Raw genomic sequence first — 57,671 nt, forward strand, 5'->3', positions numbered from 1 at the left:
AAGGTTTAGATGATGACTATAAATTATTATTACCTTATTACTTTGAATTAAAATCAAAACCAACAAGAAAATCAAGTCATGATAGATGAAGTTTTGATAATGTTTATGTTGTTTTAAAATCTGAGTATTTTGATTTTACTGACCCTAATAATATTAAAGTTAAAAATAAGAATATTAGTCAAAATGAATGATTTAAACTAAGTAATAACCAATTTAATTGATTATCATTAACTAATAATCTAGAAAGTAATAACATACCTTCATTATTACCACAAGATATTAGTTTAAATAATGGTGAATATGGTAAATATATGGTTAAAAGTATAATTAATAACGTTTTAGAGTTATTAAAATTATTTAATAGTCAAAAACAATATTTTTCAAGTTGAGATTGATTTAATTTCGTGCAAAAAGATTATTTTAGTAATGAAATTAAATTCAATATAGAAAAAGAAATTTCTAATTTACATAAACTAGAAATTTCCGGAATTTTTGGTATTGGTAATTATGATATTCTGCTAGAAACAGAAAGTAAAACCATAAATATTAATAATATTCAATTATTTAATTCAAATGATGAAACATTATCTTATATTAATATTGAAATTTAATTATTAAAATATCCATTAGGATAAGTACCATCTCATTTGATATCTGTTTTATCACCTTTTTTATTTGCAAAATATAATGAAATTATATTATGGTCATAACGATGTTCTCATATAGTTGCCCCCCCAGACTGCTGTATGGTCGGGTTTTAAATAAAAACTTAATTTTTGTCTTCCGTCTTTACAAGCAAGACCTAATGCTGTTGCTGAAATAATAAATAATACAGTCATAAATGTAGATATACCAATAAATATATTCCTTTGTGTTTTTCTTTGTTTTGCTATATTTTTAGCATAATGTAATTCAGAATTTTGTTCATTCATGTTTAATTACTCCTTTTTTCTTAATTTTATTTCTAAATTGTACTATTTTTCATTATTTTTACAAGTATGCTTTTAAATGCAAAATAACGCCTAAATTAAAGGCGTTTATTTTATGATACCTATACTATTAATTATATTGAAATTGTTTATTATATTTTAAATATGAAAGTCGTTTTTTAAAAAGTTTTGATTTAATTTTAAATTACACTTATATATGTTTATAATAAAAAAGTAAATTAATTTTTTAAATATATTTACAATAAATTTAAAATTTAAAAAAAGTTAGGAGAAAAAATATGAGTTTTAATTATTTATGAACTTTAAAAGAAGCAACAAAAAGAATGTATCAATCATTTAGAGATGATGTAAAAAATCAATGAGAAAAAACAGATTGAAGAATCTTAAAAGAAAGAGATAGAAAATATATCCCCGTTAAAATTAAAACAAGAACTAGAAATACTATCAATGGTCTTGTTACTTATAAATGTCGTGATTATAAATATTATGATGAACAATTAAAAAAATGAGTTCCTATTTGTTTATTAGATGAAAAATTGCAATTACCTAAATACAAAAGGACTTGTCAGGATATCAAAAATAATGTTATTGAACATTTTGCAGATGGAAAAAGGTATATTGACATTTTACATACTATGAAACAAACAAAATTTAGCACAACAAGTATTAGTAGATTATTTCAAGAATATCAAGTTAGTAAATTAGATGTTCCTAAAATAAAATTAGAACCAAATCAATTTATTTATATTAGTATTGATGATGGACATCGAAAGTTTTGAAAATTTAAACGAAATTCTGGTAAATATTCAATGCGTTTAGTGTTATTTTGTACAGATAATGTTAATCATAAATTAGTTAATAAAAGAGTAGATGTAATAATAAGACCAACAAAAACTAAAATTGGAGTTCAAAAAACTGCTGAATTTATTTTAGAACAAGGAAATAGATTTTTTGAAAATTTTGACCAAGCAAAAATCATTATTTGTGGTGATAGTGCAGAATGAATTAAAGATGTTGCTAATTATTTAGATGCACAATTTGTTTTAGATAAATTCCATTTAGTTAAAAAGTTGTATGTAGGAATTATTGCTGGAAACAAAGGAAAATATTTTGAAGAATATAATACTTGTAGAAACTTTATTGAAAATGGTCAATATGATGAATTAATAAAGTATATGAATGAAATATTAAAAAATCATAAAAAATTAAAAAAACAATATTTTAAAAATAATAAACAAGGAATTGAAAATCAAGGTGCAAAATGAAATATTGGTACTTTTGCTGAAAGTAATATTTGATATATTTTAAAAGAAATGCTTGGTAATAGAACATATAGCATAGATATTTATATTAAAATGGTTATTTTTAAGTGTAATCTTGTCAATTCTAAAACATAATCAAAATTTTTATTTTTATTAAAATATTAAAAACTTATTAATTAAAAGTTAATAAGAATTTTTGTTGTGTATTTATATTAAATTTTCTTATTGATTTTTTAATATTTGTATTTTAATTGAAATTAATTTAATTTAGTAGTAATATTTACTTACAATTGCATATAATTACAATTATTTCTTGTCTATAATTTAAAAGAAATGTTTAAAAAGTAATTATATCCTCCGTTTTTGTTACCGTCCCTGATTTTTTTAATAGTTTGCATTGTAAAATTATGTAATTCTTCTTGTTTTGGTGCATTATTAGTTTTAAATAACATAAATGAAGTTATTTTCTTATCTAATTTATTTCTATATGAATAAATTTCTTTTCTTCCTAAATTATAAGTTAAAAGTCTACAACAATATTGTTGTTTTAAACCATTTTCATCTCAAAAAGTTATATAAGCATCATCTGCACATATATTTAATTTTTCATTATCTAATACTTTAAATTTTTCTTCTGGTATTCATTTTTCAATTTTTGCATTTTTAAAAATTCTTGAAATAAGATTTTTAGAAAAAGAAGTATATTTAAATTCTGATTGAATATTAAAATAACCTTTTTTACTTATTAAATTTTCAATTAAATTATCTAATATATCAAAATATAAATCATTAGTAATTCTTGCTCTTTTTTTAATACCAAATTCTTCATAAATTGGATAATAATGTTTTTTATTAATTTTATCTCAATAAACTCTTTGTCTAAAAGTATCCATTCCAATTGGCGTATTTACTGTTCTATTACATGTTCAAGCAACTTTATATTGATTTTTATCTCTATTTAGAAAAAAATATTCATCAAAACCCTGTATTTTTTGAAAATATTTTGCTAAAATATTAGTGATTTCAGATTTTAGAAATCCTTTAAAACTAAACATTTTTTAACACCTTTCTATTTATTTTTTAACTCCAAAATTGTATCAAATTTATTAAAATATTGTTGAAAAATGTTTGGTTTTAGAGTATAATTTTAAAGAACGATAAAATAAACTGCAAATTCTATTTACGTTTAAAAGATAACTTTTATTAGTTATCTTTTCTTTTTTAATAAAATAATGTACAATAAAGAAAAATATAAATAGAAAAGGAAAATAAAAATGATTGAGCAATGATTAGCAGATGTAATAGTACTTTCAGTAATGTTTGGAATAGTATTTTTGGTGTTAATTACATGTAAAGGACATGATTTATGTCATAGAGAAAAAAATGGGTATATTTTTTATGTTTATATCTTTGAATTTTTTTGGTTTATTTTGAGCATATAAAATATATAAAAAAGACCATCCTAATTTTAAATTCTGATTAACTGTAAAAAACAAATTTAGAAGAAAAAATAAAAAAATAGCAGTGTAATGCTATTTTTTGTTATAATTGTACTTGGTTAAGTAAGTTAAGTATCATTTTTCACCGCAAGTGTCAAATTTGATACTTTTTTTTATTTTTTATGATAATATATATAAAGATTTATATTTATTTATAAATCATTCAATTTTATCAAAAATTCCTACCAGGATTGATTATAGATGAATATTTCATACAATTTTTATGTTAAAAAAATTTTTTATGCTTGTTATGTTAAGAATGTTGTTTTGCCTATTGATATTTTAAAAAATGAGAGAAATAAATTAGGTATAAAGAATATTGGTAATAATACTAAATTAAGAAATAATAATGTTCGTACTAAATGTAAATTAGTTCAAAAAGCATTACATAATTTTTATAATGCAAGAGTTTTGAGTTTTTTAACTTTAACTTATCATAAAAATGAAACTGATATTAAAAAAGCAAAACATGATTTACAATTATTCTTTAAACGTTTAAAACGTTGATGAAATGACCCTAAACGTGCTAAACATTTGGGTGAATTAAGATATTTTTATGTTTATGAATATCAAAAGCGTGGTGCAGTTCATTTTCATATATTATTTAATCGTAAAATACCATATAGTATGATAACTACATGATGAACACATGCTGGTAATAATAAAGGTATTGATTTAAAGGTTGTACATAAAGGAACAAATGAATTTGTAGTTAAATATTTGAGTAAATATGTAACAAAAGTACAAGAAAATATTAAATCATTAAATCAAAAAGATGTTGGTGTTCAAGCATATTCATTTAGTAGAAATTGTAGAAATCCGCTTGTAGTTCGCGGAACTAAAATGTTAAGTTTACAAGAATTAGTACAAGCATGTGCAAAAGCAAAAGAATTTTATTTATTTAAAACTAAACCAAATGAACAAGGTGTTACCAATTTAATTGGTGGAAGTTATGATTATGTTGCAAATTGTGATTATTTTAAAGACTTTAATTATTATGTTAGTTTAGAAAGTTTACGATTTAGGTATTGATTAAAAAATACATTTAATAAAAATGATATTTTAGATTTTATTTATAAAATTTTTGATAAAAGCAAAATTCAAAAAATATTTTTAAATAAACGGATTTTACATTAATTTTATATTTTTTTTGTAATATTTGTATTTTTTGGTACATTTGTTATACTTTAATTGTGGTAAAGATATTTGCTGTTCTGGTAGGTAGTAAATGTCTTTACTTTTTGTTTTATATTTATTGATATTTTATTTAATTATGATATTATCTACTTATAAGTAAATATATTTTAGATTAGTTTTTAAATTATATTTAACTTATTTGAATTGGTTTACAATTCCCTACCAGGAATAGTTAAATATTAATATAAGAACTTTTTATTTATTAAATTAATTTTATAGTTGTATATTTTTAATTTAGTTATTTATAATTGTTTGCCAATTCAATTTATATTTTATATAGAAAGAAGTTGGCAATTTTTATGTTTAAAGTTCAATTGGTTAATATTGATAAAAATAGAATGATACCTGATAAAAATAATCAAGGTCAAAATTTGAAATTTGATGTTTTAACTTTTTTAGAAATTAATAAACAAACAAATATACCTACCGGTAAAGTACGGGATAAATGATATAACCCGTTAGTAGTTAATGATTTTACACAATATTTACATAAACTTAGTTTTAAAGTTGGTAATTATTATGATTTAAAATTAGATTTATCCGGTACTATTGTAGATATTATTGAATGAAAAGATAAATAATTATGGTTAAAAATGATAATTGTTTATGTGAACAAGCATTTCATTTAGCAATTTATATGTGTAAACTTTGTGACCAAGTTATTTGTCCTAAAAAAGTTTTACAAAATTTATATACTAAAAATTATTATTGTCCTAATTGTATATTAAATATAGCGTTAAATAAATCAATGAGAAAAAAACAATTACAGTTAAAAGAAAATTAAAATTAAGGTAGGTTTAAAATGTTAAATGTTGAAAGTTATTTAAAAATGAATGGAATTGATGAAAAAAAGTTTTTAGATTTTTTATTAGATGAATTTGTTAATTTTCGTTGTAGTAATAAAAAATGTACTACAAAATTTTTAAAGCCTTATGGTAATTTTGATGTTTCAATGATATTAACTATGCTTGAAAATTTAATTTGTGTTGATTGTAATAAATGTTATCATTGTTGAAATAAAAATCATAAATGTAATAAATAAAAAAATAAGGTGGTATATAAAAGTGCAAGATTTAGAAAAACGTATTGAAGAATTAGAAACGGTTGTTAATGATTTAATTAAATTTCAAACTTTACTTTTACATTCTTTTAATTATCTTGGTAAAGATGAAGAAAAGTTTAAATATAGTGAGATTAAAAGAAAGACTGTTATTAAACATTTAAAATAATATTTTAAAAAAAACTAAATAGGGAGTATATATATACTTTTTTGTGTACTTTGCTCCCATGTTATACAAATTAGTATATATATGCTCCTTATTATTATATAAAGTAAGGAGTTTTATTTATGCCTAATGAATTAGAGCAAACTAGTAATTATACTTTAATTAAAATTTTAAGAACTGGATTAAGTCCTTTAAGTGCTATGGTTGGCGTAAGTGCTTATTATGGTCAATATTTAAAAGACCCAATATTAGGTTCTATTAATTCATTATTATTTAGTAAAAAGTTAGGAATTGATATATGGAATATTAATCAAAGACCTACTACTAGAAATAAAGTTATTAATAGTTATAAAAAGATATTTTTAGGTTTAGGAACAATTGGTTTAATTAATTATGCTAATTTTGTTCAGTATGTAGATAAGTCAGTTTCTTTATTAAGAGATGAACCTTGTTTTTGACCACCATGTCCTACTGAACTACCAATTCCTACACCAATACCAACTCCTAAGCCAGTAATTGATAAGCCTTTTGTAGACTGAGATACTTATATATCTTTAAATAGTTTTGGTATAGCAAATGTTATTAGTGGCTTAACTGAGTTAATACCTAATAAATTTCAAAATATAAGAAAGATAGCAAATATGGGTACTGGTGGATGTTTGATTAGTAGTGGTGTTGCTATGGGTATTAATAATAATTTTAATAATTATTTTGCTATTCCTACTATTATTGCCGAAGCAAGTGAGATTATAAATACTTTATTGTTACCGTTAGGAAATACACATAATAATACAGAGTTACAAGAAGTATTTACTGATGAAAGAGCAAGGTTAATTAATGCTAGTGTTAGTGATTATCAAAGTACAAATGATAGTATGGTTGATGTTGATTTAAATGATGATAGTATGTCTGAGATTAATTTAGATAGAGCAAGTTTAAATTGGGATTATTCTTATGCTTATACGTTAGGTGGTGTTTAAAATGGATTTTAAGGAGATTATAAAATATGCTTTATATATTGGTGGGTTTTGTCTTATACTTTGATTTTGTCGTAATTGAATACATGAGGGTATACAGAAATTCAAACATAAAAAACATGTAAAGGAAAAAGAAAATGACCCTGATTGTACTTTTTGTCGTAAAGATTTTGAAAAGAAGAAACGTAAATTAGAAATGGAAAAACAACAAAAAGAATTAGAGAAAGGGGGTGATTAATATGCCCGCTGGACTATCAGCATTATTAACCATGATAGGTGGTGTTGGACAACAATTATTAAATGCTTTTACTTATATTTTTGGTTGAGTATTTACTACTGGCGATGGTGGAACACTTACAAATTGACCAGTTTTAATTTCAATCGTATTTATGGTTCTTGTATTTATTAAGCAGTTTGTTGGTCATATTATCCATGGAACTCATTAGTAATTAGAAAGGAGTAAGCAAATGGTAAAGTTATTTTTTAGTTTGGTTTTTGTTTTACCATTATTAGGTAGACTTTTACCAGTTGTTAATACTTTGGTACAAACTATTTATATGCAGTATTTAAGTTCTTTTGCTGGATTACATACTGTGACACTTTTTATTAAGTCGTTTTTTTATGATAGTTTATACACTTTACCTTTGCCTATTCTTGCTTTAATAAATGTTAGTTTTGTATTTTATTTAATTTTAGGATTATTTAGATTTACAAGACATTAGGATGTGAAATTATGTTTATACCTTTTATTACAACTGTTATGCAATTATTTGCTTCAATTTTTATGAAGTTTTTTAGTTTTCCACTTGGTGATTTAGGTTTTAATTTAGGTACGTTAATGATATTTTTGATTTTGCTTAGATTTGCATTTAGGGTTATTTTACCTGAATTGATGTTACCAACATTAGGTTTAGGATATGCTGTTAAGTTCATTGGTAAAAGTTCTGTTTCTTTGGGTGTTGGTACTGGTCAACAAATTGCTAAGAGTTATCAAAGACGTGTTGAAAAAGTGAAAAACAAGAAATAAACAACAAGGTAAGTTTAAAGGTGGTGCTGGTGGTAATAAGTTTACTGGTAGTTCAACTCGTGATTTTGGTATTGGTGATTAATTATGTCTAATTTTGTTCTTAGTATATTACATTTTATTTTTATATTTTCTAGTAAAGATATTCAAATATTTTTAAATCAACCAAACATTACTAATGAAGTTTATATTTTGTTTAATTTGACTTTTTGGTTGGTATTAGGTGTATTTTTTAATTTTATTTATCGTGTTATTAAATTTGTTTTTAGGTCATTGTTTGGGTAGGTGTTAAGTATGAGTGTTTTAGAAATTTATAATAAAATACATCAATGTATAGTTGATTATTGAACTATGTTTATAGGTAAGCCAGTTGATGATTTTACTACTATTTTATGAAATTTAGTAGTTTATGGTACACAGTTTTTTATTGGATTTGTTTTGTTTTATGGTTCATGGTGAATTTTAAAATGTTTATTTGGTAAATAATTATGTGATTTAAGTTTGCAAAAATATTTTTTGTTGTAAATACTTCTGTTCAAGCACCAACTAGTTTAATTGTTTCAAATGACCCTAATGTTGTTAATTATGATATTACAAAAGAAATGGTTAAACACGTTAAGTATAATGATTTTAATGATTGAGCAACAATTCCATGAAATTCTGCTTATTTTGACATTGACCAACCGGATTTAAAATTAGTTAGTGGTGAATATATTGGTAATCAGGGTACTTATATATGTTCTTATTATAGTGATACAGTTGGTGTTCCAAAATAACAGATAAATATGGGGTCTGGCGTTTATACTTTTAATAGAAAACAATTGGATGAATTTTCACGTATTATGTTTAATCATAATTATGTTTCAGAAAAGAATACTAATCATTTGAATTTTGTTAATAACGATAGGAGAGTTATAAATTTTCAAACACAGTTAAATTTTGAAATTGATAAACCTTTGAGTTTTTATATTCAAGGATTTATGTTTTATTTTGAATATGAACGTTTTAAAACTTTTACTGCTAATTTTACTTTTAGTTTTTTAGATTATGTTGGTGATACAAAGTATGTTTTTAAAGGTAAGGTTGATAATAATATTTATCAGCAACATTTATATAATTTTGTTACTTTGCCTATTCGTGTACCAAATTTAAAACATTTAACAGTATTTTTTGATGTTCACGGCGATTCATATTCTTATATGTCACCACAGTTAAATCTTGGTCAAGTTAATATTTTTTCAAGTGAAAAAGTTATGCCAGTTCCACCAAATAGTCCTTTTAACCCTGAGTATGAGCGTGTTAGTTGATATGATGTTTTTGGTCATTTGCGTAATGCTTTTAGATGAGTACTTTATGGTGTTGTTGGTAAAGTTTTACCAGTTGAACCATTAAGAGAATTTTTTACTAAACTTGATGGATTATTGAGACGTATTTTTGATGATACTATTAGTTCTGTTTTAAATGTTGATTTTACTAGTGGTTTAGAACAAGTTTTAACTTTATGAGTATTTTTAAAAGCAGTAGGATTTTTAGTTGGTTAGGAGTTGAAATAATGCCTTGATATGGTTATTTCCTTTTAGGAATTTTATTATTAATAATACTATATCCATTTTTAATAACTAGAAAAAATATAAAGATATTACAACGTGTAGGTAGTTATATTATTTCAGCACCACCACGTACTGGTAAATCTGCCCTTGCTTGTTGTTTAGCACAAAAACATAAGGGTAGGGTAGTTAGTCCTATTCCTATTAAAGTACGTAATGAATATAGTTATCGCTGTTCTTATGATGATGTTTTTAAGTTTAATCAATTAAATAGTAATTATGCTTTTAAAGAGAATGATATGCTTGTTTTTGATGAATTAGGTTTAAAAATTAATAGTAATGATTTGTCACCCGAATTTAAAGAAACACAGGAAAGTTTAGGAATGTTTTGTAAATTGATAGGTCATAATTTTAATGGAATTATGTATATGATTGAACAACACCCCGATAGAATACCAAAACAAGCACGTGAAAAAGTAGAGTATATTGTTCAAGTTAAAAGAATGCGTATTTTATTATTTTTAGTTAAGTTTAAACTTAATATTTATACTAATGTTGATGATTATAATAAAATTGTTTTATCTAAAAGACAAACAAAGCGAATAATTAAACGTGGTGGATTACCACCCAGTTATAGTGGTGAAACTATGACTTTTAGTTTATGATTTCCTAAGTCTTATTTACAAAGATATAATAGTCGTGCTTTAAATTATATTCATTCGTTAAAGAGTGAATTAAGTAGTGTTAAAGACTATGAACAGTCACAAGCATTAGATTTTACTGTTGATGATATTAAAGCAGTAGGATTAGATAAGTTGGATAATATATTACAGACTGAAAAGAAAGAAACTAAAAATACTGTATGTCGTGCTTGTTATTATAGAAATAAACATTCTAACAAAAATAAATAAAGATGCTAAAATAAATTCATAAACTTAATATAAGTTTTTAATTCATTATTTTATTTTAAAAATAAATGAGTTTTTTATTTTGAAAAAGAAAGGTGATTAAATTATGTGAAAAAAAAATGAACAATATAAGGAATTTAATGATAAAGCTAAAGCTCAAAAAAAAGAAGATATGAAGAAATATAATGAGTTTCAACAAGAAAGGAAAAAAGAAGAAAAAAAAATAAAAGAAAAGCTAAAAAGAGCTGAAAAAGAAGCAAGAGTCAAAGAAGAATGAGAAAAAAGAGACCGTGAAAGAAGAAAAGCAGAAGAACAAAAAGCTCATGAAAAAGCCTGAGAATGTGAACAGAAGGAACGTATAAGAAGAGAACAACAACGAATGGAATTACAAAAAAAAGAAGAAGACAGAAGACTTAAAAAAGAAATTGAAAAACAAATGCAAGAATTAAAAATAAAATCAGAAAAAAAAGAAAATTTTGATAAATTTTCAAAAAAAACAAATCCATTTTTATAAAAATTATAGTATTTTGAAAAATTTAAACCTATATTATTGGTCGGAGCCAACCAGAACCTTGGTTGGTTGGCCGCGGGGTTTAGCCCCGCTGGGGTGAGTTGCGAAGCAACGAGGGGCAAAGCCCCTATTACTTGGTGAAGTTGATAATATGGAAGTATACCCAAAGTTATTTGTCAAAGATAAGATAGCATTTCCGCTATTATCAATGCCTATTGAAACTCAACCAAAAGTTAGAATATTACAACAATGATTTAGTGAACAAATTTTACCTTGAAAATTAGCAAAACAATTTATAGGGCAAGAAAAATCAGTTTTAGATTTAATTGCTATTGGTGGTGGTAGAGAAACAAGAAAAGAAATTATTAATAATGCCAGAGTAACTAATGCTTGATTAGGTTATTTTATAAGTTCTCATGATTTTGGACAATGACCATTAAAAGAAAAACGAGAACTGAAAGATAAAGAAATATGAAAAATTCATGATGCATTAGGTACAACATATACAAGTATTGCTACAAATGATGAATTTAAAGATGTTGAATTAGAAATAAAAGATAAACCACCAGTTGATAGTTTACAAAAAGTATTATTAGATATGCTAACTTATACATATAATTATAATAGAAACTTTGATGGTGCTATATATGAAAATGGAAATCCTAAAAATAAAATAGCAGAATTAAGACAAAAATTTGAAGGACAAAAACCCGATGATGTTATTACTAATTTATTCAAACAATGAAAATTAGATTATCCAAATTATATTAACTTAGAGCAAGTAAAAATATTTAAACAATTAATAATTATGTTATCACATAATATTTATTCAAATATGTCAATTAATAAAGGTTTAAATGATGATAATAAAATTTTATTACCATATTATTTCGAATTAAAATCAAATCCTATACATACAGATAGTGGTGAAGTTTGAAATTTTAAAGATGCAAAAGTAACATTAAAATCTGCATATTTTGATTTTATAGATATCAATAATATTAAATTAAAAAATATTGATATTAGTCAAAATGAATTATTTAAATTAGATGATAATCAATTTAATTGATTATCTATTACAAATGAATTAGAAACTAATAATATACCGTCACTAATCCCAGCAGATTGAACATTAGGTAATGGTGAATATGGAAAATATTTTACAAGAGTAGTTATTGATAAAAGTAAAATTGAAAATTCTTTAAATTTATATGGTTCAAATAAATTTCAGTTATTTTCAAAATTAGAATTTTATAAAGAAATTTCACAAATTGATAATAATAACGAATTTGAATTGCAAATTGAAAATCCGATTAATAACTTAAATCGAATTGAAATTAGTGGAATATTTGGTGCTGGTAATTATGATTTAATTTTAATTACTGATAAACAAGAAATAAACTTACAAAATATTAATTTATTTGATAAATATAATGAAAATATTTCTTATATAAATCTAGAAATTTAATTACTAAAATATCCAGTAGTATAATTTCCATCTCATTTTACGTCTTCTTTATTAGTAGGTTTTCATGCAAAATATAATTCTGTTTTATTGGGGCTTATTGCTTTATTTCATCATATAATACTTGTTCCATATATTGCTTTTCCATCTGGTGTTAAATAATATTTAAGTTTAGTATTTTCATGGGTAAGCACCCCCCATGATTAATCCTATTGTTCCGGTTGTAGCACCAGTTAGTGCTAATGCTAATGTTATTTTACTTAAATTTGTTTTTATTCATGTTTTCATATTAAATTACTCCTTTTTTCCTTGATTTTACTTTTAAATTGTACTATTTTTGATTATTTTTACAAGTATGCTTTTAAAAGTAAAATAACGCCTAAATTAAAGGTTTTTATTTTTTGATACCTATACTATTAATTGAATTGTATTTGTTTATTATATAGCAAATGTGAAGATACTTTTTTTCACAGTAGCATTATTTTTACCCCTAATTACATTTTTATATGGATACAGTGAATAAAACAAAGCATCATATGGGTCTTGATACATATTTTTGTCAGGAATATTAGTTTTTGTTTCATCATAACGTAATTCTTCTAAACATTGAGTTGTTTTTGGTAAATCATCTTTATTTGCATAAAAATTTCCATAACTCATAATATTTCTCATTCAAACCACTCTATTAGTTAATCCTGCTTCTTGATTTAAATTTGAAGCATGTTTAATAGCAGTTTGTGTTATTAGAATAGTATTATGTTCATCGATTAATTTTTGATTTAATCAATCAATGGCAGTTCGTGCTTTATCATCATAAAAATAAATTGCTTGTTCAAAATTTTCAAAATTATCCATTAATCCTAAAATTTCATTAACATAAGCATTAATTTTTTCATTTTCATTTATAAAGTCATTTGGTGTAACTACTAATTCACAAATAATATAAGCATCATAATAACCAGTATTATTATATTCTTTAAAACCAACTACCATAAATACAGTATGGTCTTTTGGTCCCGTAGCTCAATCAATACCAACACTATAAAAATCAAATTTATACATTTCTTTTTCTTGATTATAAAATTGTTTTAAATCATATGATTGTCAATATTTTACTGTTTTTTGAAATGGGAAAATTGTTGCATCGCTATCTAAAAATTCAAAACCATAATAAACAGTATTATATTCATCTGGATTACTTTTTTCCATTTCTAATAATGTTCTTTGTTGAATGTCAGGTAATTTATTTCAAAATGGTTGAATAGTAAATCTTAAAACAAATAAACCTAAACCACTAAACATATCTTTATTTTCATAATAAACTTTACCAACTTTTTTAAGATTTTTCATGACTTCATCATTTAATGATAAAAATGGTGTACAGTATTTTAAATAAAATGGATGATATTTATCATAAGGATTACATGTAAAAGTAATGAAAAAACTTTTATAAAAATAACGAGTAATCTTTTGTCCAAAGGTAGAACTATATATATTTTTATCAATAAATGTTCAACTTCACTCTTTAATAGGTTTATTTGATACTTTAATACGATTACTTCTAAACATAGAGTTTTGTAAACGTTCATATCGATATGTTAATTGTTTTTCAGTTAATGTTTCTTTTTCTTCTGCCATAATAATTTCATCTGTTCTTGAACCTAAAAAACTTGACCCACCTGCTTCTTTTCCAAAAATCTTATTACCATTAGCATAACCAATAAAGTCAATTTGTTGATTACTTGGAAAGATAATACATCCCCCATCCTTAGTAATTTTTCATTTAATGCCATGTGGATTATTAGGTAATAAATTAATATTATATGTATCTAATAAAACTTGACAAACATTCATTAAAGCACCAATTGTAGTTTCACTATGAGTATTTTCATATCTTCTTACTTCTTGAACACTACTATCTCTAAAATTACAACATATAAATAAATCAAATGCTAAACAGTTTCAAGTTTTTCTTGTTCCACGTGCTGTTGGAACAAAACGATAAAAACAATTAGTAGTAAAATATTCTGCTCATTCATCACCAACAAATTCTTTAAAAATATCTCAACTAAAACCATAATTATTATCACTAAAATTAAGATTATATTTTTTATTTAATTGTCCATAACTACTAATAAAAGCCATATTTACTCCTTATTTTTTAAAAAAAATTAAACTTAAATTATTAACAAACAAAAATTAGAAAGGAACATTAAAAATGTTTATATTACCATTCGCAAATCATTTTGATTGAGACAAACATGATTTTAATCAAGATGAATTAAGTTTAAAACAAACAGAAGAATTATTTGCAAAAATAGATGATTATTTATGAAGTATATGTGATAAATCTGAATATAAATCATATAGATTTAGACAACGAAAATTAAAAGCAAAAAAAGGTTTATTAACTTATAAACGATGTATTTGTACACATTATAACACAAAAACACAAAAAATGGAGTACGTATCATTATTAGATAATTATCTTGGTGTTAAAAAATATAGTAAACTTGCACCTAACGTTATTAAACAAATTTTAAAATATTTTGCTGATGGTAAAAAGTATCGTGATGTTTGTGATACTTTTATTGAAAATTTAATAAGTAATAGTACAGTTTGTAGAACATATCAAAAATTTGAATTACCAAAAGCAAATATTCCCAAAATACCATTACAACCAAATCAAAATTTATATGTAAATATTGATGATGGTCATCGAAAATTTAAGTTTAATGAAAAACACAATACTAAAAATTGTAAAAAATGTTCGATGAGATTAATAGTAATGTGTACTGGTAAAAAGAAAAATGGAAAATTAATTAATAAAAGAGCTGTATGTAAAATAAGAGTTTCAAAAACAGAAATTGGTGCTGAAAAAACCGCAAAATTAATAGAAAAATATGGTAATTTATTTTTTGAAAACTTTGACCAAGCAAATTTAATAGTTTGTGGAGATAGTGCAAAATGAATTAGAAAAACTGCTACAATTTTAAATGCTAAATTTATTTTAGATAAATTTCATGCTTTTCATGTTTTATTTCTTGGTATAATGGCAGGAAGAAGAAAAAATCAAATTGCTAAATTACACTATCAAAATGCAATAAATTTATTTGCCAAAGGTCAATATTATGAATTAATTGATTTTTTACAATCATTAACTTTACAATATAAAAAATTAAAAGTTGGTTATTTTATTAATGCAAAAGATGGTGTATTAAACCAAGCATTAGTTGAAAATATTGGTTGCTTTACTGAAACTAATATTAAACAAATTTTAAAGCATATGATTGGTGATAGAACTTATAACATTGATATGTATACAAAAATGGTTAATTTTAAATGTTATCAAATAAATACAATTATCCAGTTATTATAAATTAAAACTTAAATTTAAAAAATAAATAAAAATAAAATAAAACTTATTAAAGAAAACTTTAATAAGAATTTTTGAGTTATAAAAGTAAGTATTATTGTTGACTAATATTTTTGAAGTGTTAAGATTAACTTACAATTGCATATTGAAGTCTAAATTATTCTCGTCTAAACTTATAATTTAAAGACAAATTTGAATATTATTGACAACATCGGTATGCTCCCAAAAATAAAGAAAAAATATTTTAAAAATAATAAACAAGGTATTGAAAATCAAGGTGCAAAATGAAATATTGGTTGTTTTACAGAAACTAATATTTGACATGTTTTAAAAGAAATGCTTGGTAATAGAACATATAATATTTTGATTTACATTAAAATGGTTATTTTTAAATGTAATAAGATAAATTTAGAAACATAATTTAATGAATGTAATAATTACTTATTATTTCACAATTTGCAATAGCATCTCAAAAATTATTATTTTTTATTTTTCTATTTTAAGCCAATAATGAAAAAAGCTAATGCTATAATTATAAATATAAAAATCGGCATCACTATTATTAATAAAATAACTCCAATTTGCAATTGAATTCAATTATAATAATTATCATTATTTTGAAAAATATGAAATAAACATATATGATTTGCACAATGACATAAAGTAAAATATGTACTATAAATTTTTAAAATATTAAATCCATTTGTAATTTTAATCTGTTCATAATTATTATAACTAAAATTTGAAATACCAATTAATATTAAAGCAATAATAGTTATTAAAATAGTTAAAACAAATAGTAATACAGTTATTAACTGTAATTTTTTAATTGCTTTAAGTTTCATTTTTAAATTCTCCTTAACTTTTACAATAAGTTTAACACCTAGATAACTTAATTATAAGTATTTTAGTTGCAATTTATTGAAAAAAATTATATTATTTAAATACAATTTCATAAAAATCCAAATTATTTCTTGTCTAAGCATAATAAGACTATATATGTTTTAATTTATTCCGGATTTTTGACAATCTCCCAATGATCACTAATAAATAGTGATCATTTTTAATTAAATTATTTATAATTGATTTTTTACTTCTATAATTTTTACCCTATATGTTTCTTTAATACCTTTAATATCAACAATATCACCAACAACACAATTCATAATTGATACTGCTAATGGGCACTCATTAGAAATTAATCCTTCAAATGGATTACTTTCAATACTTCCAACAATTTTAAATTTTTCTTCTGAATCAGAAACAATTTTACCATCTTTAATTTTTACAATTGTTACTCAACTACCAACACGAACTGCTTTGATATTACTATTTTTACGTTGTTTTTGTTCTTCAAGAATAACAGCACTAGTAATAATCGTTTCAAGTTCTTGAATGCGTGCTTCATTTTTACCTTGCTCTTCACGCGCACTAGTATAATCAGCATTTTCTGATAAATCACCATCAGCCCTAGCTGCTTTTAATCGTTCTTTTATCGATTCACGTTCAACATTAATTCGTTTATATAATTCAGTTTTTAACTTTTCTAAACCTTGTTCTGAAATTATTATTTCTTTATTTTTGTTAATTTCGCTCATTAAATGCCTCCATTTATATAATTTAATATTTTAAGAACGTAAATAATTATATCATAAGGATAAATGGTTTTAAAAAAAGTATTCTTTTGAATACTTTTTTTAAAACCATTTACTTTATTAATTTTTCTTCTTTTAATAAAGAAATAATTTCTGTTTTAACTTCTTCAAGTTTTTTATCTTCTTCTTTTTCATCCATTTTTGTAATAATAAAAGCAATTTTACTAAAATTTTTTGCTTGTAAACCTAGAAAATTAAGAACTGACTTAGCTTTAACTTTAGTTTCATTACCAGTAAGTTTTACTGGCTTCGTAATATCTGCATTATCAGGTAATTTAATGACTTCTACCTCAATATTTTTATACTTACTAATAGCAGCAGCAATTTTGGCTATTGGTCGTGCATGTAAACCAATCTTTTTTTCATCATCAATTTGCACAGCATAAATAATACAATTCATTTTTTTCCTCCAAGATTTCTTAAAAATTTGTATAATATAGTTTATTTATAACATATTTTTTATTTTTTTAAAAAAAATATATAATTTAAATTTTTCTTATTAAAATAATGTCCTAGTAAATATTCAATTTTTTACAAATAAATTTTATTTTTTTTTTAAAATAAATAAATATGGTATTATTTATTAGTTAAAACATTAATAAGGAGAAAATAACTATGGCAAGAAAATGTGCTTTAAGTGGTATTGGTCCACTAGCTGGTAACAACCGTTCGCATGCGATGAACTCTTCTAGAAGAAAATGAAATCCAAACTTACAACCAGTAAAAATTGGTGGAAAAACTTTAATGATTAGTGCTCGTACTTTAAAAACTTTAAAGAAAAATAATGCTTTAGATAATAAAAAATAAAGTTATTTTATCTTTTGAATTATATAAATAAAGAATACTAATAAAAGAAAGAAATACTTTTCTTTTATTTTTTATATTAAATTAAAAATATTTAATAAAATGGTATTAAGTTAACTAGTAGTACCATTTTTTAATTACTAAAAAATATTAATAATATAGTCTAGAACCTACATTTTTTATAAAAATGAAATAATTTTTCTAGTTTTTATCAATTATATTGTTATAATACGTGTATGATAAAGAAAACTCTCAGTTGGGTGGATTTATATGCTAAAAAAAAGAATTTTGTCATTATTTTGATTAATCACAATGATTAGTATTTTTATTGTAACTTTAGTTAGTCATAAACCCTATTTTATTATGGGCGGTTCAACTTCAGTAGCACCTTTAATGCATACATTAATGGAAGACTATCCTGATAATCATAAAGAAGCAGATTTTACTTATAACAGTTTAGGTTCAGATGCAGCAGTAATTCCCGTTAATAAAAATATGTTTGGTATTGGCTGACTTTCAAAAGAATATACAACTCCTGATAATAATTTAATTTCTTTTGTTTTATCAAAAGATGGCATGATTCTAGTTTATAATCTACCACAAAAATTCTTAGGTAATGATAAACCTCTAAATTTTACACAAGATAAAGTAAAAAAAATGTATTTATCGAAATCACCTATTTTCTGAAGAGATTTATTTCCACAAAATACTTCAGAACCAAATCAAGGTTGAATCAAACCAACTTGTGACCTCAAAATTTTACCTTATACTAGAGAAAATGGTTCAGGAACACGAGATGTTTTTAATGAAAAAGTTCTGGGTGATTCAAAAGCATATTATCCACAAGCAATAACCGTTAATTCAAGTACACAAATGTTTAATATGTCTAGTGGTGGTGTTGGCTATAGTTCATATTCAGATAAAAAACAATTAGATTCGAATAAACAATTCGCTACTATTCATATTGCTAATTGAGAAAAAATTGTTCCAAGTTTAGATACCATTAAAAATGGTACTTATCAGTTATCACGACCATTTACAGGTTTAATAAATAAAAATTTTAAACAAATTAATACTTTAGTTAAATTTCTAAAATTCTTGTTTATTCCTGACTATCCAGGTCATAACGAATACGTAGTTCCTGCTTTTTCAGAAGCTCAGTACGCACAATCAGCAGTACCATTAACTGACGAATTGAATAATGATTTAAATCAGTGATTAAGGAAATTTCCATAAAGGAGTATTAATAAATGAAATCCAAATCTTTTAAAAAGTTTTGACATAAAATAACTTTTAATCATTTTAATAAAAATCATGATCCAAAAAATGTTTTTATTAGTGAACAAAAAAAACATACTTATGATTTGATTGCTAAAATTTGTGTATTGTCTATATCTTCATTAGCACTAATTGCCGCTTCATTATTAATTGGTTTTATTATCGGTCAAACATTTAGTAATATGAGTTTTCTAAATTGATTTAAAATGTTAGGAAATAGTAAATGATTACCTAGTGCTAATAGTTTTGGTATTATTGCCTTTATCGTTGCCACTTTTTGAGTTGCGCTATTTTCAATGATACTTGCTGTTCCTTTAAGTTTACTAACATCATTATTTATATGTGAATTTTTACCACCAAAATTAAAAAAAACAACATTAACTTTAGTAGAATTATTATCTGGTATTCCTTCAGTTGTTTTTGGTGCTTTTGGTTTAATGACCATTGGTCCTATTTTTGTAAAAATGGGAGCACCAACCAAAGAAAATATGATGACAGCAAGTTTTATTTTATCAATGATGGCATTACCAACAATTATTTCATTATCTGTTAATGCTATTACTAGAGTACCAAAATCTTATCTATATGCATCATTAGCACTAGGTATTAGCAGGACTGACACTAGTTTTAAAGTCATTTTTAAAGCGGCAAAAACCAAAATCATTGGTGCAATAATTTTTGGATTTGGAAGAGTCATTGGTGAAACAATGGCCGTTGTCATGATTGCTGGTAATAGTACTCTAACCCCCAATTTTGCACATGGTCCACTTGCATTTTTATTTAGTTCAATTTCTACTTTAGCGGGAGTAATTGGACTAGAAATTGGAGAAGCAGTTAGTTCTCAACAAATATCAGCATTATATGGAATTGGTTTATTTTTATTTATTATAGTTTCAATCATTAACTTTATTGTTTTAATAATTTATAAACGTAGTGATAAAAAAGCAAAAGGTCATAAAAAACCACGAAATTATAATTTAAAAAAAATAAATCTATCTGATAATCAACTAATGTTAACTATTAGTGAAAAAACTATTAAAAATCAAGGCTGAAAACACTTTAAAGACTATTTTCGATTATTCTTTATGGGGCTAGCTTGTTTTATTACTATGGGATTAATTATTTGAATTATTGGTGATATTATTATTAATGGTATCTTCAACATTAGTGGTAATGCTGGTAGTAGCGTTTTCAATTTTAATTTTGCAGCTTTAATTTGAACAACCAGTGATGAAGGTTACTTATCAATTATCACAATGACATGTTTATTGGTATTAACAACAATTACTATTGCTATGCCATTAGGTATTATTGGCGCAATTTATCTTCACGAATATGCCAAAAATGGTTGATTTGCTTCAATATTACGTTTTGTGCTAAATACCTTATCTTCTACGCCATCAATTATCTTTGGTATGTTTGGATTTACTTTTTTTATTACTTTCTTACAAATAAGTTTCTCAGCAATTGCTGCTAGTTTAACATTAACAATTGTTATTTTACCACTTATTATTAGAGCAGTAGAAGATACATTAAAATCAGTACCTATTGAATACCGTGAAGCATCATTAGCACTAGGTGCTAGTAAATTTGAAACAATAAGAAAAGTAGTTATTCCAGCTGCCATTGGTGGCATTATTACTAGTATGATTTTATCAATGGGTAGAATTATTGGTGAATCAGCACCAGTTTATCTAACATTAGGAAGCACTGTTGCTTTTCCCAATAAAGGTTTCTTAAGTTCAGGACAAACTTTAACAACCCATATTTTATTAGTTAATAAAGAATCAAATGACCCTAATAAATTAGGAATGATGTACCAAACAGCACTAATAACAGTTATACTAATATTTATTTTAAATTTTATAGCAAAACATTTTGAAAAAAGTTTAACAACAGGAATCGGGGTGAAAACAAAATGCTCAATTGAATTATTAAAAGAAAAAATGAAAGCAAGAAAGAATCAGCGAATAGCAATAAAAAAAGAAAAGTAAATGTGATTAAACCTTACTTTTTAAAAGTGAAAGATAAATTTAAGAAAAAACCAAATAACAAATCAAATAATTTATCAAATATAGAAAATATTCCAAAAAGTAATTATGTTTTTACTATTAAAAATTTAAATTTCTTCTATAATCATGGTAAAAAACAGGCTTTATTTAATATAAAATTAGAAATAAGTCGTAATCAAGTAACCGCTTTTATTGGACCAAGTGGTTGTGGCAAATCAACATTACTACGAACTTTAAATAGAATGAATGATTTAATTGATGGTGTTAAAATTAATGGACAAATATTATTCAATAATGAAGATATTTATGAAAATAAAAAAAATATTATTTCATTACGAACTAAAGTTGGAATGGTATTTCAAAAACCTAATCCCTTTCCAATGTCAATTTATGATAATGTTGCATATGGTCCAAAAAATCAAGGCATTAAAAACAAAAAGATTCTAAATCAAATTGTCGAAGATGCTTTAAAAAAAGCGGCTTTATGAGATGAAGTTGCTCAACACTTATTTGATTCAGCATTATCATTATCAGGCGGCCAACAACAACGTTTATGTATTGCTCGTGCTATTGCCCTAAAACCAGAAGTACTATTAATGGATGAACCAACTTCAGCTCTAGATCCGATTGCCGCATCTAAAATTGAAGACTTAATGAATGATTTAAAATCAGACTTTACAATTATTGTTGTTACTCATTCAATGCAACAAGCAGCACGAATTTCTGATAAAACTGCTTTTTTCTTAAATGGAGAAGTCATTGAATATAATAATACTAAAAAAATATTTTCACGACCAAAAGATAAAAGAACAGAAGATTATATTACCGGCAGATTTGGTTAAAAATATATATAATTAATTATAGAGAAAGGAGGAAAAAATGAAAATAATTAACCGTAGATTTGATTTAGATATCATAAATTTAAAACAAAACTTATTAACTTTATTAAAAGAAGTAAAAAAAGAACATAAAGACGCTTTAATAGCAATGGAAACACAAGATTTTGACATGTCAAAAAGAATTGTTGAAACCGATAAAGAAATTAGAACAGTCGCTGAAAGTTTAACAATTACTGCAATTTGAAGTATTGCTCAACAAAATCCTTTTGCTACTGACTTACGTACTATTATTGGCTATATGAATATTATTCGTGATTTAGAACGTATTTCAAATTATGCTAAAAATTTATCCAAATTTAATGTCAAATATAAACCAGAAATTAAATTAACATCTCAATTATCAGGATTAATGAAAAAAGTATTTAAAATGATGGATTTAATTGGTGAATCTATAAATGAAAATGATATTAACAAAGCTTATCAAGCAGCAGAATATGATATTGATATTGATAATCGTTTTCGTGAATCAATGAAAAACATTGTCAATATGTTAAAAGTAAACAAAAATAATGATCAACTCTCTCAATATACATCAACAATGCAACAGTTGAAATATATTGAAAGACTAGGTGATCACTTAGTTAACATTTGTGAAACAATAGTATATATTATTAAAGGTAAATTTTATGATTTATCTTCAACAAAAATATCTGAATAATTTATCAATCAGTGTTAAAATAATTACTTTTTTGCAAGTTTCATTTAAATATTTTTAAGTCATACTTTAATATGATAATACTTATTATTATTTTATTTTTAATTGTATTAAATTAAGGTATGATTTTTTAATTTAATATTAAAATTTCTAAAAAGGAATGTTTAACTTAATTCTTCTATTTTAATATTACTATTAATATTTTTTTTGTTATCTATATTTTGCTTATTTTTATTATATAATAAAGAAATTCCTATTATTAAACCAATTAAATTTAATGTTAAAAATAATAATATGATGCCTAATGCATTATTACTATTACATAAACTTATACCTCAAATTAAAAACACTATTCAAATTACTAAACATATTCATATAATAAATGTAATTAAACCAATACTCATTACCTTGCACCTTTTTCTTTCTAAAAAATAATTAAACTAAATAAAATATAGTATTTTCTATTAGATTCTTATAATTTAATATTTTTTTCTTTATACAAGTATTTATTAAATCAACCCCCATCTATACCCTTTTCTTATGATCAATTTATTTCATTTGGTTTCATTGGTTTTTCATTATTCTTTACACTAATAATTTTACCATTTTTAACGTTAATAACAGTATTTGCAACATATTGGAAGTTAGGATTATGAGTAACCATAATAATTGATGTTTTATATTCTCGATTAACATCCAATAAAATTTCTAACACCTTACGCCCCATTTCCTCATCAAGTGCTCCTGTTGGCTCATCACAAAATAAAATTGTCGGATTTTTTGCTAGTGCTCTACCAATCGATACTCTTTGTTGTTGTCCACCTGATAATTGACTTGGAAACTTATTCATATGTTCATCCATTTCAATAACTTGAAAAATATCATCAATACTCATATTTTTATTTTTAGCAAGATTTTCACCAACTTCAGCATTTTCACGAGCAGTTAAGTTAGTTAATAAATTGTATTGTTGAAAAATAAAACCAACATTATCTCGTCTAAATTTAGTTAAATGACTATCTTTTAATAAAGATAAATTGTATCCGGCCACAAAAACATCACCAGTATTAGGTTTATCCAATCCCGAAATAATATTTAATAATGTTGTCTTACCACTTCCCGATGGTCCTAAGATAACAACAAAATCACCTAATTTAATTTTTAAATTAACTCCTTTTAATACTTCATATTCTAAGTCTCCAGTTAAGTAAGATTTTTTAACATCAAATAATTCAATAACATTAGTTTGAGTATCAGGAGTATTATTAGTCATTGATATAATTTTACCTGCTAAAATTTCTTTTGAATGAGTTTTTGTTAATTTTTTAATTGCTTTTTGATTATCTTTAAAAGCTTGTAATTTAGCTTTATTAGCTTCTATTTCTTCCTTTGATTCTGGTTTATCATGAGATTTATGAGTTACTGGTGGTATTGTACCTTCGGTTTTAGATACTGACTTCTTTGTAAAACTAGATTCTAACTTATTTTTAGTTACTTGTTCACTTGAATTTTTAGTGTTTTTTTTATCATTTTTCATGTTTTTATTCCTTTCTGCTTTTAATCAATTTCATTTAAAGTTTTAATTGGATTAATCTTCTTCATGGCATATCAATCAATAATAAAGGTTGTTGCATAAATGTCAAAGACAATTAAACCAACCACAAGCGGTAATCATCAAACAAAGAATAATGGTAAAACCCATGTTGTATTAGCAGCTAAATAGTTAAGAATAAACTTAACAATTATTCATCCTACAGGAAAACCAATAACAAACATAACAGCAATCACTGGTAAATACATACCAATAACAATATTAGTTATTTTTGCATCACTATAACCAAGTGTTTTCATTGTTGCTATTGTTTTACGATTTTCATAAATTACTAAATTACTTGTTAATAAAATAATAAAGAACGAAATGATTAATGAAAAGATAATAAATGCAACCAATACTGTATCAACTAAAGCAGTAATTTGATTTAACAACTGATGATGGATATCTTGTGGCGTAATATTAACAGCACTACCTGCACCATAACCTTGATAAGTACCAGAACCATCAGTACCACCATTTAAACCAAAAGCACTGTAATCTCCATACATTTGCGAAGTTGAAAATGAATTAGTTATATCTGGTAATGATTGCGAATTTGAAAATTTAAAATTAAAGATTGGATTTTCATTTTCAAATATTTGATTAAGTTTATAAATAACGGGATCATTTAATTGATTAAGAAAATTTTGATATTCATTAAATGATTTTAATTTATCAAAATCAACATCACAAGTTGTTTTTTTGTCTTCTCATTCTTTTTTAAATAATAAAAATAAAAATTCTTTTGTTTTATTAAATGATAAAACTTTATCAGCATTAGTTTTACTAATATAAGCATTAGGTTGACCATAACCATTATATATACCAACTACTTTATACGTTGGTGTTTTAGAACTTATCTTATCATTATAAGAATTAACAACCTTACCAGCAGTAACTTCTTTTAACATATTTGTAGCATTAATACCCATATTATCATAAGCCCCATCCTTTAACTCATCAACTTGTGTATAACCAGTTTGTTGTTTTAATAATGTTACATTATTAACATTTTTACTATCACCAACAATGTTATCAATATTAATTTTATCCAAATCAAAAGGTTTCAATTTATTATTATCTTTAAATTTCATAGTATTACCATTACTACTCATTTTAAATTCATCATTTATTTTTAAATTTAATTGTTTAGCAATTGTTTGATTAATAACAAGACTAATACTATCATCACTATTTTCTTGTTCTAAAAGTGGATTTAATGAAGAACCTCCAGCATCATATAATTGCATCATTGAAGGTTTGCCTAACTGTTGTTGATTTTGTAAACCATAAACTTTCATTAAATATTTGTTCTGTTTAAATAATTTTTCAGGAGTACCAATAAAGTAAGTTCCTAATTCATCAGTTTCTTTATCAAAAGGCACAACATTAAAAGCAACATTAAAAGGAGCATTGGGATCACTATAAGCTTTGGCAATATTTTGACGAATAAAATATGGGCTTTTAGTATAAGCACCTTGCACTACAGTTTGTCCCATTCTATTATAAAATAAAGCACCAAATCAAATTCCAACTTTATTAATTCAACTATCACGCTCTTTGTCACTAATTTCAGATGCATTATTATTCAATAATTGTGTTTCATTAGTTAAATGTCACGGATATAATTTATCGCTAGTATCAAAACTTAAATTATCAATATCATTAATAAAAGTAGGACCCTTACTTGAGGCATTTTTGTAAGCAGGAATATTAGTATTTGTTCAATCTTTGAATTTTGTAATATCTAAATCATTAGGATTAGTACTAATCTTACCAGTCTTCGAAATCGTACCACTAATATTCATTGCCACTGTTGTTCGATAGTTTTGATAAAATTTTCTAATAATATTATAAGTATTCTCACTATAAAAACTGTTAATATTAGTATTTTTTAAAACTGTGTCATACATTGGTAATGCATTTGGTCAAGCCATTTGTACCATAATTCCAACAATCACAGAAGCATCTTTAATATCACTAGAATCTAATCCATTTAAAAAGTTTTTAGTAAGCATTTTACCATTTAAATACGTTAAACCAGTATATCCTAAATCACTAATAGCAGCACCGGGATTAGATTCATCTGACATTGGAGCATATGCTTCAGCATTAATATTATTTTCTAATAATTCTTTAACAAAAGTATCATTTAATGGTCCAGAATTATCAAAACGTGGTGGATGTCAATATGTATCACCAGTAGTACTATCAACAGTAGAAGTATAAGTTCAATCATCTTTATTATTTGGATTATAAGTTTTATAAAAACTATATGGAGAATTATAAGTCGGAATGTCATATTCAACTAAGGAGTGATAATTCATACCAGTAAAAGAAAGTAATTTATTATCAGCCATAATTTTTGGACCAATAATAGATGTTGTCATTAAAGTTGTTCCTAAAAACATAGTTAATGATGCTGCTGCCATTTTTCCAATTGATGATGTAAATAGTGATAAACGGAATCTTGTTAAAAATCCACGATTAATACTTTTTGTTTTAATAATTCGACTAAAGCGAGAATTAACAGTAGCTGATTCGTTTTTAATTAAATCTATTGGTTTTTTAATAACTGTTAAAGCACTAATAACTCATGCAATAATTGATAAAAAACCAAATATTAAAATTAAACAATATATAAATCCTAAACCATTAAAAATAAAATGACCAAAATCTAGATTAAAATAGTTGGCAAATGTTTGAACTATAATTACTTGTAAACCACTTGCTGGTAAAAACACTAAAATAGTACCAATAAGTGCTGCTACCATTGGATAAGCTAAAGATGTAATTAAAATTTTAATATTACTATAACCTAATGATTTTAAAATTCCAATTTGTGTTCGTGAATTATCAATATTTTTATAAGTAATTAATATTACTGTAATTCCTGTAATAATTAAAACAATTAACAATAAACCAATTAATAAACTTTTAAATCCAATAATAGTTGCATTCAAAGTAGCAGTACGATTATTAAACGTATACTTATTATTTCCTAACTTATATACTAAAGCAGCATCAGAATCAATAGTATTAATATATTTACTTCTTAAACTTTGTGAAATTAATTTAATATCATTAATTTTACCTATTGTTGATTTTCCAACAAAATAAATTTCGCGATCATTATCAGAAGAAATTGTGATTTTTTCATTAGCTTTATCATATGATCAAATATAATTATTTTTTTCTAACCTTTTACTTAAACCAAATTGCATTGGATCAACGTATAATAAACCTTCACGAGTTTTATTTGGAATTGGTGTAGTTTGATCAATAATTGGGGTTGTGAAATCAGCAGATACACCATATCCAACAATTTTTAATCAATTATAACTACTATAAGCAGCATCATTTAAATCATATCCTGAAACTTTTAAACTACTTCCTAATTGATCTGATTGCACACGAATTGTATCATTAATATGCAAATTATTTTTTTGAGCAAATTCTTTATTAATAACTACCTGTTTTCAACTTGGAGTTTTATCTGGATTATTACTATCTCCTATTTGATAACCATCACTAATGATTAATTTATCAATACGAGCATCTTGATTATAAGTTAATATTTTTAAAATTCTAGGATTACTATTATTATCTAATTGCATAGTTCTGCCTTCAACACGATCTCATATAAATTCATTACCAGCATCATTTGCAATATTGTTAATATCAAAATCATTCTTTTCATCAACAGCAGTTGTTGATGTTGAGATTTTATTAGAAATAGTTTTTGGAGTAGTATTAGATAAATCAATAACAAAATCATGTAAATTAGATTTTGCAACTAATGTTGAATATTCATCAGAAATTCTTGCTAAACTTGTTTGCATTAATGAAAAAATAGTTGATGATAATAATACTAAAACAATTAAACCAACTAATTGAATTTTATTACGAAATGCTTGTTTAAACGCATTTTTAAAAAGCAAAAATGATTGTTTTTTCATATTCGTTCTTCCTTTCTTTTAAATTTTAAAACAAAAAAAGTTATTGAATTAAAGCCATTTTTCAACCATTAATTAAAGTTTTTAAATCTTGAATAGTTTTAGTAATAAGTAGTGTTAATTGGGCACTTAAAAAATAAGTTAAATTCTTCTTAAAAATAGCAATTAAAAGTTTTTTATTATTATCAGTAATAGAAACTTGGTGGTCAAAATTAGTAAACATTTGTTTTTTAAATTGCCATGTTAAAATGATAATTTTAGTTTTAGTATATGCTTTTACTGGAAATTGTTTATTAATAATATTGGGTAATGAAGAATTACTAAATAATGTTACTCAAGTTTTTTTAATTAAATTAAAAATTGTAAATAAATTATCACTAAACATTTTTCATGAAAAGAAACCTAATCAATAGTAAAAGAACACTAAAATTAGTACTGAAATAAAGTTATTTATTGATGGTAATGATATTTTAATCATAGTAAAATTAAATTGTAAAATAATAGCAATTATAATAATTGACAAAATAGTAAAACGCATCACTTTCATAATTTGATTATTATTACGGCTTAAAAAACTAAAACAAATAAATAAATGTAAAATCGAAATCAATGATAGCATTGGTAAACTTTCTAAATCTAAAAAATTAATATTAATTACCATTTCTTGAACTGGTAATAAAAATAAACAAAATTGTGCTAAAAATCATAAACTAAATTGAAGAATAATGATTTTTGTTTTATTAAATATTTTTTTATTATTAATACTATTTTTATGAAAATTAATAGTAATTAAAAAAGTTAATTTCATAATTAAAAGTAAAAAAAGAACTGGTAAACCAAAAAAAATAAATAATTGTTCAAAATTATTAATACTATTAATTTTTAAAATATTACTACTACGTAACATTATATTCACCTTTAAATAAACTTTGCTATTATTATAATTATAAACTATTAAAATTAAATAATGCAATTATTTAGTTTTAGATAGTGTTCAAATATTTAAAAAGAAAAGGAAAAAAGAAAATGTTATGAAACTGCTGTATCAAATTCTTTAGTAATAATTTTGATAATGAATATCAATATTTACAACCTATGGATTCAAACTATATGTACTACCCCACTACTAATTATCAAACTACTACATCTACTACTAAAATAATAGCTGTTGAACAACCAACTAAAAATACATCAACAGTTTTTTCAAATAGAAAAATTATTTCAAAACCATTGAAAAAAAAGATACAAGAGATTAATATTAATAATATTACTATTTTTGAAGAAGAAAGTGAAAATCAAACTAAACATATATCTTTATAAATAAAAAGAGTTAATAAATATTTATTAACTCTTTTTATTTAATTTATAACTATCTTTAATTTTTTTAAAAACCATTGTTTTATAATCTTTGCTACGATAATCATCAAAAACAAATATACCTATAAAATGATAACCAATGCCTTTTGATTTTTCTTTTATTTTTACAAAAGTAACAAATTCTACTTTATCTTTAATATATTTTTCACCCAATTGTTTTCTTTTTTCACTTGTACTAGTACTATTAAATTGATAAATAACATTTCAATCTTCTGACAAAAAATTTGCATATCCTGTTTTAATTACTTCTTCTTTTTCGCTATTTGGACTAATCGTTAAAAATCAAACTTGTTGATAATCATTTATTTTATAACCACTTTTTAATATTGATACACCATCTTCATTCTTCATTAGTAAAAAGAGTACTTAAAACCTCAAAAATTGTTTTAAATAATATTCTATCTTTGATAGTTATTTCTTTCTTGAATAAAATTGTTTTTAGTACCTCATTGTTCACTATATGGTCACCTCTATATAAACTATAACATAATTTTAATGATTCTTATTTATACGAAATAATAATACTAATTACATTGTAAATAATTTTGGTTGTAAACAAAATCCTGGTGTTAATTCATTAGCAATATGAACGTCTTCTCAATTTTCAGTTGAAACTGAAAATTGTTGACCTGTAGGTACTAAAACTGATAGTGGTGCAACTACTTCCATCATTTCACTAACTACTAATGTTTTTGATACTATTTTTTTTCAATAACTGGGTTAATATGAATACAAGATTTTATATCATAACTATCAGTAAATGCTACTAAATTTTGATTATACTGTGATAACATTTGTATTTTTTTATTTAAATTTGTCAACTTCTGACTACCTTTTTTATTTAAAGTTTCTAACTTTTCTTTTTCTAAAACTAATTGTTTTTTTTGGTTTACCAGTTCTTTTTTTACTTTTAATTATGAAATTAACTTTTTTAATTACTATTAATTTTCATAAAAATAGTATTAATAATAAAAAAATATTTAATAAAACAAAAATCATTATTCTTCAATTTAGTTTATGATTTTTAGCACAATTTTGTTTATTTTTATTACCAGTTCAAGAAATGGTAATTAATATTAATTTTTTAGATTTAGAAAGTTTACCAATGCTATCATTGATTTCGATTTTACATTTATTTATTTGTTTTAGTTTTTTAAGCCGTAATAATAATCAAATTATGAAAGTGATGCGTTTTACTATTTTGTCAATTATTATAATTGCTATTATTTTACAATTTAATTTTACTATGATTAAAATATCATTACCATCAATAAATAACTTTATTTCAGTACTAATTTTAGTGTTCTTTTACTATTGATTAGGTTTCTTTTCATGAAAAATGTTTAGTGATAATTTATTTACAATTTTTAATTTAATTAAAAAAACTTGAGTAACATTATTTAGTAATTCTTCATTACCCAATATTATTAATAAACAATTTCCAGTAAAAGCATATACTAAAACTAAAATTATCATTTTAACATGGCAATTTAAAAAACAAATGTTTACTAATTTTGACCACCAAGTTTCTATTACTGATAATAATAAAAAACTTTTAATTGCTATTTTTAAGAAGAATTTAACTTATTTTTTAAGTGCCCAATTAACACTACTTATTACTAAAACTATTCAAGATTTAAAAACTTTAATTAATGGTTGAAAAATGGCTTTAATTCAATAACTTTTTTTGTTTTAAAATTTAAAAGAAAGGAAGAACGAATATGAAAAAACAATCATTTTTGCTTTTTAAAAATGCGTTTAAACAAGCATTTCGTAATAAAATTCAATTAGTTGGTTTAATTGTTTTAGTATTATTATCATCAACTATTTTTTCATTAATGCAAACAAGTTTAGCAAGAATTTCTGATGAATATTCAACATTAGTTGCAAAATCTAATTTACATGATTTTGTTATTGATTTATCTAATACTACTCCAAAAACTATTTCTAATAAAATCTCAACATCAACAACTGCTGTTGATGAAAAGAATGATTTTGATATTAACAATATTGCAAATGATGCTGGTAATGAATTTATATGAGATCGTGTTGAAGGCAGAACTATGCAATTAGATAATAATAGTAATCCTAGAATTTTAAAAATATTAACTTATAATCAAGATGCTCGTATTGATAAATTAATCATTAGTGATGGTTATCAAATAGGAGATAGTAATAATCCAGATAAAACTCCAAGTTGAAAACAGGTAGTTATTAATAAAGAATTTGCTCAAAAAAATAATTTGCATATTAATGATACAATTCGTGTGCAATCAGATCAATTAGGAAGTAGTTTAAAAGTTTCAGGATATGATTTAAATGATGCTGCTTATAGTAGTTATAATTGATTAATTTTTGCTTGTAAAATTTGATCTTGACTTAAAATTTCTGTTTTTTCTTCTTTTGCATCATTTTCTTGTTTTATACTTTGTTCTTTAATGTCATTTTCTTCTAAAATAGCATTAATTTTAGTAATATCTTTTTCAAGTAAAGACGTTGAACTACTTGTTGTAGATGATTCTGAATTATCTGTTTCATTAGTATTGATAAATTTTAAATGTTCATTTTTTTTGTTGTCTTTTTTCTTATTTTTTCTTTTTTTAACATTTGTTTTCTTTGTTTCTATTTTATGAGAATTATTAAAACTTTCTACTTGCATTAACGTTTCCTTTTTTGAAACGTCATTATCGTTTAAAATTTCTTGCAATTTTTGTTTTAACTTTTTAATCATTTCAATATTTCAATTTGAAAAGAAGTAGGAATAAGAGAAAAAAAATAAATGAGATAATTGACAAATTACTTATGATTTTATAGTTAATAAAAGATATAAAGTTTATTATTCTTGAAATATATATAATAATGTTTTTGCAATTAAAGAATTTATTATAACTAATACAAAAATAGCAGGTGTACCAATAGAAGTTTTTAACAATAATACTAATGTCTTAGTTTTATCAGTACAACACTCAAAATTTATTACTATTTATTCTTTAAAAGGTAGCGATAAAGGTAATACATGAAAATTAGAAGAATTACAGGAATAAAATTATGATTTGAAAAATTATAAAAATTATTTTAAGTTTAATTGGAGTTTTATTATCTTCTGCTGTTGCTGGTTTAATTATATTTATTATAGTAAAAATTGTCTTAAAAATTAATCAAATATTTTAGAAAGGAGAAAAAAATGAAACCTTTTTGACCAAGAAAAGATAAAACAAATATTAATAATAATGAAGAAAAATCTAAATTAATTTTTTTAGAAAATAAAAGTACACATGCTTCTATTTTAAGTTATTTTGGTTTTAATGATTTTAATCATGAGACTTATTTTACTGATTTTGTTGCTGAAAATAATGCTAATTTATATAATGCTCCATTGGATATTAATAATGAAACTATTAAACAATATTTAATTAAACAAGAATTTTATAGAAAGAATTGAAATTCTATTTTTAAATTAAGCAAATTAGGAATTAGTGGTTATTTAATTTATATTGCTAATGATGATTTATATTTTCAAGTAGTAGATATACAGCAAAGAATTTATGATATTACTGGTAAATTAATTCAATGTACTATTTTTTATGATAGTTATCAACAAAATGCACAAACAGTAAGATTATTTGAAGTTTATAAATTAAATAATGAACAAGTAACTATTAATCGTGCAATTTATAGTATTAGTGATAATAAAAAACAATTTCCTTTACCTTTTAAAGAATATAGTAATAATCCTAATTTAGAACAAGAACAAACATTAAATATTAATTATATTCCAATAGCAATTATGAGAAATAAAGCAAATGAGTTAGCAGATTGTAATAAAGTAATGGATAAAATTAAAGCATTAGATGTTATTTATGAACAAATTGTTTTAGATACTATTTTAAATTCACCAAAGTTTATTTTTGACCAAACTTATGGTAATGCTAAATCTACAATGGATGAAGCCGTAAGAACATTAGTTACTAACAACTATATTTGAAAAACTACTGGTGATAATAATGAAAAAAGTGAAAATATTAATATGACAAGTAGTAATTTTAAAGGTAAAAATTTAACTGATATATGATTGAAATATTAATGAAATATTTAAACGTTGTGGTATTCATATACCAAGTCAAAAGAAATCAGCACAACAATCGGTTCCCGAAAGTACAGCGGTAAATATTTCAACTATTAATTATATTGAACAAAAATTATGACAATTTAATATTGATATTCTTAAATTTATTCAAATATTAGTACGTTTAGATAAAGATTTATTAAATAGTAAAACATTTAATATTAATGATGAACAAGAAATTAATAACTTAACAGTTAAATTAAAATTATTTAATCCAGAAAATAACCAATTAATAGGAGAAAACAATGGAAAACAACAACAAACCACAAACGAAGTTTCCACAGAAACAAACTAAACTTAATCAAGCAGAAATAGAAAATGATTATTTAATTGATAATATTCCTTATGATTTTACTAATATGATGAGTGCTACTAGTGACCCTGATATTAATAGAGCATACGATGAATTTAAAAAAAGAAAAATTTATATTTATGAAATTGAACGTTTATTTAAAAATAATGAAAATAATAGTTTAAGATTTTCAGCAAATACTATTAAAATAGGTTTTCTTGATATTGATAAAGTATTAAAAACTACTGCTGTTGAAACATCTTATTTTACTATGCAATTAAATCAAAGAGTAAGTACTAATATTAATGACAATACAATTGAATATAGTATGACTGATATTAAAAATTTAATATTTCAAGAAATAAATTTATTAAATCAATTTAAGTTATATGCAGTTAGTATAAATGAACCATTAACTGAAAATAATATTGATAATTTATATATTGTTAATAATTATTCAGAACCTTATCAAAATCCAAAAACTAGAAGTACTAAAAGTATTACTATTATTAAAATTAAAGACTTTAAAACAAGAGATGGTTATCCAATTATTATTAAATTACAAAAACCACTAGATAAAGACACCAAAGTTATTGGTTTAAAAATTAAAGCACCTAGAAGCATGATTTTTGGCAATATAAAGGTACTTGGTGAAGTCGACAATATTGGAGGTATACCCAAAGTTATTTGTCAAAGATAAGATAGCATTTCCGCTATTATCAATGCCTATTGAAACTCAACCAAAAGTTAGAATATTACAACAATGATTTAGTAAACAAATATTACCTTGAAATTTAGCAAAACAATTTATAGGACAAGAAAAATCAGTTTTAGATTTAATTGCTATTGGTGGTGGTAGAGAAACAAGAAAAGAAATTATTAATAATGCAAGAGTAACTAATGTTAAAATTGGTTATGATGTTTCTAAAAATTCAAAAGTATGACCATTATCTGATGAACTAGAATTAAAAGATAAAAAATTAGAGTCATGATTTTTAGTAAGTGACTATAATTTATTTATTTCTACAACAAATAAATTTCATGATGTTGAACTAGAAATAAAAGATAGACCACCAATTGATAGTTTACAAAAAGTATTATTAGATATGTTAACTTATACATATACTTATAATAGAAACTTTGATGGTGCATCATTAAGTAATGTTTTAAAAGAAATGAATGATTTAGATAAAATTCGTGCTAAGTTTGAAGGACAAAAACCAAATGAAGTTATTACTAATTTATTTAAACAATGAGAATTAGATTATCCTAACTATACAAATTTACCACAAGTTAAAATATTAAAACAAATAGTTATAATGCTATCAAAAAATATTTATTCAACCATGTCTATTAATAACGGTTTAAATGATGACTATAAATTATTATTACCTTATTATTTTGAATTAAAATCAAATCCTATACATTCTACACCTGATAAGATTTGAGAATTTAAAGATATAAAAGTAGTATTAAAATCTGCATATTTTGATTTTACAGATATCAATAACATTAAACTAAAAAACAATGACATTAGTCAAAATGAATTATTGAAATTAGATGATAATCAATTTAACTGACTATCCATAACTAATGAATTAGAAAGCAATAATATACCATCATTAATTCCGGCAGATTGAACATTAGGTAATGGTGAATATGGAAAATATTTTACAAGATTAATTATTAATAAAAATAAAACCGAAAATGCTTTAAATTTATATGGTTCAAATAAATCACAATTATTTTCTAAATTAGAATTTTATAAAGAAGTTTTACAAATTGACAATAATAGTGAATTTGAATTACAAATTGAAAATCCAATTAATAACTTAAATCGAATTGAAGTTAGCGGACTATTTGGTGCTGGTAATTATGATTTAATTTTAGTAACAAATAAACAAGAAATAAATTTAAATAATATTAATTTATTTGATAAATATAATGAAAATATTTCTTATATAAATTTAGAAATTTAATTATCAAAATATCCATCTGGATAAATACCATCTCATTTTACTGCATCATCAGTTAATTTATTTGATGCTCAGTAAAGAGTAATTTTATGTTTATTACTTACTGGTCTTGCTCAAATAGTTGCCCCCCAGTGTGCTTCATGGTCGTAATCATAAAAATATGTTAATTGATTATTTTTATTATATGAAACTATTCCTAAGATTAAACCGGTAACACCAGTTATTACAGCAAATGATAATGATATTTTTTGAAAATTTGTTTTTATTCATGTTTTCATAATAAATATCTCCTTTTTTCCTTGATTTTACTTTTAAATTGTACTATTTTTGATTATTTTTACAAGTATGCTTTTAAAAGCAAAATAACGCCTAAATTAAAGGTGTTTATTTTTTGATACCTATACTATTAATTGTATTGCGCTTATTTATTATATTGCAAATGTGAAGATACTTTTTTTACAGTAGCATTATTTTTACCCCTAATTACATTTTTATATGGATATAATGCATAAAATAATGCATCATAAGGGTCTTGATACATATTTTTGTCAGGAATGTTAGTTTTGGTTTGGTCATAACGTAATTCTTCTAAACATTGAGTTGTTTTTGGTAAATCATCTTTATTTGCATAAAAGTTTCCATAACTCATAATATTTCTCATTCAAACTACTCTATTAGTTAATCCGGCTTCTTGATTTAAATTTGAAGCATGTTTAATAGCGGTTTGTGTTATTAAAATAGTATTGTGTTCATCAATTAATTTTTGATTTAATCAATCCATTGCTGTTCTTGCTTTATCATCATAAAAATAAATTGCTTGTTCAAAATTTTCAAAATTATCCATTAATCCTAAAATTTCATTAACATAAGCATTAATTTTTTCATTTTCATTTATAAAATCATTTGGAGTAACTACTAATTCACAAATAATATAAGCATCATAATAACCAGTATTATTATATTCTTTAAAACCAACTACCATAAATACAGTATGGTCTTTTGGTCCCGTAGCTCAATCAATACCAACACTATAAAAATCAAATTTATACATTTCTTTTTCTTGATTATAAAATTGTTTTAAATCATATGATTGTCAATATTTTACTGTTTTTTGAAATGGGAAAATTGTTGCATCGCTATCTAAAAATTCAAAACCATAATAAACAGTATTATATTCATCTGGATTACTTTTTTCCATTTCTAATAATGTTCTTTGTTGAATGTCAGGTAATTTATTTCAAAATGGTTGAATAGTAAATCTTAAAACAAATAAACCTAAACCACTAAACATATCTTTATTTTCATAATAAACTTTACCAACTTTTTTAAGATTTTTCATGACTTCATCATTTAATGGTAAAAATGGTGTACAGTATTTTAAATAAAATGGATGATATTTATCATAAGGATTACATGTAAAAGTAATGAAAAAACTTTTATAAAAATAACGAGTAATCTTTTGTCCAAAGGTAGAACTATATATATTTTTATCAATAAATGTTCAACTTCACTCTTTAATAGGTTTATTTGATACTTTAATACGATTACTTCTAAACATAGAGTTTTGTAAACGTTCATATCGATATGTTAATTGTTTTTCAGTTAATGTTTCTTTTTCTTCTGCCATAATAATTTCATCTGTTCTTGAACCTAAAAAACTTGACCCACCTGCTTCTTTTCCAAAAATCTTATTACCATTAGCATAACCAATAAAGTCAATTTGTTGATTACTTGGAAAGATAATACATCCCCCATCCTTAGTAATTTTTTATTTAATGCCATGTGGATTATTAGGTAATAAATTAATATTATATGTATCTAATAAAACTTGACAAACATTCATTAAAGCACCAATTGTAGTTTCACTATGAGTATTTTCATATCTTCTTACTTCTTGAACACTACTATCTCTAAAATTACAACATATAAATAAATCAAATGCTAAACAGTTTCAAGTTTTTCTTGTTCCACGTGCTGTTGGAACAAAACGATAAAAACAATTAGTAGTAAAATATTCTGCTCATTCATCACCAACAAATTCTTTAAAAATATCTCAACTAAAACCATAATTATTATCACTAAAATTAAGATTATATTTTTTATTTAATTGTCCATAACTACTAATAAAAGCCATATTTACTCCTTATTTTTTAAAAAAAATTAAACTTAAATTATTAACAAACAAAAATTAGAAAGGAACATTAAAAATGTTTATATTACCATTCGCAAATCATTTTGATTGAGACAAACATGATTTTAATCAAGATGAATTAAGTTTAAAACAAACAGAAGAATTATTTGCAAAAATAGATGATTATTTATGAAGTATATGTGATAAATCTGAATATAAATCATATAGATTTAGACAACGAAAATTAAAAGCAAAAAAAAGGTTTATTAACTTATAAACGACGTATTTGTACACATTATAACACAAAAACACAAAAAATGGAGTACGTATCATTATTAGATAATTATCTTGGTGTTAAAAAATATAGTAAACTTGCACCTAACGTTATTAAACAAATTTTAAAATATTTTGCTGATGGTAAAAAGTATCGTGATGTTTGTGATACTTTTATTGAAGATTTAATAAGTAATAGTACAGTTTGTAGAACATATCAAAAATTTGAATTACCAAAAGCAAATATTCCCAAAATACCATTACAACCAAATCAAAATTTATATGTAAATATTGATGATGGTCATCGAAAATTTAAGTTTAATGAAAAACACAATACTAAAAATTGTAAAAAATGTTCGATGAGATTAATAGTAATGTGTACTGGTAAAAAGAAAAATGGAAAATTAATTAATAAAAGAGCTGTATGTAAAATAAGAGTTTCAAAAACAGAAATTGGTGCTGAAAAAACCGCAAAATTAATAGAAAAATATGGTAATTTATTTTTTGAAAACTTTGACCAAGCAAATTTAATAGTTTGTGGAGATAGTGCAAAATGAATTAGAAAAACTGCTACAATTTTAAATGCTAAATTTATTTTAGATAAATTTCATGCTTTTCATGTTTTATTTCTTGGTATAATGGCAGGAAGAAGAAAAAATCAAATTGCTAAATTACACTATCAAAATGCAATAAATTTATTTGCCAAAGGTCAATATTATGAATTAATTGATTTTTTACAATCATTAACTTTACAATATAAAAAATTAAAAGTTGGTTATTTTATTAATGCAAAAGATGGTGTATTAAACCAAGCATTAGTTGAAAATATTGGTTGCTTTACTGAAACTAATATTAAACAAATTTTAAAGCATATGATTGGTGATAGAACTTATAACATTGATATGTATACAAAAATGGTTAATTTTAAATGTTATCAAATAAATACAATTATCCAGTTATTATAAATTAAAACTTAAATTTAAAAAATAAATAAAAATAAAATAAAACTTATTAAAGAAAACTTTAATAAGAATTTTTGAGTTATAAAAGTAAGTATTATTGTTGACTAATATTTTTGAAGTGTTAAGATTAACTTACAATTGCATATTGAAGTCTAAATTATTCTCGTCTAAACTTATAATTTAAAGACAAATTTGAATATTATTGACAACATCGGTATGCTCCCAAATAGAGTGCTTGGATTTGTACTTTAGTAAATGATGGAATTTGAATTGGAATTAATGATCGTATTTGTTTAATTGTGAGTACTTGTATTTGTTTACTTGTAAAAGATGTTATTTGTTTTATTGAGAAATATGGAATTTGTTCTTGTGTAAATGCTTGTATTTGTTTTTCAGTAAATACTTTTATTTGTTCTATTGTAAAACTTTGCATTTGTTCTTGTGTAAATGCTTGAATTTGATTTTCTGTGAAATATGGTATTTGTTCAGTAGTGAATGTTGTTATTTGTTTTTCAGTAAATACTTTTATTTGTTCTATTGTAAAACTTTGCATTTGTTCTTGTGTAAATGCTTGAATTTGATTTTCTGTGAAATATGGTATTTGTTCAGTAGTGAATGTTGTTATTTGTTTTTCAGTAAAAGTTACTATTTGTTCTTTTGTAAAACTTTTAATTTCATCTTTTTTAAATAGTGGAATAGGTATTTCTTTATGATTTAAAATATAATCAGTGTGTTCTTTATTAACGTAGTTTATTAGACAACATGTTTTAAGAATTTTTTCAAATTCTGGTTTATTATTTATTATTTTTCTTGTTTCATTTAATTGTTTACCTATAAAATTTAAAGGTTCTTCATTGTAGGGTTTTAATTTTCTAACTTCAAACTCTTCTTGATAAATATTGTGATAGTCTTGTAAGTCACTTGAATCCATAATTCTTGCTTGTCCAATAATATATTTTAAAGGGTTACTATCAAAAAACATAGATTCAGCGGCAAATCCAGCTAAATCAATTCGTAATAAGGTATATAAGTCATTATCACTTATATTTTTAATTTGATTTAAAGGTATAAACTGATCAGATATTGTTCTTCCAAGGTATTGGAAATCTGAAGTGATAGATTCTAACTTTTGAAATTTGTTTTTAAATTTAGAATCTAAAATAATTGTTGTATGTCCTGCTTCATGAATACAAGTAATGTCTTGATCATTAGATTGTGTACAATCTGCAATAGATATATTTTTAGGTTTTCAATCTTTAATAGTTTCTTTATTATAAATTGTTTTAGCATTAGTATTTTGTAGTTGATTATTAAAAACTAGTGTGATTAATAATCATAGTTTAAATCAATAGTTTGGATTAAAATATTTCATAATTTTTGTACTCTTTCTTTTAAAAAAATAAAAAACCCACATACTTTAAAAATAAAGTAATGAGTTAAAACTATAAGTTTAGTTTATGATTATTTTTATAACAAATTTTATAATTTTTGCATACAATATGATTTATTTTTTGATTTAGAACTTTAATGTTTTATATTAATTTAAAAAGTTAAATATGATTGTAAATAAAAGGGTTAAAATTGAAATAAATATTGAAATAAATCATGATCAATTTCTTTTTCATCAATTAGAATTTTTATATTTATAACCTTTAGTAGTAATTTCAGTTTCAGTTTCAACATATTTTATTGTAATTTCATGATTTCCTTTAAATAATAGTTCTTTTATTAAAGAATCTGATGAATTTCTAAAAGTAAAACGTAATTTTTCATTTAAAGAAACTTCTTTATTTAAAGTATCTTTATCTATTCATCAATATCCAACATCGTTAAATTCTTCTCAATCTTTTTCAAAGGAAGAAATATTGAAATTATTTTTTACTATTTTTGAGGTTCAAACTTTTACAACGTAAATATTATTTTTTGATATTAAATTATTTTTTAAAAGAAATAAGTTTTGATTAATTTTATTAATAAACTCATTAGTTTTTAAATTATATTCAGTGTTAATATTTATATATTTTTTACTTAAAATATAATCTCAAGCAAAATTATTCATTCCTTTTATTCAATCATCATATAATTTTTGTATATTAACTTCTATTTTAAAAATAATAGTATTATTTTCATTATGTATTTGATAATCTGAATAATTTTCTGGTTTTAAAAAATGTAAAGGACTATCAAAATAAACACTATTTGTTGAAATAGTTTCTTTTAAAAACTTAAATTTTAATAATTCTAAATTATTTTTTTCAATATTATTTAATCTTTTTTTAATCCAATTTTTCTTTAACATTTAATTTTCCAATTTAATTATATTTATTATTTAATTGATAGCAAATCATTAAATTTTCTAATAACATGGCAATAGTCATTGGTCCAACACCACCAGGCACAGGAGTAATTGCTGAAGCAGTATTTTTCATTATTTCAAAATTAATATCACCAACAACTTTTTTTTCTTTACCTTGATAATTAATTGCTACATCAATAATAACAACATCACGTTTAACTTGACTACTATTAATAATATTATAGACACCAGTAGCACTACAAATGATATCAGCTTCTTTAGTATAAAGAGTTAAGTCTTTAGTTAATTTATGAACAATGCTAACAGTTGCTCCCATATTAGTTAATGATAAAGCCAATGGTTTACCAACAATATTACTATCGTTAATGATAGTAATATTTTGTTTAGAAATGGGAATTTGATAGTGATTTAGTAATTTTAAAATACCTTTTACTGTACAAGGCAACATTGCTTTTTTATCACCTTGTAATAATCTTCCGGCATTAATATTTGTTAAACCATCAACATCTTTATTAATAGTAATGCTATTAATAATTGCTAATGTATCTAAATGTTTTGGTAGTGGTAATTGTACTAAAATTCCATCAATATTATTATCACTATTTAATTGTTCAATTTTATTAATTATTTCTTTTTGTGTTACTGTTGTTGTTAGTGAAAATACTTGTCCATCAATACCACATTCTTGACATGCTTTAATTTTAGTTCGTACGTACATTTGTGATGCTAAATCTTCACCAATAATTATTACTGCTAGTTTAGGTTTACGATTAGTAATAGTTGTTACTTGTGCTTTAATTTTTGCTTTAATTTGCTGGGCAATTATTTTACCATCTAAAATTTTTATCATATGTGTTCACCGTTTCTTAATTTATCCAATTAATACGTTTTCTTCAACTCTACTTATCGTTGGTTTTGATTTACGATCACTTCAAGCAAGAACAGTAGTTGATACTCCTAATTGTCCCACAAACATGACAAAAATTAAACTAAGTTGACTAAAAATACCTAATTTGGAATTATCAAATAATGAAAGTCCTGTTGTTCCAAAAGCACTTGAAACATCAAAAATTACTTGTGCAAAGGTCATATCAGAATTATCTATTATAAAAACATTTTCAATTGTGATAATCATTACTGATACAAAAACTAAAATAAAACCAAGTGTGCCGACTATAAATGACATACGAACAGTTTGATTAGGAATTTTACGCTTGAATACAAAAACATCATTACGGCCACGGGCAATATTAAAAATTGTTAAAAGAATGATTGCTAAAGTTGTCGTTCTAATTCCTCCGGCAGTACTTGCTGGTGAAGAACCAATTCACATCATTAATGATTGGATCATTTGTGAGGCAAGGTGAAATTTATTTAAGTCAACTGTATAGTATCCAGCATTTCTTGTTGACATTGTATTAAAAAAAACAGCCATAATTGCATCAGATGTCGATAAATTTTTAAAAATGGGCTCTTGCCTTGATGGAGTTATGACATTACGTGAAAAATATTCAATAAACATAACACTACTAACACCCAATATCGCAACTAAAAAATATGTTATTAATGTTAGTTTAGTAAATAAACTAAATCTAAATTTTTTACCATGAGTTTTATTTTTAATTCAATGATATAAATCATAATAAACAGGAAAACCAATACCACCAATTACAAATTCAATAATAAAAATTCACTGCACAAAATAATCACTCTGAAAAGGTTCTAATGAAGTTATACCAACTATATCAAAACCAGCATTATTAACAGCAGAAATCGAGTGGAAAATTCCCGATCATAATGCTAATAGTATGTGATTATAGTAACCTGTATTATTGTTTAGACCATATTCTATTCCTGAGATAGGCACAAAATAAAAATATAAAAATAAAACAATTGCTCCCAAAAATTCAGTAATTGTCATAACAATAATCCCAATTTTTAATACATCAATAGTCGTTCCTAATTTATTAGAGCCACGTTCACCTTGCATTAGTAATCTTTCTCTTAAACTAGTATGTCGATTAAATACAAATAAGGATAATATTGCTAGTTTAACTGTAATTAAACCAATACCACCAAATTTAATTAAAATTAAAATAATAAATTGCCCAAAGAAAGTAAAGTCATTAGCAGTGCTTTTTACTGTTAAACCAGTATCAGAAAACGCACTACTAGCAGTAAAAAGGGCAGGCAAAAAGTTTCATTGTCCTTTTGTTGTGGCAATTGGTGTCATTAAAAGTATTGTTCCAACTAATAAAGTGAAAAAATATAAATTAAACATTTGTCGGGGACGAGTTTTACCAACAAAAATAATTTTAAAAATATTTTTTACACTACGATAATTAACCTTAGATAGCATCAAAAAACTCCTAAAATAACATTTTCTTTTATTATTATACTATACTATAGTCATTTCTATTAAATATTAGTTTTAAATTTAAAATACCAATATTTTAAGAATTAGTTTATAATTTAGTATAATATAACATATTTAAGTAAATATTATTTAAGGAAGAAGGATATAGATGTCTTCATCAGAAAATGATTTTTGTGTCATTGGTTTAGGTAAATTCGGAATTTCAGTTGTTAAAACTTTAGAAGAATTAGGTAAAGTTACATTAGCTATTGATAAAAGAGAAGACCGTTGTCAATTAGTTTCATCAATAGCTTCTGAAACTTTAATTTTAGATTCAACTAATCGTGATGCATTAGATGATGCCGGAATTCACAAAGTGCAAAATATTATTATTGCTATTGGTTCTGATTTAGCAGCTTCAATTGTTACTGCTGTTCATGTTTTAGCAATTCATCGTGAACACAATACATTATCATCACTTAATCTTATTGCTAAAGCTGTTGATAGTACTCACCAACTAATTTTAGAAGCAATTGGTATTACTAATATTATTTTATCTGAAACAGAAGCTGGTAAGAAAGCTGCATATCGTGCTATTTGAAAATTAGGAGTAGATTTAACTACAGTTGATGAAAAGTACTCAATAGCTAATGTAATTGTTAAAAATACTAAGTTTACAAATAAAAAACTAGAAACTTTAAAAATTCCTAGCAATTATAAAATTAACTTAGTTGCAATTAAACGTCATGGTAAAGTTATTATTCCTAGTAGAAATGAAATATTAATGTTAAATGATGAACTATTATTTATTAGTTCTAATGAAAATATTAATTCTGTTTGTAATGATTTTTCAATTGGTGATACTAATAAAATATTTGAGCCTACTATTATTAAAGCGGTAAAGAAAAAGCGTTCATTTTGAAATTGATTCAGAAGAAATAAGAAAAAGAAAAAAAATAAAAAATTAAAGAAAAAGGAAGTTAAGAAAGAAAAAAACACTAATAAAAAAAATTAATTATAAGAAAATTGTTTTTTATTTTTAGAAATATTAATGTATTATCATTGTAATAAAATTTATATATTTTAATTTAAATATAAGTTTTTAACCGATTGCTTTATTTTTTAAAGTAAATAGGTTTTTTATTTTTTGAAAGGAAAATATTATGTATACAATGGAAAAAAATAAGAAAGTACTAATTAAAAAAATAGAACAAATTTTTGAAATAATTCAAATTAATCAAAAAAATTTCAGCAAAGAAAGAATACGGAAACATAACCAAAAACCTGAGGTTGGAACTAAAAAATTAAAATATGATCAAAGGCCTGAAGTGAAAGCAAGAAAACGAGAATCTTATCAAAGATGGTCTCAAAAAAATAAAGAAAAAATACGAGAATATAATCACAGATGATGTCAAAAAAAATAAAGAAAAAATACGAGAATATTATCAAAGACCCGAAGTGAAAGCAAGAAAACGAGAATATAATCAAAAGTCAGAAGTGAAAGCAAGAAAACGAGAATATTATTACAGATGATGTCAAAAAAATAAAGAAAAAATGAGAGAACATATTCAAATTCCTATAGAGTGAGATGATACTCAAATTTGCAAAAATTCAAAAGACATTAAAACAAAATATGCGACAGTAATAGTAAAGCAAAAAGTTGATGATAAGATAATGCTTTCTAACATCGTACCAATGCCAGTAACTCAAAGTAATGAAGAACAAGAAATAGTACACAAGGCAGATATATTTAACGTTAAAGATTTATCTAATGGTATTAATAACATTGAAACTAATATGTTTGAAAGACCAGAGGTACCTAAAACGCCCGAGATTATTGATATCATTTTAGACATGTCAGAAAATAAGATATTTTCTAATGTCAATGGTAAAGTAATTAGTAATAGTATTTAAAAGGAAAAAATATCAAAAGTATAAGTAAATTCTATTAATATTTAATAATTTACTAAATTAAGGAAAATTTATTTATTTAGTATTTAAAATAATAATTTTATGTAAAGGATGAAGAACAATGGACAATTATATTTATTTTTTTAGTAATAAATGAACACAATATAAAATAAAATGTTTGGATAAAAAAATACCAATTCTAAAAGGGAAATTTGATTCACTTAAAATTATTGAAGATTGAACAAATTCCTTAATCTTAGAATTAAATGATGAAATAAATAATTATTCATATAATTTTCAATTAACTACTTTAAAAGAGGTTTTTTTACCAAAAATACTTGAAGATTTTATTAATTTTAAAAAAAATAAAGATATTTTTCATTTAATAATAAATGAAAAATATTTCAAAAAAATAAAAGTATTAAATTTATTTATTAATAAACAAATTGAAAAAGATGATTTTTCTAAAAAACATTTAAAGAAAATTTTATTGAAAGTATTAAGATTTAGATCTTATTTTAATAGTAAATTGATAGAAACAGAAAGCGATTTACTAACTTTAAATAGTAAAATAAAACTTTTATGAAAAGAAATTTTTGATAGGGACATAAAATTTTACAAAAACAACAGCAGAAGTTAAAACAAAAAAATATCTTGATAGAAAATCAAAAGACAAAATTAAAAGAAAATATTAAAGATATTAAAGATAAATTAGAAAAAGAATTAAAAGCTGATTATCAAAATAATAAACTTACTAATTTTAAAGTTCTTTTAGAAATACCAAAAAAAGCAAATTTTAAAATAGCATCTTTAGAAAAACAAATTACTAATTTAGAAATTAAGCAATATGAATTACATGTTCAAATGCAAACATTACAACAAAAAAATAATGAATCAAATTTGAATCAAAGAAATATTAATAATCAAACAATAACTATCCAATTAAATAAACCAGAATTGACAAATAAAACATTAGTTAATAATTTAACAATGTCATTACAATTTTTAAGACCAACAAGTAATTTTAATTAAAATTAAGAAAGTTACTTAAAAGAATAAAAATAAATATTTTATTAAAATATTCATTAATTGTTAATAAGACAAATGATGATTTAGTAATTTAAGGAAATTTAATTGAAAATGTAGATTTTAAATAAAATATTAGTATATAAAATTGATAATAAAAATATTCAAAGTATAATATAAAAATTCTTAATTAAAAATTGATTGAAACTAATTATAGTTTTCAATCAATTTTTTTAATATTTCTTTAGAAACTTGTGGATTTGCTTGTCCTTTAGTTAGTTTCATTAATTGACCCATAAAAAATTTCATTGCTTTTTCTGGATTGACTTTATAAATAGTAATCATGTTTTCATTTGCTTTTAAAATTGTGATTAATATTTTTTCTAAATCATTACTATCACTTACTAAAGTAATACCTAATGTTCTAATAAGATCGGTAGGGCTTTTTTCACTATTAATCATAATTGCATTTAATAACTGTTTACTTTGTTTATCATTAATTTTTTGCTCATAAACCAGACTAACTAATTGTGATAGATTATTAGCAGTAAGTTCGCTGTTTTTAATAGTAGTGTTATTAGTATTACAATAAGCTTGCACAGGACCTACTAAATAATTAAAGGTAGGTAATGCTAAATTATTAATGGCAACTGTTTGTTCAAAAATAGTTAATATTTCTACTTTGTCAATTAATAAATTAATATCTTTTGTTGGTAGATTATATTGTTTTTTTAATCTTTCCATTATTTCTTTAGGCAATTCAGGAAGATTTTTAGCAATCATTTTGATTCATTTTTCATCTAGTTGAATTGGAAAAATATTTGGTTCAGGAAAATATTTATAATCAATTTTATTTTCTTTGCTACGCATGCTAACGGTTTTATTAGTTTTTTCATCAAATCTTCTAGTTTCAAGATTAATTTTTTGTTTTTTATTTAAAATATTAGTTTGACGATTAATTTCATCATTTATTGCTAAAGTAATATTATGTGTAGAATTTAAGTTTTTAATTTCAACTTTGGTACCTAAAATATCACTACCATGTGGTTTTACCGATATATTAATATCACATCGTAATGAGCCTTCATTCATTTTAGCATCACTAACTTGTAAATGAATTAATAATTGACGTAGAGTATTAATATATGCTACTACTTGTTCACTTGTGTTAAAAATTGGCTTAGTAACAATTTCCAATAAGGGAATTCCCGCTCGATTATAGTCTAATAATGTTTTTTTATTATTATGAATTTGTTTTGCTGTATCTTCTTCAATATGTAAGCGTTCAAAACTAACAATAAATTCTTCATTATTTACAACTATTGGTAATTCACCATTTGTGCCAATTGGATGAAAAAATTGTGTGATTTGATAACCTTTAGGTAAATCGGGATAAAAATAACTTTTTCGATCAAAACGTAAGAGTGGATCAATATTCATTTTTAAAGCAGTACATGTTTGAATTGCCATTATAATAACAGCTTGATTAACTGTTGGTAATGTTCCTGGATATCCGCAATCAATGGCATTAATTTGAGTATTTGGTTTTTGACCAAAAGTATTGGCGGCGTTGGAAAAACATTTAGTTTTAGTTTTTAATTCACAGTGGATTTCAATACCCATTACAACATCATATTTATTATTCATGATCATCACCTAGTAGTTTATTATTAAAATTAATTTTTTTACTTAAAAATGAAGCAATATTCAATATAACTTGATCATTGAAAGGTGCACCATTAATATTAAAACCAATCGGTAAACCATTAACAGTAGTTAATGGAATATTAATGCTTGGTCCACCATTTAAATTAGAAAGTAGTAGTAAATCTTCTAAATAATCATGTTCACTTTTAATAACTTTTTTTTGTTCTAATACATCTTTAATTTTTGGAGCTGGATTAATATTTGGCATAATAATGAAAGCATCATATTTTTTAAAGATAGTATTTAAATGTTCAACAATTAATCTTCTTACTTTTTTAGCTTTGTTAAATAATTCTTCTTGATGATTTTCAGATAAAGCATATGCACCAATAATGTATCTGCGTTTTACCATATCACCGAAACCAAATGTTCGTGAATTTGTCATAACTTCTTGATAATTTTTACCATTTTTACGAACACCAAAATTAATACCAGTTAGATTTGCGTGGCAACTAGTTGCTTCAGCAAAAGAAATAATCATATAAACTGGTAATAAAGATTGTAATAATTCTTTATTAAATTCAATTTGTTGAACTTTTGCACCACCATCAGTTAAATGCTTTATTGCTTCATCAAAACTAGATTTAACTATATCATTTCACTGATAATCATTATAATTTAAAATAGCAATATTTTTACCTTCTATATTTTGATTTAAGTTTTGAGTATAATCTTTTTCTTTACTTTGAACACTAGTAAAGTCTTGTTCATCAAATAAAGCAATACTATCCAAGACAATGGCAATATCTTCGACATGATTAGTAAATATACCAACTGTTTCTAAACTTGGAGCATAAGGAAAAACACCATTTCTTGAAATTAAACCATATGTTGGTTTAAAACCAACAATACCACAATAAGCGGCAGGTTTACGTATTGAATCACCAGTATCTGTTCCTAAAGCAAATGGTACAATTCCAGCAGCGACTAAAGCTGCACTGCCACTAGAACTACCACCAGTGATATGTTTTAAATTCCAAGGGTTTAAGACATGACCAGTAGCTGCATATAAACCATCTCCACCCATTCCTAGTTCATCAAGAGCAGTTTTAGCTATATTAATGGCTTTATTATTTGTTAATAACATATTAACAGTACTGTCATAATTAGGAATAAAATTAGCAAGAATTTTTGATGAACCTGTTGTTAAGAAATTAATAGTAGCAATATTATCTTTCATTACAAATGGAATTGCTGCTAATAAATTATCATTAATTTCTTGTTCAGTAATTGATTTTGTTTGTTTAATGGCATTTTGTTCCAGTGAAGTAACAACAGCATTTAATTTTTTGAATTGTTCTAATCGTTTGTATACTAATTTAGTTAATTGATCTGGAGTAAATATTTTTGTTTTTAATAATTCATGAAGTTGACGAATTGAAAGTTGGTGGTAATTAATTTTCATGATTAATCACCTGATTAATACTAATGTAATTATTTTCAACTTCTGGAGCAATATTTAAAACAGTTTTAGATGTTAAATGAGTTCCAACATTATCGGAACGTAATAAATTATTAATAATAGGAAATGGGTAATTTAAAGGTTCAATATCATTTGTATTAATATTTGTCACAATTTCCATTTGTTTTTCAATAGCTTTAAATTCTAGTAAAAGATTTTCACATTGTTCTTCGCTTAAATTGAACATAAGTTCGTTAGCAAATTCATGTAGCATTTTTGTTGTCATTTTCTTTTCAATTTTATCCATTTTTTGCTACCTCTTTCAATAAATTTTGTAATTGCTCTTCATTAATAATTTTAACATTAAGTTTGCGTGCTTGTGCTAATTTATTTCCTGGATTTTCTCCAACAATTAAATAAGAAGTATTATTACTAATAGTATTGGTAATTTTAGCACCATAGTTATTTAATAATTGAATGAATTCGTTACGACTTTTAGTTAAAGTTCCTGTTAAGACAAAAGTTTTACCATTCAATACTTGTGATTGGTTTTTTTGTAAATAATTAAAGTTAAGTTTAAAGTTTTGCAAGTTAGTAATTAGTTGTTGATTAGTAGGATTAAGGAAATAATCAATAACACTAGTAGCAATTGTTGGACCAATTTCATTAGTATTAGCTAGATCATCAAAGGTTGCTTCCATTAAGTTATTTAAAGTTAAATATTTTTTTGCAAGAATAATTGCTGTTTTTTGGCCAACATGGCGAATTCCCAAACCGAATAAAAGTCTTTCTAAGGAATTTTGTTTTGATAGAATAATTGAATTAGCAAGATTAGTGAAAGATTTTTCACCAAAACGTGGTAATGATAGTATTTCTTTTCGTAAATTAACTAAATTGTAAATATCACTAATAGTTTTAATTCATTTTAAATCTAAAAAACGTAATAATATTTTTTCATTTAAACCAATAATATCCATAGCATTTCTTGAACAGAAGTGCATTAATGATTTAAGAATTCGTGATGGACAATCACTATTAATGCAAAATTGATCAACTTCTGGCGGAACTTGTTCCAATTTTGTTTTACACACTGGACAATGGATAGCTTTTTTAAAAATAATATTGTTTATTTGACGATTACTAATAATTGGGGCAATTACTTCTGGAATAATATCACCCGCTTTTTTAACACTTACTAAATCATTAATACGTAAATCACGATTAATAATATAATCACCATTATGAAGTGTGGCAAAAGTAACGGTAGTACCAGCAATTATCACTGGTTGTAATCTAGCATTATAGGTTATTTTTCCTGTTCTACCAACAGTTGGAAATATATCTAAAAGCTTAGTAACACTAGTAACAGCAGGAAATTTATAAGCTATTGCTCATTTTGGTGCCTTATTAGTTCTTCCTAACATATCATAACTGGTTAGATCATTAATTTTAATGACAATACCATCAATTTCATATGGTAATGTATTTCTTAACTTTTCATATTTTTGAATATAAGTTCATACTTCTTCAATATTTTTACATAACTGTCATTGTTCATTAATTTTGAAACCATATTTTTGTAAGGTAAATAATGCTTGTTCATGGGTTTTAATATTATCATTAGTAGCATTAATATAATAGTAAAGAAAACCATCTAATTTTCTTGAATTAACAATATTAATATCAAGTTGGCGAATAGTACCGGCTGCAGCATTGCGAGGATTAGCAAAGAGTGGTAAGTTTTGTTGTTGTTGTTTTTCATTAATGCGATTAAATTCTTCTTTACTTAAATATATTTCTCCTCTTACTTCTAATTTAGAATTAATTGGTATTGTTTTTGGTATTGTTTTAATTGTCAAAATATTATTGGTAATGTCTTCACCAGCAATACCATCACCTCTGGTAGCAGCAGTTTTTATTTTTCCTTTTTCATAAGTTATAGAAATTGATAGACCATCAATTTTTAGCTCACAAACATATTCAATGTTATTTTCTGATAATGTTTTTTTAATTTGTTGATCAAATTTTAGTAAATCTTCATAGTTAAAGGCATTACCCAAACTTAGCATTGGTTGTTGGTGAAAAATTTTTGTTAAAGAATTAAGTGGTTTATTACCAACAGTTTTAGTTGGAGAATCATTACTATTAAATTGGGGATATTGTTCTTCTAATTTTATTAATCTATGATAGGCGCTATCATAAAGTTCGTCACTAACAGTAGGTTTATCTAAAACATGATATTCATAATTTCATTGTTTAATTTGGTTTCTTAATTGTATTATTTCATTTTTAATATCATTATTTTTGTTACTCATATTACTTTCTCCCCTAATTGGTTTGTTAATAAGACATAATTAATTATAAATGAATTATTACTTTAATTGTAATATTGTTTTATAAAAGTATAATTTAGTAATGTAAATAAAATAAATAAATAATAATATACATTTTTTAAAAAAAATGATTATAATAAAATTAGTATTAAAAAATAATGGCTAATTAAGTATTTAGTTTTTAAACTCCTGTTAAGTTTATTTTAACTTAAAGTTTTTTTATATATAACTAGACACATTTTTTAATATTAACCTTTGATAAGTTTTAAGTATAGTATTAAAACTAAAAATAATTACTTTAATTTTATATGAGTTAGGAGTAAGTTATGAAAGATACATATGCATCTGTTCGTTTAGCACAAAAGCCAGAAAATGCTTTTGCTTGTCATCGATGTGGTAGGATTATTTTAATTGCCGAATTTTTAGAAGCAAAAAATATTCAATTGAATTGTAATCGATGTGGTTTTAAAAAGCATGTTGAAAAAATTAAAATAGAAAAAAAAGCAGAAATTGAAAAAACTAGAATTGCTGCTATTTCTTCGAAAAATTCTTCTAAAAAATAATTTAGATTAGATTAATATTAATAATATTATAAAAAAAGAACTCAATTGAGTTCTTTTTTACTTATTTTTTAGTTTTTTCATTTAAATACTCTTGATAATTGTTATTTACTTGTTCTCAATTGATAACTTTTAATAATGCTTGTAAGTATTTCTCTTGTTCGTTTTTATATTGTAGATAATGTGCATGTTCTCATACATCAATAGCGATCAATGGATACATATTCAAGAATCATGGATTGTCTTGATTAAAAGTTTTGTATAGTCTTAATGTACCATTATTGTCAATTACTAATCATGCTCAACCACTTCCAAAAATATCTATGGCAGTTTTTGTTAAAGCAGCTTCAAATTTTTCATAAGATTCAAAGCGATTAATTATTGCTTTACCAATAGCTGATTTTTCATTAAAACCTTTATTTTTCCCCAATAGTGAAAAGAAAAGATTATGATTAATTACTCCCCCACCAAATTGTCGAATGCTACTTTGTAATTTTTTTACATTACAAGTTTCTTTATCCTCACATATATCTTCTAATTTACAATAATTACTTAATAAACGATTTAGTTCCCCTTTAGTTTCAAGATTATAATCAGAAAAAACTTTCGGATGTTTATCCATCACTAATTTTAAAGAAGTTAAATATTTCTTATGAAGTTCTTCATAATGATGTTTCATTGTTTCTTGTGAAATATAAGGTTCTAAAGCATCATAATTATATGGTAAATCGATAATATTAATCTTGTATTTAGGCATTCTTTTCTATCCTCCTTTTCTTTTTAAACTCTTCACATATAAATATTGCATTACATTATAATAAATTAATGTAAAATTACAAGTTTATAAAATTACAAGTTTATTATATTACAAGATTTCTCACTATATGTTATACTAAAAATTAATATTAAATACTAATTTTACTAACAAAGGGTGAAAGTTTTCGTGCAGTACTTATACATGTTTAATAAAAAATCTAATCAAATTAATGTTTCTCACAACAATGATATCATACGTAGAATTAATGTAAACCAAACTGATAACATTAATAGTAATAATTTAGAAAAAAATGAACAAAAACAGTCATTTATTGATAAATTTACTTCAAAATCACTTAGTTGTGATGACACCAATAACTTTAATTTCAAAACAGCCAGTTGGACTCTAACAATAATTTATCTTATATCTTTTATTATAATTCCAATTCTTTATAGTTTAATCAAAACTTATGCTGTAAAAGATACTAGTCAAAGTTCATTTCTTAGTCTTTTTATTTTTAGTTTATTGCCAATTTTTGGGTTAGTTGTTTCACTTGGTATTGATTGAGAAACTATGATTAAAAAAGGTGGGTGGGCTGCTTATAGTCATAGTGTATTTGGTTTTATTAGTGTAGTATTTGTTCTTTTATTTTTTATTGCAACAAAAGTTATTAGTGGTAAAGATGATGATGTAACTTCGCTTGCTACTACATTTTTAATTCAACAGTTATTTCAAATGTTAGGATCAATTTTAGTATTAATATTTTGTAGATCATTACGTGAGAGAATTATTACTACTTTAAAAGAAGCAAAATTAGATTTAATAACTTGAGTTACCATTTTTGCTGTTATTGGTACTATTTTAAATATTATTTTCAACATAATTCCTAAATTTAGTGAATTTAATATGTTAACAAGTAATAATACTTCAAAAAATCAAGATGTTTTAAACTTATTAATGAATAGTCCATATGGCATTTTTGTTTTAGTTCTTAGTACTATTTTTATTGCTCCAATTAATGAAGAAATATCATATCGTCATGGTACTTTTACCATTGTTCGTTATCGTTGGTTAGCATATGCTGCTTCGTTAATTTATTTCCCATCAATGCATGTTATGAATAGTGGTGATTGAAATAATATTATTGGTTATTTAGGATTTAGTATTATATTACCCTTATTATTTATAATGACACGCGGTAATACTACATATACTATTGGTTTACATGCTTTTTCTAATCTAATTGCAACTATTTCTGGTTTTATTAATAAAAATTAAAAGGAGAAATTATGACTACCCTAACAATTACTGCCAATGATGCTGATCAAACTTTAATTAATTATTTAAAAAAAGTATTTAAAACACTACCACTCTCAAAAATTTATCGTTTATTTAGAACAAAAAAAATCAGAGTTAATAATAAAACTACTACTGATTTTAAATATCGCTTACAAGAAAATGATTTAGTAGTCATTTATGAAAGTAATTTAGTTGTTAACTATAAACCAGAAAAAATTACTAAAGAAGCACCAATTGAATTGTTTTATGAAGATGATAATTTTTTAATTGTTAATAAAGATCATAATATTGTTGTCCATCAACCATATGGTTCTTGCTTAGATAACATGGTAAAATATTATTTACAACAAAAATACCCGAAGAAGAAACGTGAGCAAACATTTAATATTAGTCATCAGTATCGTTTAGATAAACTAACTAAGGGTTTAATTATTTATCCAAAAAATAAAATGACACAAAACGCACTTCATAATGCTACCAAAAATGGTCAAATTATTAAAAAATATTTGGCTATTTGTTCTGGCCAATTAACTAAAAATTTAAATATTTCTGGTTATATTACTCATGATGAGTTAACAATGAAGATGAAATTTTCAATTGAACCAAGTGAACAAAGTAAAAGTTGTAGCACCATCTTTACACCAATATTTAATACTAAAGACTTTACTTTAGTTGAGTGTCAATTAGTTACTGGTAGAAAACATCAAATTCGTAGTACTTTACAATTTTTAAATTTACCAATTGTTGGTGACACTAAGTATGGGTCAACAATAGTTACTCCTAATAAAATTGCATTATTTGCTTATTATTTGTCATTTAATGATTTAGAAGAACCATTTACTTATTTGAATGATCAAAATTTTATAATAAAAGATTTAAAAACAGATTTAATTAAACAGATTAAAAAAGAAAAATGATAAAATTAATCTATACTAATATATAGATTACATTTTTATTTTTTTGCTATTTTTTTATTTTTAATAGTGATTAATAATATTGAACTTTTAATTTTGGGTTGTTAACATATTTAAGTAAAAAACAAAATTAATTTTATTTATATAGATTGGGTGAAGTAATGACAACTAAAAAAGGTATTTTTAATACAATTGTTGGTGTTATCATGACAATTGTTATCTCTATTTTACAGTTAACTTTTCTTTATGTTACTGGTTTAGCATACGGTGAAAAAATTAATGGTTTAATTCGTGTTATTATTTCTTTTTTGACTTACCTTAGTTTGACAGAAGGAGGACTTGGTTTAATTACCATTTTTTCTTTATATCGTCCTTTACAAAATGATGATTATGAAACCGTCAACGATATTATTAATACGACAAGAAAAAATTATCATCATTCAGGAAGAATATATTTAATTATTCTTGTCAGTGCTGGTTTTATTTTAGGATTAGCTAGTGTTCATTTACCAGAAATTGGTTTAGATATGGAAATTCCTTTTTGACAAGTAGCACTTATTATTATTTCTTTAGGATCACGTGAATTAATCTTTTTTTATTTTAGTGGTGCTTATCAAAATTTAATTCAAGCTGATCAAAAAGGTTATTTAAATCGTTTAATTTTTATTTTTTCAGAGATTATTATGTATATTTTACTAATGACGTTATTAGTTATTAGAAAATCTGATGGTAAACCAATAGATATGTATATTCCTTTTTTTGCTTATTTTGTTTGTGGTGTATTAAAAGCATTTGTTACTTTTATCGTTATTAAAATTGAATATCCATGATTACAACATAAAAAATGAACACAACAAAAAAGGATGCTAAAACAATCATGATGAGTAGCCCTGAATCGTTTACCTGACATGATTATTTCTAACATTGATATTATTTTAATTACTTTATTTTTATCACTGACAACAACATCAATTTACACTATTTATATTATTATTGCCACAACAATGCGCTCAATTGCTTTAATTTTAATTAGTTCTTTTCGCGAAGTTTTTGGATATTGAATTGCCAAAAGTGGACGAATTAGATGAACTGTGTATACTAAATTTGAGTTATATGCTTATATGATTGCTGGTTTTTTATTTATTAATCAATTTATT

General features: G+C 23.6%; 69 protein-coding genes (2 of these 69 running past the window's edge). 43 read left to right on the forward strand and 26 right to left on the reverse strand.

Annotated features, from left to right (window positions below; all coding sequences use genetic code 4):
• On the forward strand, positions 1-611 hold the final stretch of the coding sequence (locus AACK83_RS05075; protein WP_338957151.1) for a hypothetical protein. It extends 1,516 nt beyond the left edge of the window; the window shows 611 of its 2,127 coding nt (coding positions 1,517-2,127); its start codon lies off the left edge, out of view; the stop codon is at positions 609-611.
• 87 nt (positions 612-698) lie between these two features.
• Here the strand turns inward: AACK83_RS05075 and AACK83_RS05080 are convergent, their stop codons facing one another.
• A complete protein-coding gene (locus tag AACK83_RS05080) occupies positions 699-932 on the reverse strand; it encodes a hypothetical protein (protein WP_338956981.1) in 234 nt (77 codons plus the stop codon).
• Between the two features lie 296 nt (positions 933-1,228).
• On the opposite strand from AACK83_RS05080, the gene AACK83_RS05085 reads away from it, so the two are divergent.
• A complete protein-coding gene (locus tag AACK83_RS05085) occupies positions 1,229-2,347 on the forward strand; it encodes an Mbov_0401 family ICE element transposase-like protein (protein WP_338956980.1) in 1,119 nt (372 codons plus the stop codon).
• 182 nt (positions 2,348-2,529) lie between these two features.
• Here the strand turns inward: AACK83_RS05085 and AACK83_RS05090 are convergent, their stop codons facing one another.
• Positions 2,530-3,267 carry a UPF0236 family transposase-like protein gene (locus tag AACK83_RS05090; RefSeq protein ID WP_338959684.1) on the reverse strand — a complete coding sequence of 246 codons (738 nt, stop codon included), beginning with the start codon at positions 3,265-3,267 and terminating at the stop codon, positions 2,530-2,532.
• Positions 3,268-3,912: 645 nt separating this feature from the next.
• Here AACK83_RS05090 and AACK83_RS05095 point away from each other — a divergent pair.
• From AACK83_RS05095 to AACK83_RS05175, 17 genes are all read left to right on the forward strand, one after another.
• Positions 3,913-4,848: a rolling circle replication-associated protein gene (locus tag AACK83_RS05095; RefSeq protein WP_338958223.1), complete on the forward strand. Its 936-nt coding sequence runs from the start codon at positions 3,913-3,915 to the stop codon at positions 4,846-4,848.
• A 359-nt stretch (positions 4,849-5,207) separates the two neighbouring features.
• Positions 5,208-5,489 carry a hypothetical protein gene (locus tag AACK83_RS05100; protein WP_338958222.1) on the forward strand — a complete coding sequence of 94 codons (282 nt, stop codon included), beginning with the start codon at positions 5,208-5,210 and terminating at the stop codon, positions 5,487-5,489.
• A 2-nt stretch (positions 5,490-5,491) separates the two neighbouring features.
• Positions 5,492-5,692, forward strand: coding sequence for a hypothetical protein (locus tag AACK83_RS05105; RefSeq protein ID WP_338958221.1), 201 nt, complete (start codon positions 5,492-5,494; stop codon positions 5,690-5,692).
• An 18-nt stretch (positions 5,693-5,710) separates the two neighbouring features.
• Positions 5,711-5,950 (forward strand): hypothetical protein, encoded by a 240-nt coding sequence (locus tag AACK83_RS05110; RefSeq protein WP_338958218.1) that lies wholly within the window; start codon positions 5,711-5,713, stop codon positions 5,948-5,950.
• Positions 5,951-5,972: 22 nt separating this feature from the next.
• Positions 5,973-6,137 carry a hypothetical protein gene (locus tag AACK83_RS05115; RefSeq protein ID WP_338958215.1) on the forward strand — a complete coding sequence of 55 codons (165 nt, stop codon included), beginning with the start codon at positions 5,973-5,975 and terminating at the stop codon, positions 6,135-6,137.
• 119 nt (positions 6,138-6,256) lie between these two features.
• Positions 6,257-7,114: a hypothetical protein gene (locus tag AACK83_RS05120; protein WP_338959687.1), complete on the forward strand. Its 858-nt coding sequence runs from the start codon at positions 6,257-6,259 to the stop codon at positions 7,112-7,114.
• Position 7,115: 1 nt separating this feature from the next.
• Positions 7,116-7,349, forward strand: a complete 234-nt coding sequence (locus AACK83_RS05125) for a hypothetical protein (protein WP_174479931.1) — start codon at positions 7,116-7,118, stop codon at positions 7,347-7,349.
• 1 nt (position 7,350) lies between these two features.
• Positions 7,351-7,557 (forward strand): hypothetical protein, encoded by a 207-nt coding sequence (locus tag AACK83_RS05130; protein ID WP_174480862.1) that lies wholly within the window; start codon positions 7,351-7,353, stop codon positions 7,555-7,557.
• A 21-nt stretch (positions 7,558-7,578) separates the two neighbouring features.
• Positions 7,579-7,833: a hypothetical protein gene (locus AACK83_RS05135; protein WP_174480864.1), complete on the forward strand. Its 255-nt coding sequence runs from the start codon at positions 7,579-7,581 to the stop codon at positions 7,831-7,833.
• An 11-nt stretch (positions 7,834-7,844) separates the two neighbouring features.
• The gene (locus tag AACK83_RS05140) at positions 7,845-8,138 is read left to right on the forward strand and encodes a hypothetical protein (RefSeq protein ID WP_338958209.1); all 294 of its coding nucleotides are present in this window, start codon (positions 7,845-7,847) and stop codon (positions 8,136-8,138) included.
• A gap of 84 nt (positions 8,139-8,222) precedes the next feature.
• On the forward strand, positions 8,223-8,420 hold the full coding sequence (locus tag AACK83_RS05145) for a hypothetical protein (RefSeq protein ID WP_338959282.1): 198 nt from the start codon (positions 8,223-8,225) through the stop codon (positions 8,418-8,420).
• A gap of 9 nt (positions 8,421-8,429) precedes the next feature.
• Positions 8,430-8,621 carry a hypothetical protein gene (locus tag AACK83_RS05150; RefSeq protein ID WP_338958204.1) on the forward strand — a complete coding sequence of 64 codons (192 nt, stop codon included), beginning with the start codon at positions 8,430-8,432 and terminating at the stop codon, positions 8,619-8,621.
• A 2-nt stretch (positions 8,622-8,623) separates the two neighbouring features.
• Entirely contained in the window at positions 8,624-8,911 is a 288-nt protein-coding gene (locus AACK83_RS05155; RefSeq protein ID WP_338959561.1) for a hypothetical protein, read from the forward strand.
• A gap of 9 nt (positions 8,912-8,920) precedes the next feature.
• Entirely contained in the window at positions 8,921-9,676 is a 756-nt protein-coding gene (locus tag AACK83_RS05160; protein ID WP_338959564.1) for a hypothetical protein, read from the forward strand.
• A gap of 11 nt (positions 9,677-9,687) precedes the next feature.
• Positions 9,688-10,593: a hypothetical protein gene (locus AACK83_RS05165; protein WP_338958200.1), complete on the forward strand. Its 906-nt coding sequence runs from the start codon at positions 9,688-9,690 to the stop codon at positions 10,591-10,593.
• A gap of 103 nt (positions 10,594-10,696) precedes the next feature.
• Positions 10,697-11,104, forward strand: a complete 408-nt coding sequence (locus AACK83_RS05170) for a hypothetical protein (protein WP_338958198.1) — start codon at positions 10,697-10,699, stop codon at positions 11,102-11,104.
• Entirely contained in the window at positions 11,067-12,569 is a 1,503-nt protein-coding gene (locus AACK83_RS05175) for a hypothetical protein (protein WP_338959689.1), read from the forward strand. Before AACK83_RS05170 ends, AACK83_RS05175 begins: the two co-directional genes overlap by 38 nt.
• Here AACK83_RS05175 and AACK83_RS05180 read toward each other — a convergent pair.
• Together AACK83_RS05180 and AACK83_RS05185 are read right to left on the reverse strand one after the other, a co-directional pair.
• Entirely contained in the window at positions 12,566-12,760 is a 195-nt protein-coding gene (locus AACK83_RS05180) for a hypothetical protein (RefSeq protein ID WP_338957845.1), read from the reverse strand. The two genes, AACK83_RS05175 and AACK83_RS05180, sit on opposite strands and share 4 nt — an antisense overlap.
• 244 nt (positions 12,761-13,004) lie before the next feature.
• Positions 13,005-14,711 carry a hypothetical protein gene (locus tag AACK83_RS05185; protein WP_338959691.1) on the reverse strand — a complete coding sequence of 569 codons (1,707 nt, stop codon included), beginning with the start codon at positions 14,709-14,711 and terminating at the stop codon, positions 13,005-13,007.
• A 73-nt stretch (positions 14,712-14,784) separates the two neighbouring features.
• Between AACK83_RS05185 and AACK83_RS05190 the strand changes: the two genes are divergently transcribed.
• Together AACK83_RS05190 and AACK83_RS05195 are read left to right on the forward strand one after the other, a co-directional pair.
• The gene (locus AACK83_RS05190) at positions 14,785-15,945 is read left to right on the forward strand and encodes an Mbov_0401 family ICE element transposase-like protein (RefSeq protein ID WP_338959693.1); all 1,161 of its coding nucleotides are present in this window, start codon (positions 14,785-14,787) and stop codon (positions 15,943-15,945) included.
• Between the two features lie 213 nt (positions 15,946-16,158).
• Positions 16,159-16,362 carry a hypothetical protein gene (locus AACK83_RS05195; RefSeq protein ID WP_338959696.1) on the forward strand — a complete coding sequence of 68 codons (204 nt, stop codon included), beginning with the start codon at positions 16,159-16,161 and terminating at the stop codon, positions 16,360-16,362.
• Positions 16,363-16,436: 74 nt separating this feature from the next.
• Here the strand turns inward: AACK83_RS05195 and AACK83_RS05200 are convergent, their stop codons facing one another.
• The 3 genes from AACK83_RS05200 to AACK83_RS05210 form a co-directional block, all read right to left on the reverse strand.
• The gene (locus AACK83_RS05200) at positions 16,437-16,787 is read right to left on the reverse strand and encodes a hypothetical protein (protein ID WP_338959699.1); all 351 of its coding nucleotides are present in this window, start codon (positions 16,785-16,787) and stop codon (positions 16,437-16,439) included.
• A gap of 231 nt (positions 16,788-17,018) precedes the next feature.
• Positions 17,019-17,540 (reverse strand): transcription elongation factor GreA, encoded by a 522-nt coding sequence (gene greA, locus AACK83_RS05205; RefSeq protein WP_252320669.1) that lies wholly within the window; start codon positions 17,538-17,540, stop codon positions 17,019-17,021.
• A 109-nt stretch (positions 17,541-17,649) separates the two neighbouring features.
• Complete coding sequence (locus tag AACK83_RS05210) at positions 17,650-17,997, reverse strand: HPr family phosphocarrier protein (RefSeq protein WP_252320667.1); 348 nt, start codon at positions 17,995-17,997, stop codon at positions 17,650-17,652.
• 215 nt (positions 17,998-18,212) lie between these two features.
• Between AACK83_RS05210 and rpmB the strand changes: the two genes are divergently transcribed.
• From rpmB to phoU, 5 genes are all read left to right on the forward strand, one after another.
• Positions 18,213-18,404 (forward strand): 50S ribosomal protein L28, encoded by a 192-nt coding sequence (gene rpmB / locus AACK83_RS05215; RefSeq protein WP_252320665.1) that lies wholly within the window; start codon positions 18,213-18,215, stop codon positions 18,402-18,404.
• Positions 18,405-18,671: 267 nt separating this feature from the next.
• Positions 18,672-19,637 carry a PstS family phosphate ABC transporter substrate-binding protein gene (locus AACK83_RS05220; protein WP_338959705.1) on the forward strand — a complete coding sequence of 322 codons (966 nt, stop codon included), beginning with the start codon at positions 18,672-18,674 and terminating at the stop codon, positions 19,635-19,637.
• Positions 19,638-19,651: 14 nt separating this feature from the next.
• Positions 19,652-21,673 carry a phosphate ABC transporter permease PstA gene (gene pstA, locus AACK83_RS05225; RefSeq protein ID WP_338959708.1) on the forward strand — a complete coding sequence of 674 codons (2,022 nt, stop codon included), beginning with the start codon at positions 19,652-19,654 and terminating at the stop codon, positions 21,671-21,673.
• Complete coding sequence (gene pstB, locus AACK83_RS05230) at positions 21,598-22,533, forward strand: phosphate ABC transporter ATP-binding protein PstB (protein ID WP_338959710.1); 936 nt, start codon at positions 21,598-21,600, stop codon at positions 22,531-22,533. The genes pstA and pstB overlap by 76 nt, the downstream gene beginning before the upstream one ends.
• 37 nt (positions 22,534-22,570) lie before the next feature.
• Complete coding sequence (gene phoU, locus AACK83_RS05235; RefSeq protein WP_174480791.1) at positions 22,571-23,248, forward strand: phosphate signaling complex protein PhoU; 678 nt, start codon at positions 22,571-22,573, stop codon at positions 23,246-23,248.
• Positions 23,249-23,409: 161 nt separating this feature from the next.
• On the opposite strand, the gene AACK83_RS05240 is transcribed toward phoU, so the two are convergent.
• From AACK83_RS05240 to AACK83_RS05255, 4 genes are all read right to left on the reverse strand, one after another.
• The gene (locus AACK83_RS05240; RefSeq protein WP_338959712.1) at positions 23,410-23,649 is read right to left on the reverse strand and encodes a hypothetical protein; all 240 of its coding nucleotides are present in this window, start codon (positions 23,647-23,649) and stop codon (positions 23,410-23,412) included.
• 134 nt (positions 23,650-23,783) lie between these two features.
• A complete protein-coding gene (locus AACK83_RS05245) occupies positions 23,784-24,782 on the reverse strand; it encodes an ABC transporter ATP-binding protein (protein WP_338959714.1) in 999 nt (332 codons plus the stop codon).
• A gap of 20 nt (positions 24,783-24,802) precedes the next feature.
• Positions 24,803-28,798, reverse strand: a complete 3,996-nt coding sequence (locus tag AACK83_RS05250) for an ABC transporter permease (protein ID WP_338959716.1) — start codon at positions 28,796-28,798, stop codon at positions 24,803-24,805.
• Positions 28,799-28,838: 40 nt separating this feature from the next.
• The gene (locus AACK83_RS05255) at positions 28,839-29,702 is read right to left on the reverse strand and encodes a hypothetical protein (RefSeq protein WP_338959718.1); all 864 of its coding nucleotides are present in this window, start codon (positions 29,700-29,702) and stop codon (positions 28,839-28,841) included.
• Positions 29,703-29,821: 119 nt separating this feature from the next.
• Between AACK83_RS05255 and AACK83_RS05260 the strand changes: the two genes are divergently transcribed.
• Positions 29,822-30,115 carry a hypothetical protein gene (locus AACK83_RS05260; RefSeq protein ID WP_338959720.1) on the forward strand — a complete coding sequence of 98 codons (294 nt, stop codon included), beginning with the start codon at positions 29,822-29,824 and terminating at the stop codon, positions 30,113-30,115.
• 24 nt (positions 30,116-30,139) lie between these two features.
• On the opposite strand, the gene AACK83_RS05265 is transcribed toward AACK83_RS05260, so the two are convergent.
• From AACK83_RS05265 to AACK83_RS05275, 3 genes are all read right to left on the reverse strand, one after another.
• Positions 30,140-30,523 (reverse strand): hypothetical protein, encoded by a 384-nt coding sequence (locus tag AACK83_RS05265; protein ID WP_338959723.1) that lies wholly within the window; start codon positions 30,521-30,523, stop codon positions 30,140-30,142.
• A gap of 177 nt (positions 30,524-30,700) precedes the next feature.
• Positions 30,701-30,844 carry a hypothetical protein gene (locus AACK83_RS05270; RefSeq protein WP_338959726.1) on the reverse strand — a complete coding sequence of 48 codons (144 nt, stop codon included), beginning with the start codon at positions 30,842-30,844 and terminating at the stop codon, positions 30,701-30,703.
• A 26-nt stretch (positions 30,845-30,870) separates the two neighbouring features.
• The gene (locus tag AACK83_RS05275) at positions 30,871-30,993 is read right to left on the reverse strand and encodes a hypothetical protein (protein ID WP_338959729.1); all 123 of its coding nucleotides are present in this window, start codon (positions 30,991-30,993) and stop codon (positions 30,871-30,873) included.
• Between the two features lie 95 nt (positions 30,994-31,088).
• Here AACK83_RS05275 and AACK83_RS05280 point away from each other — a divergent pair, with 95 nt between their 5' ends.
• The 6 genes from AACK83_RS05280 to AACK83_RS05305 all read left to right on the forward strand — a co-directional run bounded on the left by AACK83_RS05280 (position 31,089) and on the right by AACK83_RS05305 (position 36,569).
• Complete coding sequence (locus AACK83_RS05280; protein WP_338959732.1) at positions 31,089-31,853, forward strand: hypothetical protein; 765 nt, start codon at positions 31,089-31,091, stop codon at positions 31,851-31,853.
• A 40-nt stretch (positions 31,854-31,893) separates the two neighbouring features.
• Positions 31,894-32,931 carry a hypothetical protein gene (locus AACK83_RS05285; protein ID WP_338959735.1) on the forward strand — a complete coding sequence of 346 codons (1,038 nt, stop codon included), beginning with the start codon at positions 31,894-31,896 and terminating at the stop codon, positions 32,929-32,931.
• Positions 32,932-33,220: 289 nt separating this feature from the next.
• Positions 33,221-33,343 carry a hypothetical protein gene (locus AACK83_RS05290; protein WP_338957828.1) on the forward strand — a complete coding sequence of 41 codons (123 nt, stop codon included), beginning with the start codon at positions 33,221-33,223 and terminating at the stop codon, positions 33,341-33,343.
• 13 nt (positions 33,344-33,356) lie between these two features.
• A complete protein-coding gene (locus tag AACK83_RS05295; protein ID WP_338959737.1) occupies positions 33,357-34,256 on the forward strand; it encodes a hypothetical protein in 900 nt (299 codons plus the stop codon).
• Between the two features lie 287 nt (positions 34,257-34,543).
• Positions 34,544-35,290, forward strand: a complete 747-nt coding sequence (locus AACK83_RS05300) for a hypothetical protein (protein ID WP_338959739.1) — start codon at positions 34,544-34,546, stop codon at positions 35,288-35,290.
• Positions 35,241-36,569 (forward strand): hypothetical protein, encoded by a 1,329-nt coding sequence (locus tag AACK83_RS05305; RefSeq protein WP_338959742.1) that lies wholly within the window; start codon positions 35,241-35,243, stop codon positions 36,567-36,569. The genes AACK83_RS05300 and AACK83_RS05305 overlap by 50 nt, the downstream gene beginning before the upstream one ends.
• Here AACK83_RS05305 and AACK83_RS05310 read toward each other — a convergent pair.
• The 3 genes from AACK83_RS05310 to AACK83_RS05320 form a co-directional block, all read right to left on the reverse strand.
• On the reverse strand, positions 36,566-36,844 hold the full coding sequence (locus AACK83_RS05310; protein ID WP_338959597.1) for a hypothetical protein: 279 nt from the start codon (positions 36,842-36,844) through the stop codon (positions 36,566-36,568). The two genes, AACK83_RS05305 and AACK83_RS05310, sit on opposite strands and share 4 nt — an antisense overlap.
• A gap of 143 nt (positions 36,845-36,987) precedes the next feature.
• Positions 36,988-38,193: a hypothetical protein gene (locus AACK83_RS05315; RefSeq protein WP_338959744.1), complete on the reverse strand. Its 1,206-nt coding sequence runs from the start codon at positions 38,191-38,193 to the stop codon at positions 36,988-36,990.
• Positions 38,194-38,334: 141 nt separating this feature from the next.
• On the reverse strand, positions 38,335-38,700 hold the full coding sequence (locus AACK83_RS05320; protein WP_338959747.1) for a hypothetical protein: 366 nt from the start codon (positions 38,698-38,700) through the stop codon (positions 38,335-38,337).
• Between the two features lie 73 nt (positions 38,701-38,773).
• On the opposite strand from AACK83_RS05320, the gene AACK83_RS05325 reads away from it, so the two are divergent.
• The gene (locus tag AACK83_RS05325) at positions 38,774-38,974 is read left to right on the forward strand and encodes a hypothetical protein (protein ID WP_338959750.1); all 201 of its coding nucleotides are present in this window, start codon (positions 38,774-38,776) and stop codon (positions 38,972-38,974) included.
• 7 nt (positions 38,975-38,981) lie between these two features.
• Positions 38,982-39,935, forward strand: coding sequence for an Mbov_0401 family ICE element transposase-like protein (locus AACK83_RS05330; protein WP_422397102.1), 954 nt, complete (start codon positions 38,982-38,984; stop codon positions 39,933-39,935).
• Positions 39,936-40,131: 196 nt separating this feature from the next.
• On the opposite strand, the gene AACK83_RS05335 is transcribed toward AACK83_RS05330, so the two are convergent.
• The 4 genes from AACK83_RS05335 to AACK83_RS05350 all read right to left on the reverse strand — a co-directional run bounded on the left by AACK83_RS05335 (position 40,132) and on the right by AACK83_RS05350 (position 44,608).
• The gene (locus AACK83_RS05335; RefSeq protein WP_338959754.1) at positions 40,132-41,304 is read right to left on the reverse strand and encodes a hypothetical protein; all 1,173 of its coding nucleotides are present in this window, start codon (positions 41,302-41,304) and stop codon (positions 40,132-40,134) included.
• Positions 41,305-41,469: 165 nt separating this feature from the next.
• Positions 41,470-42,231: a hypothetical protein gene (locus AACK83_RS05340; RefSeq protein ID WP_338959756.1), complete on the reverse strand. Its 762-nt coding sequence runs from the start codon at positions 42,229-42,231 to the stop codon at positions 41,470-41,472.
• A 13-nt stretch (positions 42,232-42,244) separates the two neighbouring features.
• Positions 42,245-43,099, reverse strand: a complete 855-nt coding sequence (locus AACK83_RS05345) for a bifunctional 5,10-methylenetetrahydrofolate dehydrogenase/5,10-methenyltetrahydrofolate cyclohydrolase (protein ID WP_338959758.1) — start codon at positions 43,097-43,099, stop codon at positions 42,245-42,247.
• 21 nt (positions 43,100-43,120) lie between these two features.
• Positions 43,121-44,608: a TrkH family potassium uptake protein gene (locus tag AACK83_RS05350; protein WP_338959760.1), complete on the reverse strand. Its 1,488-nt coding sequence runs from the start codon at positions 44,606-44,608 to the stop codon at positions 43,121-43,123.
• Positions 44,609-44,774: 166 nt separating this feature from the next.
• On the opposite strand from AACK83_RS05350, the gene AACK83_RS05355 reads away from it, so the two are divergent.
• The 4 genes from AACK83_RS05355 to AACK83_RS05370 all read left to right on the forward strand — a co-directional run bounded on the left by AACK83_RS05355 (position 44,775) and on the right by AACK83_RS05370 (position 47,548).
• The gene (locus AACK83_RS05355; RefSeq protein ID WP_338959763.1) at positions 44,775-45,620 is read left to right on the forward strand and encodes a TrkA family potassium uptake protein; all 846 of its coding nucleotides are present in this window, start codon (positions 44,775-44,777) and stop codon (positions 45,618-45,620) included.
• A gap of 296 nt (positions 45,621-45,916) precedes the next feature.
• Positions 45,917-46,519, forward strand: a complete 603-nt coding sequence (locus AACK83_RS05360; protein ID WP_338959766.1) for a hypothetical protein — start codon at positions 45,917-45,919, stop codon at positions 46,517-46,519.
• Positions 46,520-46,637: 118 nt separating this feature from the next.
• Positions 46,638-47,156, forward strand: a complete 519-nt coding sequence (locus AACK83_RS05365; RefSeq protein WP_338959769.1) for a hypothetical protein — start codon at positions 46,638-46,640, stop codon at positions 47,154-47,156.
• Between the two features lie 14 nt (positions 47,157-47,170).
• Complete coding sequence (locus tag AACK83_RS05370) at positions 47,171-47,548, forward strand: hypothetical protein (protein ID WP_338959772.1); 378 nt, start codon at positions 47,171-47,173, stop codon at positions 47,546-47,548.
• A 201-nt stretch (positions 47,549-47,749) separates the two neighbouring features.
• Here AACK83_RS05370 and gatB read toward each other — a convergent pair whose 3' ends face one another.
• The 4 genes from gatB to ligA are packed head-to-tail and all read right to left on the reverse strand — an operon-like array spanning position 47,750 to position 52,966.
• A complete protein-coding gene (gene gatB / locus AACK83_RS05375) occupies positions 47,750-49,189 on the reverse strand; it encodes an Asp-tRNA(Asn)/Glu-tRNA(Gln) amidotransferase subunit GatB (protein ID WP_338959774.1) in 1,440 nt (479 codons plus the stop codon).
• Positions 49,182-50,654: an amidase family protein gene (locus AACK83_RS05380; RefSeq protein ID WP_338959777.1), complete on the reverse strand. Its 1,473-nt coding sequence runs from the start codon at positions 50,652-50,654 to the stop codon at positions 49,182-49,184. Before AACK83_RS05380 ends, gatB begins: the two co-directional genes overlap by 8 nt.
• Positions 50,644-50,958 (reverse strand): Asp-tRNA(Asn)/Glu-tRNA(Gln) amidotransferase subunit GatC, encoded by a 315-nt coding sequence (gene gatC, locus AACK83_RS05385; RefSeq protein ID WP_338959780.1) that lies wholly within the window; start codon positions 50,956-50,958, stop codon positions 50,644-50,646. The genes AACK83_RS05380 and gatC overlap by 11 nt, the downstream gene beginning before the upstream one ends.
• Entirely contained in the window at positions 50,951-52,966 is a 2,016-nt protein-coding gene (ligA, locus tag AACK83_RS05390; protein WP_252319186.1) for an NAD-dependent DNA ligase LigA, read from the reverse strand. The genes gatC and ligA overlap by 8 nt, the downstream gene beginning before the upstream one ends.
• Before the next feature lie 344 nt (positions 52,967-53,310).
• Between ligA and AACK83_RS05395 the strand changes: the two genes are divergently transcribed.
• Entirely contained in the window at positions 53,311-53,547 is a 237-nt protein-coding gene (locus tag AACK83_RS05395) for a hypothetical protein (protein WP_338959785.1), read from the forward strand.
• A gap of 61 nt (positions 53,548-53,608) precedes the next feature.
• Here the strand turns inward: AACK83_RS05395 and AACK83_RS05400 are convergent, their stop codons facing one another.
• A complete protein-coding gene (locus AACK83_RS05400; RefSeq protein WP_338959788.1) occupies positions 53,609-54,301 on the reverse strand; it encodes a superoxide dismutase in 693 nt (230 codons plus the stop codon).
• A 201-nt stretch (positions 54,302-54,502) separates the two neighbouring features.
• Between AACK83_RS05400 and AACK83_RS05405 the strand changes: the two genes are divergently transcribed.
• The 3 genes from AACK83_RS05405 to AACK83_RS05415 all read left to right on the forward strand — a co-directional run.
• Entirely contained in the window at positions 54,503-55,579 is a 1,077-nt protein-coding gene (locus AACK83_RS05405; protein WP_338956628.1) for a type II CAAX endopeptidase family protein, read from the forward strand.
• An 11-nt stretch (positions 55,580-55,590) separates the two neighbouring features.
• Entirely contained in the window at positions 55,591-56,520 is a 930-nt protein-coding gene (locus tag AACK83_RS05410) for an RluA family pseudouridine synthase (RefSeq protein ID WP_281748084.1), read from the forward strand.
• A gap of 155 nt (positions 56,521-56,675) precedes the next feature.
• Positions 56,676-57,671 carry the 5' portion of a hypothetical protein gene (locus tag AACK83_RS05415; protein ID WP_338956634.1) on the forward strand. Its footprint extends 918 nt past the window's final position, so the window shows 996 of its 1,914 coding nt (coding positions 1-996); the start codon lies at positions 56,676-56,678; the stop codon falls past the right edge of the window.

This window comes from Spiroplasma endosymbiont of Tiphia femorata (assembly GCF_964020225.1).
Taxonomy (GTDB): domain Bacteria; phylum Bacillota_I; class Bacilli_A; order Mycoplasmatales; family VBWQ01; genus Spiroplasma_E.